Source organism: Bradyrhizobium sp., assembly GCF_052389815.1.
In the GTDB taxonomy this organism is placed as follows: Bacteria; Pseudomonadota; Alphaproteobacteria; order Rhizobiales; family Xanthobacteraceae; genus Bradyrhizobium.
The window spans coordinates 1-54,808 of the sequence record NZ_JBQTHN010000028.1 but is presented as its reverse complement, the minus strand read 5'-3'; the positions used below and the strand labels follow the sequence as shown (position 1 = coordinate 54,808).

Genomic DNA, 54,808 nt, shown 5'->3' with positions numbered 1-54,808 from the left:
CAAATCTAATTTTTCGGGTGAAATAGGGTCGACACAATTTTTAGAGCAGGGCTTTCGCCCTGCTCTTTTTTTTCGACAGGACGAATCGCAGTCGACGGCGCAAGAGAGATGTCCTCAACGAACCCGATCGAAAGCAGCTTCGAACTCGCGGCCGAACGCTGTGAGGATCTGAGGCCGCTGGTCTACCGCCGTCTGCATGCCGAGCATCCCCAGACGCTGGCGCTGTTTCGCAGCGAAGGCAGTGAGCTCGTCAAGGGCTCGATGCTGGCAATGACCATCGAAGCGATTCTCGACTTCGCCGGCGAACGCAGCGGCAAATTCCGCATGATCGAATGCGAGGCGGTCTCGCACGACGCCTACGGTACGCCGCGCGAGCTTTTTGTGGCATTCTTCGGCGTGATCATGCGGACGCTGCAGGAGCTTCTCGGACCGGACTGGACCGCCGGAATGGATCGGGCGTGGCGCGACCTGATTGCCGAGATAGAGACGGTGGTAGGTGAAACGGCCTAAAACAGTTCGCGCTCGAGGAAGTTCGAGCCGATGCCCGCGGTCCGCTTCACCGGATCGAAATCGCAATAGACGCCGTCGGCAAACAGCGTGTAGCTGGCGACGATGGTATCCCTGTTGAGCTTGACCGAGTTCAGGCCGATCACCGCGGTTTGCTTGCCGCCGTTCCATTTGAACGGCGTCGTGCTCTGCGCCCTCTCGCAAGCCGTCACCGCTTCGGCAAAGACGGCGCTTTCGACAAAGGCCTTGGTAGTCTGCAACTGTCGCAGCGTTTTCCAGTTCATGTAGAAGGAGCCGGCGAGTCCTGCGATCAAGAGGACGATGAGCCCGATGGTGATGCGCTGAAGATTCATATTCTCCCTGCCCCTCAATGAGATTCTAGAACGGCGTCCCCATTAGCTTCGACAACCGCTCGATGTTGAGATAGCCGGCCTGATAGGCCCACATCCCGATCGCGAAAATGATGCCCGATATCACGGTGGTCCAGACCAGCTTGCGGCCCATCCTGGCCAGGATCGGGGCGCCGGGATCGGTGCCGGGCGCGCCCTCGCCGTCCTCATGCTGGCTGCGCACGCCGAAAGGCAGCGTCAGGAACAACGTCACCCACCAGAGCACGAAGTAGACCGCCAGTGCCGTTGAGATGCTGTAGAACATCGTCAGGCCTGTTCGATCTCGACCAGCGCGCCGGAAAAGTCCTTGGGGTGGAAGAACAGCACCGGCTTGCCGTGCGCGCCGATCCTGGGCTGGCCATCGCCGAGCACGCGGGCGCCGTCCTTGATGAGCTGGTCGCGCGAAGCGATGATGTCGATCACCTCGTAGCAGACGTGATGAATGCCGCCGTCGGCATTGCGCTCGACGAACTTGGCGATCGGCGAGGATTCCCCGAGCGGCTCGATGAACTCTATCTTGGTGTTGGGCAGCGTCACGAACACGGTGACCACGCCGTGCTCGGGCAGCGGCACGGCTTCGGAAATCTGCGCATTGAACGCGCCGCCATAGATCTGCGCGGCCTTCTTCGCATCCTTGACCGCGATCGCCACATGATTGAGCCGGCCCAGCATGTCTGTCTCCCAAACCCTTTCGATCACACTCCGAGGACGTGGACGAAGCACAGCGGCTTCTTGCCCCATTCCTCGTTGACCGCCGCGCGCACCGCCCGGCGCACCGATTCGGCCAGCGCATCCGGATCGCGCCGGCGCGCCCGCGGCAGGCCCTCTACCGTCGATACCACCACATCGAACACGATCTCGTCGAGCACCTCGCCAGCCGCATTTTTCTCGGGGATGCCGACCAGATCAACCTCGGGATCGTCGGCGAGCTCGCCCTTCCCGGTCATGGCGATCGCGACAAAGGCGCAGCCTGCGAAACCCAGCTTGCGCCGCTCGACCACGGCGCGCGACTTGGCCTCCTCGAGGATGGTGCCGTCCTTGTAGAGCCGCCCTGCCGGCAGCTCGTCGATGATTCCGGGGTCTCCCGGACCGAGCTTGACCAGGTCGCCGTTGCGGCAGGTGATCACCTTCGGCACGCCGGCCGCTCGCGCCAGCTTGGCGTGCTCGGACAAATGCAACGCCTCGCCATGCACGGGGATCAGGATCTGCGGGCGGACCCAGGAAATCATGTCGCGCAGCTCGTCGCGGCGCGGATGGCCGGAGACGTGCACGAGGTGCGTGCGGTCAGTGATGACCTCGACACCCTGATCGACGAGGCCGTTGATAATGCTGCCGACCGCCTTCTCGTTGCCGGGAATGGTGCGGGAAGAGAAGATCACGGTGTCACCCTTGTTGAGGGTGACCGCCGGATGGTCGTTGCTCGCGATGCGCGCCAGCGCGGCACGCGGCTCGCCCTGGCTGCCGGTGCAGATCGCCAGCACCTTGTCCGGCGGGAAGTGGCCGTAGAGGTCCATGCCGCGAAAACTCTTTGTGCCGTCGAGATAGCCGCATTCGCGCGCCACCTGCACTACCCGCTCCATAGCGCGGCCGACCACCACGACTTCGCGGTCGGCGGCCCTGGCGGCGTCCGCGACGGCCTTCACCCGCGCCACGTTGGACGCGAAGGTGGTGACCGCCACCCGGCCCTTGGCCGATTTCACCAGGCCCGTGATGATGGTTGCGACTTCGGCCTCCGAGGGCGAACGGCCGTCGCGCACGGCATTGGTGGAATCGCCGACCAGCGCCAGCACGCCGGCTTCGCCGAGCTCGCGCAACCGCTTCTCGTCGGTCGGCGGCCCCATGATCGGGGTGGGATCGAGCTTCCAGTCGCCGGTATGCAGCACCGTGCCGAGCTCGGTGTGGATCGCCAGCGCATGCGATTCCGGAATCGAATGCGCCACCGGAATGAACTCGACATTGAACGGGCCGAGATCGATGCGTCCGCCGGATGGCACCACGGTAACGGGGATTTTCGGCGGGTTGCGCTCGCCTTCCAGCTTGGCCTCGAACAGCGCCGCGGAAAACCGCGTCGCGTAGATCGGACATTGCAGCTTCGGCCAGAGATCGATTATGGCGCCGAAATGGTCTTCATGGGCGTGCGTCAGCACGATGCCCACCAAATTCTTGCGTTCCTTCTCCAGGAAAGAGATGTCGGGCATGATCAGGTCGATGCCCGGCAGGTGTTCCTCGTCGCCGAAGGAGACGCCGAGATCGACGGCGAGCCAGGCGCGTTGGTGCCGGCTGCCGAGCCCGTAGATCGACAGGTTCATGCCGATCTCGCCGACGCCGCCGAGCGGCGCGAAGGTAAGCTCATCCGGCCGCGCCATCAGGATGCCCTCATGGAGGCTGCCGAGCCGAAATAGACCTCGCCCGCCGCCACCGGCACGCGCTTGCCCTCCGGCGTGCGGACGATCAGGCAGCCGGCCTCATCGATGGTATCGAAGATGCCTTCGATGGTGGCGTTACCCGTATTGATGGCGACCTTCTCCCCAAGACCGGCGGCCCGCTCGAGCCAGCGCGTCCTGATCTCGGCGAAGCCGCGACCCTTGTCCCAGATACCGCGAAATTCGACCCAGGCATCGGAAAGTGCACGGAACAATTCTTCGGCACCGATCTGGATGCCCAGCGCATGCAGCGAGGTCGCAGGCGTCGGCGTGCCCTCGGGCGCCGCGACGACATTGGTGCCGATGCCGACGACGACCGCGAGCCCTGCGGGAACGGCCTCGGCCTCCAGCAGGATACCGGTAAGCTTCTTGCCGCCGGCCAGGACGTCATTCGGCCATTTCAGGCCGAACTTGAACGGGTCGCCCCCGCCCGCGCGCAAGGCGGCTTCGATGCTGACGGCGCGCACCGCCGCGTCGAGCGACAGCCCTGCGGCAAAGCCGAGGGTCGCCGCCACGGCCGGCGTCACGTCGATGACTTCGAGGATGCTGCTGGCGAGGTTGCCGCGCGGTGCGATCCAGGCGCGCTGGCGCCGGCCGCGCCCGGCAGTCTGCTCCGTGGTCACGAACCACATCGGTCCGCGCTCGCCCTCGCGGGCCCGGACCATCGCCTCCGCATTGGTTGAGCCGATCCGATCGAAAGCGGCGAGCTTATAGCCCGCCGACCTGGCCCGGGGGCCGAGCGTGATTGTCATCTTATGTTTTTGCGCATGATGTTCTCCGAAAACCGGTATTCACTTTTCGGCATCATGCGCCCTAGAACAACGACTTCGCCGCGGCCGTGGCGACGCTGACCAGCGGTCCGGGATAAGCGAAGTAGAGGATGTTGAAGATACCTGCCACCGCCAGCACCGTGCGCAATTCGATGCGTACGGGATCGAACTTGCCGGCGGGCTCGTCGAAATACATCACCTTGATGATGGACAAATAGTAGAAGGCGCCGACGACGCTGGTCAGCACGCCGATGACGGCGAGTGTGAACAGGTCGGCCTTGATCGCGGCGACGAAGACGTACCACTTGGCGAAGAACCCTGCGAGCGGCGGAACGCCGGCAAGCGAGAACAGCAGCATCGCAAAGAAAAAGGCGAGCAGCGGGTTGGTTCGCGAGAGGCCGGAGAGATCCTTGATCTCCTCCACGGCCTGACCGTTGCGCTTCATGGCGAGGATGATGGCGAAGGAGCCGAGCGTCATCGCGACATAGATCGCAATATAGATCAGCACCCCCTGCGCGCCCTCGACCGTGCCCGCGGCAAGGCCGACCAGCGCAAAGCCCATGTGGCCGATCGAGGAATAGGCCATCAGCCGCTTGATGTTGGTCTGGCCGATCGCAGCAAAGGCGCCGAGCGCCATCGAGGCGATCGAGACGAATACCAAAATCTGCTGCCATTGCGGCACGATGCCCGGAAACGCCGTCAACGTCACGCGCGTGAACACAGCGAGGGCTGCGACCTTCGGCGCGGAAGCAAAGAACGCGGTAATCGGCGTCGGCGCGCCCTCATAGACGTCGGGCGTCCACATATGGAACGGCACCGCCGAAACCTTGAAGCAGAGGCCGGCGAGCAGGAAGACGACGCCGAACACGATGCCGGTGCTGCCGGTCTTCGCCGCGGCCGCGATGCCGGCGAAGCCGACGGTGCCGGTGAAGCCGTAAATCAGCGAGGCGCCATAGAGCAGCATGCCCGAGGACAGCGCGCCCAGCACAAAGTACTTCAGGCCCGCTTCGGTGGACTTGGCATTGTCGCGGTTGGACGCGGCGACGACATAGAGCGCAAGGCTCATCAGCTCGAGCCCGAGGTAGAGCATGATGAGATCGCCGGCCGAGATCAGCACCATCATGCCGAGCGTGGAGAGCACCACCAGGATCGCATACTCGAAGATGCGGCTCGACGGGTTGGACAGGAACTCCGCCGACAGGATCAGCGTCGCCGCCGAGCCGATCAGCGCCAGGATCTTCAGGAAGCGGGCAAAATCGTCGACGATGAAGCTGCCGCCGAAGGTGGTGAGCTTGCCGGCCGGCAGCATCAGCTCCAGCGCGCCGGTGACGATCAGCAGCAGGATCGACAGCCAGGTGACGGCCCGCGTGGTGTCCTGCCCGCGATAGGCTCCAAGCATCAGCAGCACCATGGCTCCGGTGGCGAGCACCAACTCGGGCAGCACCGGCAGCAACTGATAACCTGCACTCTGGAAATTCATGGCGCGTATCCTTCGGCTGCCGCGGTCATTGCAGCAGCGCGGCTGCCTTCACGGCAGTCACTGCAGTATTGTAGTTGTTGACGAGTTGCTGGACCGACGCCGCCGACATGTCGAGCACCGGCTTCGGATAGACGCCGAACAGGATGGTCAGCGCCACCAGCGGGAACAGGACCAGGCCTTCGCGGAAGGTCAGGTCCTTGATCGAGGCCAGCGACGGCTTCGTCATCGCGCCGAACACGACCTTACGGTAGAGCCAAAGTGCGTAAGCGGCCGACAGGATCACGCCGAAGGTGGCGAAGAACGTCGTCGTGATCGAGACCTTGAAGGTGCCGATCAGCGTCATGAACTCGCCGACGAAGCCGGATGTGCCGGGCAGGCCGACATTGGCCATGGTGAAGACCATGAACACGAAGGCATAGAGCGGCATTCGGTTGACGAGGCCGCCATAGGCCGCGATTTCGCGGGTATGCATGCGGTCGTAGACGATGCCGACGCAGAGGAACAGCGCGCCGGAGACGATGCCGTGCGAGATCATCTGGAATACGCCGCCGGCCACGCCCTGCATCGTGCCGGCAAAGATGCCCATGGTGACGAAGCCCATATGCGCGACCGATGAATAGGCGATCAGCTTCTTCATGTCGTCCTGCATCAGGGCGACCAGCGAGGTGTAGACGATGGCGATCACCGACAGCGTGAAGATCAGCGGCGCGAAATCGTGCGAGGCCAGCGGGAACATCGGCAGTGAGAAGCGCAGGAAGCCGTAGCCGCCCATCTTCAGGAGGATCGCGGCCAGGATCACCGAGCCTGCGGTCGGCGCTTCGACGTGGGCGTCGGGCAACCAGGTGTGCACCGGCCACATCGGCATCTTCACTGCGAACGACGCGAAAAAGGCCAGCCACGCCCATGTCTGCAGACCGCGCGGCACGGCCGTGCGCATCAGGGTCGGGATGTCGGTGGTGCCGGCATTCCAGTACAGCGCCATGATGGCGAGCAGCATCAGCACCGAGCCGAGTAGCGTATAGAGGAAGAACTTGAAGGACGCATAGACCCGGCGCGGGCCGCCCCAGACGCCGATGATCAGGAACATCGGGATCAGGCCGCCTTCGAAGAACAAATAGAACAGCACGAGGTCGAGCGCCGAGAAGGTGCCGACCATCAGCGTTTCCAGGAGCAGGAACGCCATCATGTATTCGCGAACGCGGTTCGTCACCGACTTCCAGCTTGCGATGATGCAGAACGGCATCAGGGCGGTGGTCAGGATCACGAAGGGCAGCGAGATGCCGTCCACGCCCATGTGGTAGGTGATGCCGGTGGCAAGCCAGGACGCCTTCTCGACGAACTGGAAGTCGGCACTCGCGGCATCGAAGCGCCAGACCAGGATCAGCGACACCGCGAAGGTGACGAGCGTGGTCCACAGCGCGATCCAGCGCGCGTTGCGCGCCGCCGCCTCGTCCTCGCCGCGGACGGCATAGATCAGCAGCGCGCCGACGATCGGCAGGAAGGTCGTGACCGAAAGGATTGGCCAGGTTGTCATTGCTGGCCTCCCAAGCCGAACATGAACCAGGTGATCAGGCCGGCGACGCCAATCAGCATCGCGAAAGCGTAGTGGTAGAGGTAGCCGGTCTGGATTTTCACGACGTTGCGGGTGACGTCGAGCACGCGGGCCGAGACGCCGTCGGGCCCGAAACCGTCGATGACCAAGCCGTCGCCCTTCTTCCAGAGCTGGTAGCCGATCCACTTCGCCGGGCGGGTGAAGATCAGATCGTAGAGCTCGTCGAAGTACCACTTGTTGAGCAGGAACCGGTAGAGCAGCGGGTGCTGGCTGGCGAGTTCCACCGGCAGATACGGCCTGCGGATGTAGAACAGCCACGACACCAGGAAGCCGCCCACCATCATCGCCGTCGGCAGGAAGGCGATCACCGGATTGATGTGGTGCATCTCCTCGATGATCTTCGGATGCATCTTCAGCGACTCGCGGAAGAAGTCGTCCACCGCGTGTCCCGCGAACAGCTCCTTGAAGGGGAAGCCGGCCAGGATCGAGCCGACCGCGAGGACGCCGATCGGCACCAGCATCCAGAGCGGTGCCTCATGCGCGGCCTCGTAGTGTTCCTGGTCGTGCGGCTCGCCATGGAAAGTCTTGAAGATCAGGCGCCAGGAATAGAACGAGGTCAGGCCGGCCGCGATCACCGTCATCAGGAAGCCGTAGAAGGCGAACGGGTTGTGCGAGACGTAGGCGGACTCGATGATGGCGTCCTTGGAGAAATAGCCGGCGGTGAGCGGGAATCCGGTCAGGGCCAGCGTGCCCACCAGCATCACGAAGTAGGTGTAGGGGATGCGATCCTTCAGGCCGCCCATGTTGCGGATGTCCTGCTCGTGGTGCATCGCGTAGATCACCGAGCCGGAGCCGAGGAACAGCAGCGCCTTGAAGAAGGCGTGGGTGAACAGGTGGAACATGCCGACCGAATAGGCCCCTGCCCCCATCGCCACGAACATGTAACCGAGCTGCGAGCAGGTCGAATAGGCGACGATGCGCTTGATGTCGTTCTGCACGAGGCCGACGGTGGCGGCGAAGAACGCGGTGGTGGCGCCGAAGAACATCACGACGGCCTGCGCGTTCGGCGCCAGCTCGAACAGCGGCGACAGCCGCGCCACCATGAACACGCCGGCAGTCACCATGGTCGCGGCATGGATCAGCGCCGACACCGGGGTCGGGCCCTCCATGGCGTCCGGCAACCAGGTGTGCAGCAGGAACTGCGCTGACTTGCCCATCGCGCCCATGAACAAGAGCACGCAGGTCAGCGTCAGCGCATCGGCCTGCCAGCCGAAGAAGTTGATGGTCTTGCCGGTGAGGCCTGGAGCTGCATGGAAGATGGTCTCGAAATCGGTCGAGCCGACCAGCATGAACACGGCAAAGATGCCGAGCGCGAAGCCGAAATCGCCGACGCGGTTGACGATGAAGGCCTTGATCGCCGCCGCGTTGGCCGACGGTTTCTGGTACCAGAAACCGATCAGCAGGTAGCTCATGAGGCCGACGCCTTCCCAGCCGAAGAACAGCTGCACGAGGTTGTCGGCGGTCACCAGCATCAGCATCGCGAAGGTGAACAGCGACAGGTAGCCGAAGAAGCGCGGCCGGTACGGATCCTCGTCCATGTAACCGATGGAATAGAGGTGCACGAGCGAGGATATGGTGTTGACCACGACCAGCATGACCGCGGTCAGCGTGTCCACCCGCAGCGCCCAGGCCACTTGCAGGTCGCCGGAGTTGATCCAGGGTAGCAGCGCGATGCGGGCGTCGTGCTTGAGGAAGCCGACATCGACCAACGCGAACCAGGACAGTGCGGCGGAAACGAACAGCAGGCCGGTGGTGATCAGCTCGGCCGCGCGCGAGCCCTGCGCCGGCGGCTCGGAGACGTGGTGGTCGTCGTGCCCGTGATCGTCGTGGCCATGGTCGTCATGGGCGACCGACGCGTGGGCATGGCCGTGATCGCCGTGATGCTCGACGGTATCGCCGCTCGGATTGCGGGCATGCGCGCCGAAAATCGAGATCAGCCCCGCGAGGATGGCGCCGAGCAGCGGCAGAAAGACAATTGCCTGATACATGCCCCGCCCTAGCCCTTCATCAGATTGACGTCTTCAACCGCGATCGAGCCGCGGTTGCGGAAATACACGACCAGAACGGCAAGGCCGATCGCCGCCTCCGCAGCGGCGACCGTCAGCACCAGCAGCGCGAACACCTGCCCGACGATGTCGCCGAGGAAGGTCGAAAACGCCACCAGGTTGATGTTGACCGCGAGCAGGATCAGCTCGATCGACATCAGGATGACGATGATGTTCTTGCGGTTGAGGAAGATGCCGAGGATCCCGAGCGTGAACAGGATGGCGGCGACCGAGAGATAATGTCCGAGCCCGATGGTCATTTCACCCACTCCGCCGCATCCGCATCCTGCAGGCCCTGGCCGGAAGCCACCTTGCGCACGCTCATGGCAAGCTCGGGCGTGCGCGCGTTCTGCACGTTGATGTCCTGCCGCTTGATGTAGGCCTTGTGGCGCAGCGTCAGCACGATGGCGCCGATCATGGCGACCAAGAGCACGATGCCGGCCAGCTGGAAGTAATGGATGTACTTCGTGTAGAGCACGAGGCCGAGCGCCTCGGTGTTGCTGACATTGGTCGGGATCGCCGCGGTGATCGCCTTCGGCGCACCGGGCGCGATCAGCCAGGAGCCGACGATCAGGAGCAGCTCGAACATGAAGATGCCGCCGATCACGAGACCGACCGGCAGATATTCGATGAAGCCCTCGCGCAGCTGGGCGAAATCGACGTCGAGCATCATGATCACGAACAGGAACAGCACGGCGACCGCGCCGACATAGACCACGACCAGGATCATCGCCAGGAACTCGGCGCCCATCAGCACGAACAGGCCGGAGGCGTTGACGAAGGCTAGGATCAGGTACAGCACCGAATGCACGGGATTGCGCGAGACGATCACCATGACAGCCGAGGCCACGCAGACGCCGGCAAAGAGATAGAAGAACAGCGCGGGAAGGATCATGCCCTCACCTCACCGGTACGGCGCGTCGAGCTCGATCGCCTTGGCGATCTCGCGCTCCCAGCGGTCGCCATTGGCGAGCAGCTTGGCCTTGTCATAGTAGAGCTCCTCGCGCGTTTCAGTCGCGAATTCGAAATTCGGTCCCTCGACGATGGCATCCACCGGGCAGGCCTCCTGGCACAGCCCGCAATAGATGCATTTCACCATGTCGATGTCGTAGCGCACCGTGCGCCGCGTGCCGTCGTTGCGGCGCGGGCCGGCCTCGATCGTGATTGCCTGCGCCGGACAGATGGCCTCGCACAGCTTGCAGGCGATGCAGCGCTCCTCACCATTGGGGTAGCGGCGCAGCGCGTGCTCGCCGCGGAAGCGCGGCGAGATCGCACCCTTCTCGAAGGGATAGTTCAGCGTCGGCTTCGGCTTGAAGAAATAGCGCATGGCGAGGAAGAACGCCGATACGAATTCCGACAGCAGAAGCGAGCGGGCTGTGGCGTTGATGTTGACACTCATCGCAATCGTCCTTTGGTCCGAGCCGTGCGCGCCATCATTGAAGCGTCTCGCCGAAGTAGTAGCCGAGCCCCGTCAGGATCGGGATATCCGCCAACAGGATCATCCGAGCCATGGACGCGCTTCGCTCGCGCTGCTCGGCCGTCCTTGTATCCGACGGGTGCGCCGTCCCGCGCTTGAGTGCGAAGCTCACCGCCAGAAACGCAACCAGAGCCATCGCGAATCCGATTGCAGCACCGATCAATCCCGCGCTCGACAACGTCATGACGACCTCACTTCGGCGCAATGCCGGCGAACTGCAGCACGCCGGCCACAATCACCACCATCGCCAGCGACAACGGCAGGAACACCTTCCAGCCCAGCCGCATCAGTTGATCGTAGCGGTAGCGCGGCACGATCGCCTTCGCCATCGCGAACAGGAAGAACATGAAGAAGAGTTTCAGCGAGAACCAGATCACGCCGGGAATCCAGGTGAACGGCGGCAGGTTGACCGGCGGCAGCCATCCGCCGAGGAACAGGATCGTCGCCATCGCGCACATCGTGGTGATGGCGACGTATTCGCCCAGCATGAACAAGAGATACGGCGTCGAGCCGTATTCGACCATGAAGCCCGCCACCAGCTCGGACTCCGCTTCCACGAGATCGAAGGGCGGCCGGTTGGTCTCGGCGAGCGCCGAGACGTAGAACACCACGAACATCGGGAACAGCGGCCAGACATACCAGTTCAGGATGGTGAGCTGCGGCAGGCCGATCAGGCTGGCAAGACCGCGCGCATTCTGCGCCTCCACCACGGCAGACAGATTCAGCGAGCCGGCGCACAGCAGCACCGTGATGATGACGAAGCCGATCGAGACTTCGTAGGACACCATCTGCGCCGCCGAGCGCAGCGCGGCGAGGAACGGGTATTTCGAGTTCGACGACCAGCCGGCCATGATGATGCCGTAGATCGACAGCGAGGAGATCGCGAAGATGTAGAGGATGCCGACGTTGATGTCGGCGATCACCCAGCCGAGATGCACCGGGATCACGGCCCAGGCGGCGAGCGCCAGGACGCAGGACACCAGCGGCGCCAGCAGGAACACGCCCTTGTTGGCGCCGGACGGGATGACCGGCTCCTTCAGCACGAACTTGAGCAGGTCGGCGAAGGATTGCAGCAGGCCCCAGGGGCCGACCACGTTGGGGCCGCGCCGGATCTGCACCGCCGCCCAGATCTTGCGGTCGGCGAGCAGGATGTAGGCGATCGCGACCAGCAGCACGACCAGCAGCAGGACGCTTTGCGCCACCATCACGATCAGCGGCCAGAGGAAGCCGGTCCAGAATTCGCTTGCGAGGAATTCAGCCATCAGCGCACGCTCACTCCGCTGCCGTCAGCATCCGCCCCGAGGCAAGGCGGGAACATTCCGCCATCACCACGGAGGCCCGTGCGATCGGGTTGGTCATATAGAAATCCTCGATTGTCGGCTTGAACGCCGCCTTGTCGACGTTGCCGCCCTTGCCGGCCAGCGCCTTGACGTCGTCGGCCTTGCCAGGCTCGATCTGGTCGATCCGCATCAGGTGCGGCGCCGCCTTGAAGACTGCCTGCCGCAGCTGCGCCAGCGAGTCGTAGGCCAGCTTCTTGCCCAGCACGTCCGACAGCGCACGGACGATCGCCCAGTCCTCGCGCGCCTCGCCCGGCGGGAAGGCGGCGCGGTTGGCGATCTGCACCCTGCCCTCGGTGTTGACGTAGATGCCGGACTTTTCCGTGTAGGCCGCGCCCGGCAGGATGACGTCGGCACGATGCGCGCCGCGGTCGCCATGGGTGCCGATGTAAACGACGAAGGTTCCGTCGGCCACCTTGGTCTCGTCGGCGCCGAGCAGGAACAGCACGTCGATCGCGCCGAAGGTCGTCATCTGTGCGATCGAGAGCCCGCCGCCGGCCGACGAAAAGCCGATGTCGAGCGCGCCGCCGCGGGAGGCCGTGTCGTGCAGCACGCCAAAGCCGTTCCAGCCGTCCTTGATCGCCCCGACATCGAGCGCGAGCCTGGCGGCAAGCGACAGCACCGCCGCGCCATCGGCGCGCGACAGGCCCGCCGCGCCAACCAGCACGATCGGGTGCTTGGCGTTCTTCAGCACCTCGGCAAAGGAATGCTTGCCGGCGGTGAGATCGTTCAGCGAGTCCGTGCCCGCGCCGATATGGTCGTAATCGTAGGTCAGATCGGCCTGCGGCCCGACCACGCCGATCTTGAGCTGTCCCGTGCGCCAGCGCTTGCGGATGCGAGCATTGAGCAAGCTGCCCTCACGGCGAGGATTGGAGCCGATGATCAGAAGCGCATCGGCCTGCTCGATGCCGGCAATGGTCGGATTGAAGATGTAGGAACCGCGGCCGGCCGTGGTGTCGAACGCCTCGCCGCCCTGCACCGCCAGATTGGTCGAGCCCAGCTTCGCCAGCAGCTCCTTCAGCGCGAACATTTCCTCGACCGCCGCAAGGTCGCCGGCGATCGCGCCGATGCGGTTGCCGTGGATGTGGCCGGCCTTGGCGGCGATTGCCGCGAAGGCTTCCTGCCACGACGCCGGGCGGAGCTTGCCCTTCTCGCGGATATAAGGCCGGTCGAGCCGCTGCGTACGCAGGCCGTCGACGACGTGACGGGTCTTGTCGGAGATCCATTCCTCGTTCACGGCCTCGTTGACGCGCGGCAGGATGCGCATCACCTCGCGGCCGCGGGTGTCGACCCGGATCGCAGATCCAATGCCGTCCATCACGTCGACCGACTGCGTCTTGCCGAGCTCCCAGGGGCGCGCGGCGAACGCATAAGGCTTCGAGGTCAGCGCGCCCACGGGGCAGATATCGACGAGATTGCCCTGCAATTCGGATGTCAGCGCCTGCTCGAGATAGGTCGTGATCTCCATGTCCTCGCCGCGGCCGGTAGCGCCCATCTCCGGCGTGCCGCACACTTCCGCCGAGAAGCGGACGCAGCGCGTGCACTGGATACAACGGTTCATCGAGGTCTTGACCAGCGCGCCGAGATACTTGTCTTCGACCGCGCGCTTGTTCTCGGCGAAGCGGCTGGTGTCGACGCCGTAGCCCATCGCCTGGTCCTGCAGGTCGCACTCGCCGCCCTGGTCGCAGATCGGGCAGTCCAGCGGATGGTTGATCAGCAGGAACTCCATCACGCCTTCGCGCGCCTTCTTCACCATCGGCGAACGGGTGGAGATTTCCGGCGGCTCGCCCTTGGGGCCGGGGCGGCAGTCGCGCACGCCCCAGGCGCAGCTCGCGACCGGCTTCGGGCCGCCCTTCACCTCGACGAGGCACATGCGGCAATTGCCGGCGATCGACAGCCGCTCATGGTAGCAGAAGCGCGGGATTTCCGCGCCTGCAGCCTCGCACGCCTGCAACAGCGTGTACTCCGGCGGGACATCGATCTCTTTGCCGTCGATGATGAGTTTGGTCATCAGCTTCTTCTCAATGCGATACGTCAGACAGTTCGAGCCGCTTCTCGATCCGCTCGACGCGATCTTCCAAACGATCAAGCCGACGGTTGACGCCAGCCAGGCCTTCCTCGACGGAAGTCATGCGAACCTTCAGATCGTGAAGGTCTTCCGCCATGCGCTCCGTACGCTGGTCAATTTTGCGCAGCATCGCCAGCATGATGTTGTCGGGTTGATCCGCCATCTCCTACTCCGCCGCGACCATGTTCACGGGATCGCGGACGCCGATGTCGTCAACGTCAGCCTTGTGCGAATACTCTCCGATGCGCTCCTCGATCTCGTGACGGAAATGCGCGATCAGGCCCTGGATCGGCCAGGCCGCGGCATCGCCGAGCGCACAGATGGTGTGGCCCTCGACCTGCTTGGTGACTTCCAGCAGCATGTCGATCTCGCGCTTGTGGGCGCGGCCCTCGGCCATGCGGGAGAGCACGCGCCACATCCAGCCCGTGCCCTCGCGGCACGGCGTGCACTGGCCGCAACTCTCGTGCTTGTAGAAATAGGAGATGCGCGCGATCGCCCGAATGAGATCGGTCGACTTGTCCATCACGATCACCGCCGCGGTGCCCAGACCCGAGCGCAGCTTGCCGAGGCTGTCGAAATCCATCGGCGTGTCGATGATCTGCTCGGCCGGCACCATGCGCACCGACGAGCCGCCGGGGATCACGGCCTTCAGATTGCTCCAGCCGCCGCGGATGCCACCGCAATGGCGCTCGATCAACTCGCGGAACGGCAGGCCCATCGCCTCCTCGACGTTGCAGGGACGCTCGACATGGCCGGAGATGCAGAACAGTTTGGTGCCGACATTGTTGGGCCGGCCGATCGAGGCGAACCAAGCCGCGCCGCGGCGCAGGATGTCGGGAGCAACCGCGATCGATTCGACGTTATTGACGGTGGTCGGGCAGCCGTAGAGGCCGACATTGGCCGGGAACGGCGGCTTCAGGCGCGGCTGGCCCTTCTTGCCTTCCAGGCTTTCCAGCAGCGCAGTCTCCTCGCCGCAGATATAGGCGCCGGCGCCGTGCGCGACGTAGAGGTCGAACGGCCAGCCGTTGACGTTGTCCTTGCCGATCAGCCTGGCTTCATAAGCCTGATCGATTGCGGCCTGCAGGCGCTCGCGCTCGCGGATGAACTCGCCGCGCACATAGATGTAGCAGGCGTGCGCGCCCATCGCGAAGCTTGCGAGCAGGCAGCCCTCGACCAGCAGATGCGGATCGTGCCGCATGATCTCGCGGTCCTTGCAGGTGCCGGGCTCGGATTCGTCGGCATTGACGACGAGATAACTCGGCCGCCCGTCGGTCGACTCCTTCGGCATGAACGACCACTTCAGGCCGGTCGGAAATCCCGCCCCGCCCCGCCCGCGCAGGCCCGAGGCCTTCATCTCGTTGATGATCCAGTCGCGGCCCTTGTCGATGATCGCTTTCGTGCCGTCCCAGGCGCCGCGGCGGCGCGCCCCGTCGAGCCCCCAGTCATGGAGGCCGTAGAGGTTCTTGAAGATCCGGTCCTTGTCGTCGAGCATCTTAAGACCTTCCGAACATCAACGATTGGCCTGGGAGCAAGCGAGCCCGTTTCATGTCACTTCCTTCAGCGTGGTCGGCCCGCCCACCGGCGCCGAAAGCTGCCGATCGATCTGCGGGCCGGGCTTCGGCGGATTGCCGGAGGCAAATCCGTCCAGCACCTTGCCGAAACTCTCCTTGGTCAGATCCTCGTAGGTGTCCTTCCAGATCAGCACCATCGGCGCGTTCACGCAGGCGCCGAGGCACTCGACCTCTTCCCAGCTGAAATCGCCGTCCTTGGAGAGGTGGAAGGGATCGTGATGGATGCGGCTCTGGCAGACCTCGATGATCTCGCCCGCGCCGCGCAGCCGGCACGGCGTGGTGCCGCAGACCTGCACATGCGCCTTCTTGCCGACCGGGGCGAGCTGGAACATCGTGTAGAAAGTCGCCACTTCCAGCACGCGGATGTAAGGCATCTCGAGGAGATCGGCGACGGCGCGGATCGCGACCTCCGACACCCAGCCTTCGTGCTGTTCCTGGACGCGCCATAGGATCGCGATCACCGCCGAGGCCTGCCGGCCCGGCGGGTATTTCGCGATCTCCTTCTTCGCCCAGGCGAGATTCTCTTCCGTGAACGTGAAGCTCGCGGGCTGCAAATCCTTCGGGGCAAGGCGGCGGACGGACATCGTTCAATCTCTCATTGCAAACGTGCGTTCAGCGCGCTGATGCGATCCTGCCAGAACGCACTTGCGGTGCCGAACACGTTGTAGCCGACATGGGAGGAAACCTTGATGCGGTCGAGAATCGACAGCTCGGTCACGGTTTCCATGCGATTGGTGCGGGGATCATAGACGATCAGCTGCAGCGGAGTTTGTTCCAGGATAAACCGCGAAACGGTATGTTTGGGGTCGTTGCCGTGCTCCTCGCACAGGATCACGCTGTCCTCCTTGAGGAGCCGCGCGCCGCCCTTGATCGCATCGATCTCGACGCCCTCGACGTCGAGCTTGACCAGGAATTTTCCGCCGGCGGAAATCCTGCCGTCGTCGAGCAGATTGTCCAGCGCGATGACCGGCACTTCCTCGCCGTCGTCCTGGCTACCGGCGATGCTGAACGCCTCGTGCTTGGTGCCGGACAGACGCGCGGTACCGCGTGCGGCGCCGATCGCGCACTTCATCACTTCAAAGCGGTCGTTGTTGAGCCTGGCGTTGTTGGCGAGCTTCGGGAAATTCGCGCCCGACGGCTCCACCGCGATCGCCTTGTGTGCACCATAGGGCTTGCTCGAGACCAGCACCGACCAGTAGCCGTAATTGGCGCCGCAATCGAGCAACGTGTAGTCGACATCGGCGGAGGCGTGGAACAGCAGATCGAGCTCGTCTTCGTAGGAGAAAGTGCGGTTGAGCAGCTTGCTCCAGTAGCCGTCGCCATAGGGAAAGGCGAAGGTCGCATCCTCGTTCAGCTTGATCTCGATGTCGCGCTGGGGAAGCGCCTTGCGCAGCAGATTGGCGCAGCGGTTGTAGCCGCGATGCGAAAAGTTCGACGAAATCTTCGATCCCAGCGTCAGCGCGACGGCGGCAAGCCGCTCCCACGCGTTCGCGCCTTCCAGCACGCCCGAAGCCCGGTCAAACTGGATGGGCGGCGTCGCCATCACCGATCGACCTCTCCGAACACGATGTCGAGCGAGCCGAGGATGGCGGAGACGTCGGCGAGCAGATGGCCCCTGCAGATATGGTCCATCGCCTGCAGGTGGGCGAAGCCCGGCGCGCGGATCTTGCACTTGTAGGGCTTGTTGGTGCCGTCGGAGACCAGATAGACGCCAAACTCGCCCTTCGGCGCTTCCACCGCGGCGTAGACCTCGCCGGCCGGCACGTGAACGCCCTCTGTGTAGAGCTTGAAGTGATGGATCAGCGCTTCCATCGATCGCTTCATCTCGCCGCGGCGGGGCGGCGCGATCTTGTTGTCCTCGACGACCACCGGCCCCTGCCCTTCGGGCTCGCGGAGCTTGCCGATGCACTGCTTCATGATGCGCACGGACTGGCGCATCTCCTCCATGCGGAGGCAGTACCGGTCGTAGCAGTCGCCGTTCTTGCCGATCGGGATGTCGAAATCCATCTCGTCATAGCATTCGTAGGGCTGCGCCTTGCGCAGGTCCCATGCCGCGCCCGAGCCGCGCACCATCACGCCCGAGAAGCCCCACTCCCAGGCTTCCTTCAGCGTGACGACGCCGATGTCGACGTTGCGCTGCTTGAAGATGCGGTTACCCGTGAGCAGCGTCTCGAGGTCGGCGACGACCTGTAGGAACGGATCGCACCACGCCTCGATGTCGTCGATCAGTTTCGGCGGCAAGTCCTGATGCACGCCGCCGACGCGGAAGTATGCCGCATGCATGCGCGAGCCGGAGGCGCGCTCGTAAAACACCATCAGCTTCTCGCGCTCTTCGAAACCCCACAGCGGCGGGGTCAGCGCGCCGACGTCCATTGCCTGCGTGGTGACGTTTAGCAGATGCGACAGGATGCGGCCGATCTCGCTATAGAGCACGCGGATGAGCTGACCACGCCGAGGCACCTCGATGCCGAGCAGCTTTTCCGCCGCCAGGCAGAAAGCGTGCTCCTGGTTCATCGGCGCGACGTAGTCGAGCCGATCGAAATACGGAATCGCCTGCAGGTAGGTCTTCTGCTCGATCAGCTTCTCGGTGCCACGATGCAGGAGCCCGATGTGGGGATCGACGCGTGCGACGACTTCGCCGTCCAATTCGAGCACGAGGCGAAGCACACCGTGCGCGGCGGGATGCTGCGGGCCAAAGTTGATCGTGAAGTTACGCAGGTTCTGAGGCTGTTCATTCATGGTCAGGCCTTCGGCTCCGCCTTCTCGTCGCCCGGCAGCGGATAGTCGGCGCCTTCCCAGGGCGAGAGGAAATCGAACTTGCGGAATTCCTGGTTGAGCCGCACCGGCTCGTACAGCACCCGCTTCTCCTGGTCGTCGTAGCGCACCTCGACGAAGCCGGTGAGCGGAAAGTCCTTGCGCAGCGGATGGCCGTCGAAGCCGTAGTCGGTGAGGATGCGGCGCATGTCGGGATGGCCGGTGAAGATCACGCCGTAGAGGTCGTAGGTCTCCCGCTCGAACCAGTCGGCGCCGGGAAAGACGTCGATGATCGACGGCACCTGCGTGGTCTCGTCGGCCTCGGCGCGGACGCGGATGCGGGTGTTCAGCGTCGGCGACAGCAGGTGATAGACGACGTCGAAGCGCTTCTCGCGGCCGGGATAGTCGACCGCGGTGACGTCGGTGATGTTTACGAAGCGGCAGGATTGATCGTCGCGGAGGAATTTCACGACATCGACGATCTTCTCGGCCTTCACGTCGATGGTGAGCTGGCCAAACGCCACCGAATGGCCGGCGGCGGCGGCGCCGAGCGCGCTAACAATCGTCTGCCCAAGTGTGTCGAGCTTGCCGTCGTCCATGACCCAAAACCTTAACGTTCGATGGTGCCGATGCGCCGGATCTTCTTCTGCAGAAGCAGCACGCCGTACAGCAGCGCTTCCGCCGTCGGCGGGCAGCCAGGCACGTAGACATCGATAGGCACGATGCGGTCGCAGCCGCGCACCACCGAGTAGGAGTAGTGATAATAGCCGCCGCCATTGGCGCAGGAGCCCATCGAGATGACGTAACGCGGCTCCGGCATCTGGTCGTAGACCTTGCGTAGCGCAGGGGCCATCTTGTTGGTCAGCGTGCCCGCGACGATCATCACGTCGGACTGCCGGGGCGAGGCGCGCGGGGCGAAGCCGAAGCGCTCGACGTCATAGCGCGGCATCGATACCTGCATCATCTCGACGGCGCAGCAGGCGAGCCCGAAGGTCATCCACATCAGCGATCCGGTGCGCGCCCAGGTGATGAGATCATCGGCGGCGGCGACGAAAAAGCCCTTGTCGGATAGCTCGTGATTGACCTCGAGGAAAAACGGATCGCTCGCGCCGACCGGCTTTCCGGTGGCGGGATCGAGAATGCCCTTCGGCGCCGGCGCGATCGCCGGCGAGGCCGCAGTGATGCCGGTCTGGCTCAATCCCATTCGAGCGCGCCTTTCTTCCATTCATACGCGAAACCGACCGTCAGGACGGCGAGGAACACGAACATCGACCAGAAGCCGGTGGCGCCCAGCTTTCCGAACGCCACCGCCCACGGGAACAGGAAAGCCACTTCGAGGTCGAAGATGATGAAGAGGATAGCCACCAGGTAGAAGCGGACATCGAACTTCATGCGGGCGTCGTCAAAAGCGTTGAATCCGCATTCATAGGCAGAGAGTTTTTCCGCATCCGGCTGCTGGTAAGCAACCAGGAACGGGGCGATGAGAAGCGCAAGGCCGATCAGGCTCGCGACCCCGATGAACACCACGAGAGGCAGGTAATTCTGAAGGATGCCGGTCATCGGCCACGCCTTTTCCCGCGGCCGCGCCGAGGCCGCAGATTCGCTGATTGGAATTGTTCTTGAGGCTTAGCGCAGCGCAACAGGGCGCGCAAGGCGAGCAATTTCGGCGCATTCACCGCCCTTCAAGGGGTCGGCTCCACTGCCCGCGCCGGCACTTTATTGCCTCTCCAATCCAACGCCCGGGTGTCCGATCGGTGCCCGAATTCGCGGTGACAATTCGATCGCGAGCGGCCCCTCGACCCGATCGAGCTGATGACCTCCGGTTGCCCATGGCACGCCGATGGGCGCGTTGATGCGGCGCTACCTGAAGCCCGGTTGGGCTCGCCTTGGACACTGCCGATATCCCCAGAATAGTCAGCTCGGCATCGTGATGGGCGTGTCGTTCGATCCGAACGCGCCGCCGGTCGAGTTCGAAGCGAGGAATTTCATCGGCAAGGCGTAGCGGAAACCGTATTTAGCGGCCGCAGGAAGGCCCAACCATCCCGAAAGCCCGGCAAATCGGCCGAAAAGCCGGCCCGATGAAACCATTTTGCCGGAACCGCGAAACGATCCTGAAACAGATCGGGATTACCTATTCGAGCCATAGAGGCGGCACAGTCCGCCGGGAGGCTCAGATGAACCACTCCATTCATTCAGCTGATAAGGCGACCCACCTGAAGATCGTGGTTGTCGCGCTCGTGGCCGGCATTGCAGTGGCTGCGCTCGGTATTTCCGCCCGTACCAGCGTCGATTATTCCCAGACCGCCCAGGTCGTGAAGGCCGGCAAGCCGGTGGTGGTCACCAGTTCGGACCTGTCCAAGGTCCAGTAAGCCGGGCGCGCTCTCGCGCCACGAAAAGCGGCCGCCTTCGGGCGGCTTTTTTGTTGCGGCGAGTTATCTGGAGAGGGAACTAAGCCATTGAAAAGATGGCGCGAGAGACGGGACTCGAACCCGCGGCCTCCGCCGTGACAGGGCGGCGCTCTAACCAACTGAGCTACTCCCGCGAATTGCCGAATTCAGCCGATCCGCGCAGGATCGAGGGCATAAAGGCGTCCCCCCGGTTAGTCAAGGCAAGTTGCAAATGCCGGCGCCGAATGGGCGTTTCCCGCGCGAATCGCGGCCGGACCGGTCCGGCTCTTCCCTTGAAAACGACATGGTCAGTCGGCCCCCGAATCGAATAGGCCTCCGTTGTCCTGGTTTCCTGACCAAGGTTCCAAGGGAAGGCCGAGATGGCGAAGAAAGCAGCTAGCCCCACCACCGTGACGCTGAAGCATCTGGCGGCGGAAATTGCCGATGACCAGGACATGTCCAAGAAGCAGGCCGAGATCATCCTCACCGATCTCGTTGCGCGGATCACGAAGCATCTGAAAAGGGGCGAGCGCATCCGCATCGTGGGCCTCGGGATTCTCCGGGTGCGCCGGCGCGCCGCACGCATGGGCCGCAACCCCGCCACCGGCGAGCCGATCCCGATCAAGGCGAGCAAGAAGGTCGCCTTCCGCCCCGCCAAGGAGCTGGCGGAAGCGATCTGAAGCGGGCCGCCGGGCAGTGACGGTGTCACCCGGCTCGGGTTGCGCGCCGGAGTTGCGCCGTTTTTGCTATACAGGCCCGCCCTCACCTTCCAATGCTGCAAGCGGATTTCATGGCCCTCGACTTCAAGCACAATGTCACCGAGCGCTTCCTGCGCTATGTCGCGATCGACACCCAGTCGGACCCGTCTTCTCCGACTTGCCCTTCCACCGAGAAGCAGAAGAACCTCGGCCGCCTGCTTGCCGCCGAGTTGAACGCGCTTGGACTTGCCGACGCCCATCTCGACGAGCACGGCTATGTCTACGCGACGATCCCGGCGACGACTTCCAAAAAGGTGCCGGTGATCTGCTTCTGCTCGCACATGGACACGTCACCGGACTGCAGCGGCGCCGGCGTCAAGCCGCAGATCGTGCGGAACTACCGCGGCGGCGACATCGCGCTGCCGGCCGATCCCGCGCAAATTATCCGCCTCGCCGAGCATCCGGAGCTTGCCAACCAGATCGGCAACGACATCGTCACATCAGACGGCACCACCCTGCTCGGCGCCGACAACAAGGCGGGCATCGCCGAGATCATGGATGCGGCCGAATTCCTGGTGCGCAATCCGCAAGTCAAGCACGGCACCATCAAGATCCTGTTCACGCCGGACGAAGAGATCGGCCGCGGCGTCGACAAGGTCGACCTGAAGAAGCTCGGCGCCGACTACGCCTACACCATGGACGGCGAGAGCGCCGGCACCATCGAGGACGAGACTTTCTCGGCCGACGGCGCCGCCATCATCATTCAGGGCGTCAGCGCCCATCCCGGCTTCGCCAAGGGCCGGATGGAGCATGCGATCAAGATCGCGGCGGCCATCGTCGACCGCCTGCCGAAGGACACCTGCTCGCCGGAGACCACCGAGGGCCGGGAGGGTTTCCTGCATCCGACCGGCATTGAGGGCGCGCTGGAGAGCGCGCGGATCGATCTCATCGTCCGCGACTTCACCGGGCAGGGCTTGGTGCAGAAGGAAGCGCTGCTGGAATCCATCGTCCAGGACGTGATGAAGGACTATCCGCGCTCGACCTACAAAATCGAGGTCAAGCCGCAATACCGCAACATGAAGCAAGTGATCGACCGCCACCCCGAGATCGTCGACTACGCGGTCGAGGCGATCCGCCGCGCAGGGCTAAAGCCGGTGAAATCCTCGATCCGCGGCGGCACCGACGGCTCGCGGCTGTCGGCCATGGGCCTGCCCTGCCCCAACATCTTCGCCGGCGAGCACGCCTTCCATTCGCGCCTGGAATGGGTCAGCCGGCAGGACATGGAGAAGGCCGCCGAGACCATCGTGCACCTGGCGATGATCTGGGAAGAGCGGGCGTGACAGGCCCCAAACCCAAAATCGCGAAAACAACCCCATGCAAAGTAGAAATGGGGCTCAGGAAGCGCTCGCGGTCACCAGCCAGATCGCGCCCGGCAGCAGCACCGACTGCCCCTTGGCGAACGGCGCCAGCGCCTCGCGGATCGACTGGATCGCCGCTGCGACCACCTCGGGCGGATGGCCTTCCAGCGCGCGGCTGGCCGGCCCGATCTCGAGCGCGCCCTGCACGGCCGCTTCCAGCCCCTTGCCCACGGCAATGTCGAAGGTGAGCGGGCAGGTTTCCATCGCAATGTCGGTGAAGCCGGCCTCGCCGAGGATGCGCCTCACCCGCGCTTCGTCGGCGAACGCGAACGGCCCGGGGTCTTCCGGGCCGAGCTGCGGCAGCTTCGGCACGTGCTTGTAGACCGCCATCAGCGGCGCCATCATCCAGCCGTTCTGGCGCGGCTCGCACCAGCAGGCGAAGACCAGCCTGCCCTTCGGCCGCAGCGCGGCGCGCAGGTTGCGGAACGACAGCACGGGATCGGCGAAGAACATCACGCCGAAACGCGACACCAGCACATCGAAACTTGCGGGATCGAAGGGATAGACGGTGGCGTCGGCCAGCACGTAGTCGGCCGGCAAACCCTTGTCCGTCAACTGCCGCGCCCGCTCCAGCATCGGCACGGAGATGTCGATGCCGAGCACATGGCCGGACGGAGCGACTTGTCTGGCCAGCGCCATGGCGATCGCGCCGGTGCCGCAGCCGATGTCGAGGATGCGCTGGCCCGGCTGTGCCGCCACGCGCGCGATCAGCGTTTCCGTGACCGGCGCCAGCAGGACGTCCTGCGCGGACTGCCGGTCGGTCCAGTGCCGGCCGGCGACCCCGTTCCAGTATGCGATCTGGTCGGCGTTGCGATCGTGGCCTTCAGGAAGAGACATGAATATCCTGCATCAAGCTTTCCAGCCTATAAGTCAAAGTATTGCTCCCTCATTTGCTCGCAAGCCCCGTCAAGTCCTGGGAAAAGCGCTCCAGCAGTGATACCCATCATGGCGAGTTCTTGCATAATCTGACCTCTCTCACTCGTCGGGAGGTCCACCACTCGAAGGTACTTCTTCGCGGTTCGGCGCTCTTGCCAACCAATGAATTCCTCTATGTCATCCAAGTTGGTCACAGATGAGAGAGCTTGTTGAGGCATCAGCCGCGGGTTGTTGATCGCGAGCGGGTTCAAGAACGTAAAGTGAAGTGGAGCTGGGCTGATCAACTGCACCTTCGGATGATCACTGTTCCACTCGCGCAAATCATGCATGTAGATCCTTGCAAAGGCATCAGACCTTTGAGCTGCCTTGGATAATCTCCTGAATGCAAAGAAGGCCGCGATGTACGGAGAAAACGTCCAGTCCAATAGTGGGGTCGGATAGCCGTGGTGTTGGACCAAGCTGTGAAATGCAGCATTCTCAAGCGGATCGCCGAGTTTGAAGTGATGAGAAGTGATGCTGCTTAAATGAGTATGGAGCTGGGGAATATCGGCATTTACAAATTTCAGTAGATCGAAACGACCGCAGCGATGAAAATAGGTTCTCAAGCGCCATTTGTTGCTTTCATGTCCGCGAAAGACATATCTGCGCGGCTCCAATGAAATAGTATGCTCTTTGAACGCCGCCCAACTAACGATGTTCGGCTCAGGGATTCGCTCAGAAGGCGCCGAGGCTCTGCTGGCGGCCAGTTCGGCACTGCCCGCCGTCCCAATGGGTGTCTGCCAAGAAAGGTTCAGCTTGCCATGGGAATATTCCCATTTGGTATTTAGATCGGGGCTCAATTCAACGCCCGGATACTTTGCCTTGACCTGGTTCCACTCTTCAATTTGGCCGTTGGGGCCCTCGATGGGCTTCACATGGAGATTTAGGTCGAAAGTGGAAACATTCTTCGGCGCGCGAACATGAGCCCATAGGGATGGCTGAGACGGAGTGCTCGAGTAGGCGAACGCAGACCCTTCCCAGTGATTCCCGACGTCATCCAGTTCGATGATTGCCACTCCTTCACTGGTACCTCGGAACGCACCGATCCATTGCCCTCGCATCTGGATTTTTCCCAAAGTCAAGTGTGGCGAACATGGCCTATTGCCCGTCGGAAGACGTCAGAAAGGCCATTTCCAGAATGTGACGGAGCTGTTGATCCCCTGCGAAGCGGAAATCGCCCTCAGTTCGCCCCGGTCTTGGTCTTCTTGGCCGGAGAAGTCTTGGCTTCGGGAGTCTTGGCTTCCGGCTTCGCATCGCTGCGCACGTTGCCCCAGGGATCGGCCTGCTTCTGCGCCGGGATGTTGCCGAGCGAACGCCTGTAGGCCGCCTCGGCCTCCTTCTCGGCCCTGATCTCCTGGGCCGTCTTCTCCTTGTCCGGCTCGCCGTAGCGCTGGACCGGCTGCTGCGCCTGGCCGAACGCCGGGCCGGCGAGGAAGGCGACGATCACTGCTGCGGCGACGACTCTCATTGACAGCTCCATTGCTCGGCATTTCGGCTCGCGGAGCCTGAACGCTTCCCGGCGACAGTCCGCCTTCGTTGCTTCGCAACTCCGGCGCGACAGCCTTCGCCCTTCGCGCTCCGGCTCGCCGAGCCGAAGCCCGCAGGGCGAAGGCTGGTGGGCGGCTACGGATTCGAACCGCAGACCCTCTCGGTGTAAACGAGATGCTCTAACCAGCTGAGCTAGCCGCCCTCGCCTCCTGTTTAGCGCCGCCATACGGACCAGCGCAAGCGCGCCAGAACGCCAGAGCGGGAACGGCGCCCGAAGGGCGCCGCTTACGTCATATTTGCGTCGGTTTGCCCCAGGCATCGGTCACTCCGCCTGCGCCGAGCCTTGGATGAACCACCGCCACCCAATCGCGCCACGATTGGCCTATGCTCCCCCCATGCAGATGAGCGGAGTGTACATTATATGGTACAATTACCACATAATGTACGGCAGGCGCTCACGGCTTCATCAAGAAGCCCCAGAAGACGCCCGATGAAGAATTGACCATGGCGCGCAAGCGAAAAAGAATTCGAAGCTTGAAAGAGGCTCCGATGGCCAAGGCCAAGAAAAGGAAATCGCCCCGCTCGCCGGCCAAGCTGAGCGCGCTCGACGATTCTCTGAACGAAGACAGCAAGCTCGAAGAGTTTCAGGCCGCAGCCATCAAGGAAGTGCTGGCGTGGCAGATCGCAGAAGCCATGAAGGCCAACAAGATAACCCGCAGCGGCTTGGCTACGCGCATGAAAACCAGCCGCAGCCAGATCGGTCGCTTGCTAGACCCGAAGGATGGCAACGTAACCCTTGCGACATTGCAGCGGGCTGCGCGGATGGTGGGGCGCTCATTGCGGCTGGAGCTGGTTTAGCCAACGACAAACACAGCTGCTGCGGGGGCTTGACGATTCGGCCATTGAGTCCCATGTTAATTACAAATGGATCGGGCTTTCTCGGTCGGCGTCGTGGCTCTGGGCAACCGGGGCCTTTCGCTTTTTAGGGGAAGATTTTCAGGCCGTAGCCTGTTGCATTGCCCTTGCCGTCCCTCCTGAGTTTCCGTTCGATAATGTCGTAGGCCCGGTTTGGCTGGTCAGGCGCGATAACGCGTCGCGCAATCGGCTGCGCAACCAAGTCAGCGAATTGTAGGCCGGTCGAGTTGTGCTTCTTATCCATGAAGCGGATATCGAGGTTCGGCATCTTGCCGGCCTGGTTGTTGCCGTCGCAGATGCGCCGAAACTCCAGCTCAAGCTTTGCGTCCTCTTTGGCTCCCCGGCGCTCGACCAGCAAATGAGTGGTCTTGTCTCCCTGCCCGAGATCTCGCAGAAAGTAGAAAAGCCGTTCCATGCAAAACACGAGAGCGATCTCGTAAGGATCTCGCGGCTCAGTGTACTTCTTCTTGTGAGCTATCTTATCGATGACAGCCGCGATGACCGTAAAGGGTGCCGCCTCAATTGCCTTGTTCACCTGATCGATGAATGCAGTGCGCGCTCGAGCCTCGCGCAAGATGACGAAATCGCCATGTTGCTTTCTGATCTCGTACCCCCGCAGCACGACAGCGTCGTGTCCCCAAAACTCAAATTTCAGACGCTGAACACTGGGCACGACCGTGTCGACGAAATCGGATTTCTTGAAAATGCAGAACGCCAGCGAGAACACCGGGAAATGGGGGTCGATGGATCGCAGGCTATGGTCGCCGCTCTCGTCGACATAAACGATGTAATCGCTAAATGGCATGCAGCATTTTACTACGGCAACCCAGGATCGGCGACCCGAGAATTCCCGCATTGAAGCGGAAACGGACTTCCACAACACGCAGAAGCCAGCCCGAAGCTGCCCTGCCGCTGCTATCGCAAGAGCCCTTGATTTCTGCAACACGCCGCCGATCTCGTCACCCGAATGGGAAGCTCGATAGATCACGGGAAAGTTGCTCTTGCTTAGCGACTGAATCGGTTCAGTCGCAACGAATGGCGTCATTCGCGCTTGCTTGAACGCACAATCTGACGGCGCATGCCTTGGCCGCGCAAGCCTGCTCCTAACAAAAACGGCACCCCTCGGGGTGCCGCTTCCGTCACAATTGCGTCGCTTTGCCGCTCAGTGCGCCGTCAGCCCGCCGGCCGCTTCGTCGCCGCCGTCCGGCTTGACCGACACCTTGGTGTCTTCTTCCCAGACGATCGGCGTGGGCGTGCGGACCAGCGCCTTGGCAACCACCTCGTCGAGGCGCGCAACCGGGATGATGTCGAGGCCGCCCTTGATCGCATCGGAAATCTCCGTGAGATCCTTGGCGTTGTCCTCGGGGATCAGCACCGTCTTGATGCCGCCGCGGGCGGCCGCCAGCAGCTTCTCCTTGAGGCCGCCGATCGGCAGCACCCGGCCGCGCAGCGTGATCTCGCCGGTCATCGCGACATCGTGGCGGACCGGGATGCCGGTCATGACCGAGATGATCGCGCTGGCCATGGCGACACCCGCGGACGGGCCGTCCTTCGGGGTAGCGCCTTCCGGCACGTGCACGTGGATGTCGCGGCGGTCGAACATCGGCGGCTCGATGCCATAGACGATCGCGCGGGAGCGGACGTAGGACGCCGCCGCGGAGATCGATTCCTTCATGACGTCGCGCAGATTGCCGGTGACGGTCATCTTGCCCTTGCCGGGCATCATGACGCCTTCGATCGTCAGCAGCTCGCCGCCGACATCGGTCCAGGCGAGGCCCGTGACGATGCCGACCTGGTCCTCGCTCTCGATCTCGCCGTAGCGGTACTTCGGCACGCCGAGGAACCCTTCCAGAGTCTTCTCGGTCACCTTCACCGACTTCTTCTTGGAGAGCATCAGCTCCTTCACCGCCTTGCGGGCGAGTGTGGAGAGCTCGCGCTCCAGATTACGCACGCCCGCTTCGCGGGTGTAGCGGCGGATCATCAGGAGCAGCGCGTCGTCGTCGATCGACCATTCCTTGGAATCGAGGCCGTGCTTGGAGACGGCGTTCGGGATCAGGTGCTTGCGCGCGATCTCGACCTTCTCGTTCTCGGTATAGCCGGCGATGCGGATGATCTCCATGCGGTCCATCAGGGGGCCCGGAATATTCAGCGTATTCGCGGTCGTGATGAACATCACGTTGGAGAGATCGTAGTCGACCTCGAGGTAGTGGTCGTTGAAGGTCGAGTTCTGCTCGGGGTCGAGGACCTCGAGCAGCGCCGAGGACGGATCGCCGCGGAAATCGGCGCCCATCTTGTCGATCTCGTCCAGCAGGAACAGCGGGTTCGAGGTTTTCGCCTTGCGCATCGACTGGATGATCTTGCCGGGCATCGAGCCGATATAGGTGCGGCGATGACCGCGGATCTCGGCCTCGTCCCGCACGCCGCCGAGCGAGACGCGCACGAATTCGCGCCCCGTCGCCTTCGCGATCGACTTGCCGAGCGAGGTCTTGCCGACGCCGGGAGGCCCGACCAGGCACAGGATCGGCCCGGTCAGCTTGTTGGCGCGCGACTGCACCGCGAGATACTCGATGATGCGGTCCTTGACCTTCTCCAGGCCATAGTGATCGTTGTCGAGCACTGTCTGCGCGGCCTCGAGGTCCTTCTTGACCTTGGACTTCTTGTTCCACGGGATCGACAGCAGCCAGTCGAGATAGTTGCGCACGACGGTCGCTTCCGCGGACATCGGCGACATCTGGCGCAGCTTCTTCAGCTCATGCTGCGCCTTCTCGCGCGCTTCCTTCGACAGCTTGGTCTTGTTGATCTTGTCCTCGAGATCGGCGAGCTCGTCCCGGCCCTCGTCGTCGCCGAGCTCCTTCTGGATCGCCTTCATCTGCTCGTTGAGGTAATACTCGCGCTGGGTCTTCTCCATCTGGCGCTTGACGCGCGAGCGGATGCGCTTCTCGACCTGCAACACCGAAATCTCGCTCTCCATCAGCCCGAGCACCTTCTCCAGGCGCTGGGTGACCGACAGCGTCTCCAGGATGCCCTGGCGATCGGCGATCTTCACCGCAAGGTGCGAGGCGACGGTGTCGCCGAGCTTGCCGAAATCGGTGATCGACTGCACCACGCCGACGACTTCGGCGGAGATCTTCTTGTTGAGCTTCACATAGCTTTCGAAATCTGACACGACCGAACGCGCCAGCGCTTCCGCCTCGACGGACTCGGCGTCGGTGTCGGCGAGCGCGACCGCGGTCGCCTCGTAATACTCCGTCCGCTCCGTGTATTTCTCCACGCGGGCACGCGCGAGACCCTCGACCAGCACCTTAACGGTGCCGTCGGGAAGTTTTAGCAGCTGCAGCACGCTGGCCAGCGTTCCCGTCTCGTAAATCGCATCGGGCGCCGGATCGTCATCGGACGCGTTCTTCTGCGTCGCGAGCATGACCAGCGCGTCGTTCTTCATCACCTCTTCGAGGGCGCGGATCGATTTCTCGCGGCCGACGAACAGCGGCACGATGTTGTGCGGGAAAACGACGATGTCGCGCAGCGGCAGCACGGGATAGGCGTGCGTCTCGCCGTGGACGATGGTTGGCCGGGGTTTTGAGGTCGTCATGGCCTAGCTTCCTTTTGTTGTGCCCCCTCGCACGCAGTCCGCATTGAGCGCAACTGCCACAAGGTGCCGGATTTCCGTTCATTTGGCCCCTACAGAACCTCATGTTCGGGTCGTTTTTAATGACGAATCTCAAGAATGAGCCCCGCCATCGATAACATTAGGTGGCTATCGGGTACGGGGGTGTCAAGTCACTGAAAAAAGCCCGCAAATCGGGCCTCACGCGCAGCAACGCTTACGCTGTTACCGGCTGCGGGACGCGCCCGCAGCACCGCTTCCAGGGAACGAAACAGACCTTCCGGCGGCACCCGGTCAGGCGCTCGCCGAGCTTTCCACCGCGCGGTCGGAGCGGTCCGCATAGATGTAGAGCGGACGCGCCGTTCCTTCGACCACTTCGCGCGAGATCACGACTTCCTCGACGCCTTCCAGGCCCGGGAGATCGAACATGGTCTCGAGCAGGATGCTCTCCAGGATCGAACGCAGGCCCCGCGCGCCGGTCTTGCGCTCGATCGCCTTGCGGGCGACCGCGCCAAGCGCCTCGTCGGCGAAGGTCAGGTCGATATTCTCCATCTCGAACAGCCGCTGGTATTGCTTGACCAGCGCGTTCTTGGGATCGGTGAGGATCTTCTTCAGCGAAGCCTCGTCGAGGTCTTCCAGCGTGGCGACGACAGGTAGACGGCCGACGAACTCCGGGATCAGGCCGTATTTGAGCAGGTCTTCCGGCTCGACATGGCGGAAGATCTCGCCGGTGCGGCGGTCTTCCGGTGCCAGCACCTGGGCGGCAAAGCCGATCGAGGTCGAACGGCCGCGCGCGGAGATGATCTTCTCGAGGCCCGAGAACGCGCCGCCGCAGATGAACAGGATGTTGGTGGTGTCCACCTGCAAGAATTCCTGCTGCGGATGCTTGCGGCCGCCCTGCGGCGGGACCGAAGCCACCGTGCCTTCCATGATCTTCAGCAGCGCCTGCTGCACGCCCTCGCCCGACACGTCGCGGGTGATCGAGGGGTTGTCGGACTTGCGGCTGATCTTGTCGATTTCGTCGATATAGACGATGCCGCGCTGGGCGCGCTCGACATTGTAGTCGGCGGCCTGCAACAGCTTCAGGATGATGTTCTCGACGTCCTCGCCGACATAGCCGGCTTCGGTCAGCGTCGTCGCGTCCGCCATGGTGAAGGGCACGTCGAGGATGCGCGCCAGCGTCTGCGCCAGCAGCGTCTTGCCCGAGCCGGTCGGACCGATCAGCAGGATGTTGGACTTCGCCAGCTCGACGTCGTTGTGCTTGGTCTGATGGTTGAGCCGCTTGTAGTGGTTGTGGACGGCGACCGAGAGCACCTTCTTGGCGTGGCTCTGGCCGATCACGTAGTCGTCCAGCACCTTGCAGATTTCCTTCGGAGTCGGAATGCCATCGCGCGACTTGACCAGCGAGGATTTGTTTTCCTCGCGAATGATGTCCATGCAGAGCTCGACGCATTCGTCGCAGATGAAGACCGTGGGGCCTGCAATCAGTTTGCGGACTTCGTGTTGGCTCTTGCCGCAGAACGAGCAGTACAACGTGTTCTTCGAGTCGCTCGTACCGACCTTACTCATTCTTGTCTCCGTCCGCCGTTCGAACCCTTGCTCGATCGACCCATTCCGGCACTAACCGGTTGTTAGGGTTTAGATAGAGCAAATTCCGTACCAAAAAAGGGTCTCACGCTTCACACACCATGCGAATCACGGTTTCTTCGAATCCCCCGTGGATCATAACTGATCCCACACAGCCAACCATGCTGACACCCGACTATCAAGAATTCGCTAATCGGGCGTCGTCCGCCAGACCGTGACAATACCGTGATTTCCCGCGTTCGTACGGTATGATACGCGCGAAATAGCGCCAGCGTTGCGCTATTGCCACGCACCAAAAGAGCACGAAAGCGGAACTTTCTGCCTCAATGCGGGCGCCGGGATTCTGTGCCCGCCAGACCTGCCGGGTCCGCCGAGAGCTGGCGCAGCGAGTTGGCTCAGGCGGCCTTCGCCGAGGCAGGATCTTCCGGCCGCTTGTCGATCACCTTGTCGACGAGGCCGAACGCCTTGGCATCGTCGGCGGTGAGGAACTTGTCGCGCTCCAGCGCGTCCTCGATCGCCTTGTAGGTCTGGCCGGTGTGCTTCACGTAGATCTCGTTGAGGCGCTTCTTGAGATTGAGGATCTCCTGCGCATGCAGCATGATGTCGGTGGCCTGGCCCTGGAAGCCGCCGGAGGGCTGGTGCACCATGATGCGCGAATTCGGCAGCGAGAAGCGCATGTCCTTTTCGCCGGCGGCGAGCAGCAGCGAGCCCATCGAGGCCGCCTGCCCCGTGCACAGCGTCGACACCGGCGGTCGGATGAACTGCATGGTGTCGTAGATCGCAAGGCCCGACGTCACCACGCCGCCCGGCGAATTGATGTACATCGAGATTTCCTTCTTGGGATTGTCGGCCTCCAGGAACAGGAGCTGCGCCACGACCAGCGTCGACATGCCGTCCTCGACCGGACCGGTCACGAAGATGATGCGCTCCTTGAGCAGGCGCGAGAAAATGTCGTAGGCGCGTTCGCCGCGATTGGTCTGCTCGACGACCATCGGCACGAGGTTCATGTAGGTTTCAACGGGATCGCGCATGGGTCACCTTGAGTGATGCTGGGTAAGGACTGTACGCACAGATATGGGTCGAATTCCCGGCCGGCAAGCCCGGGTCATCGACGCCGCAGGCACGCCAGTTCAAGCCGATTCGGGACCGCCGGCCTAGCGAGCTATGCCCTCGCAGGGCCGGTTTCGCCGCTCATCCTTAACGGTAACTGTCGCCATCAGGCGGCAGTCTTCTCGTCTTCCTCTTCCTTGAACAGGTCCTCGCGCGTGACCTTCTTCTCGGTCACGTTGGCGAGCTCGAGCAGGAAGTCGACCACCTTGTCCTCATAGATCGGTGCACGAAGCTGGGCGAGCGCATTGGCGTTGTTGCGATAATAGTCCCAGACTTCCTTCTCGCGGCCCGGCATCGAGCGGGCGCGCTCGATCACGGCGCGGCTGACCTCCTCGTCGGTGACGGTGATCTTGTTCTTCTCGCCGATCTCCGAGAGCACGAGCCCGAGGCGAACGCGGCGGTCGGCGATCTTCTGGTACTCTTCCTTGGCCGCTTCCTCGGTGGTGTTCTCGTCGGCAAAGCTCTTGCCGCCCGATTCCATCTCGGCCTTGATCGAGTTCCACATCAGATTGAACTCTTCTGAGACCAGCGAGGGCGGCGCCTCGAACTTGTGGCTCTCGTCGAGGGCGTCGAGCAGCGCGCGCTTGACGCGCTGGCGGATCGCGCCGGCGAACTCGGCCTTCAGGCGCTCGCGCGCGGCTTCCTTCAGCTTGTCGAGCGATTCGAGGCCGAGCGACTTGGCGAACTCGTCGTCGATCACGGTCTCGCCGGGGGCTTCGATCGCGGTCGCCGTTGTCTCGAACTCCGCCGGCTGGCCGGCGAGCTTCTCGCTCGCATAGTTCTTCGGGAACGACACCTTCACGGTGCGGGTCTCGCCGGCGCCGATGCCGATCATCTGGTCCTCGAAGCCGGGGATGAACTGACCGGAACCGATCACTAGCTGGATGCCCTCGCCGGTGCCGCCGTCGAACGCGACGCCATCGATGGTGCCCTTGAAATTGATGGTGACGCGGTCGCCGGTCTCGGCCTTGGCGCCCTCGGCCTTCGCCGCATAGGGACGGCTCTGGTCGGCGATGCGCTTGACCGCATCGTCGACGTCGCCGTCGGTGACCTCGACGACGGGCTTCTCGACATTGAAGCTCTTGAAGTCGGCAAGCGCGATCGGCGGCACCACCTCGATCGCCACCGTGTAGGTGAGATCGGTCTTGCCCGAGAGCAGCTCTTCGACTTCCTTCGCCTCGGTCGGCATCGTCACCTTGGGCTCGGACGCGAGGCGAAAGCCGCGCTCGGTGAAGATCTTGGTGTTGGCGTCGCGGATGGTCTCGTCGATGGTCTCGGCCATGACGGAGCGGCCGTAGATCTTCTTCAGATGCGTCACCGGCACCTTGCCGGGACGGAAGCCGTTGAGGCGGACCTTGTCCTTGAGATCGACGAGGCGCGCGTCGGCCTTGGCGTCGAGATCGGTCGCGGGAACGCTGACCTTGAATTCGTGCTTCAGTCCCTCGGAAAGGGTTTCGGTGACCTGCATCGTCGTCTTCTTCCGCGTTCGTCCGGCGCTCATCGAGCCGGAGATTGTCAAAATGTTCGGCGCCGGCCGGATGGCCTGGCGCCAGTGGTCTTGGCGAACCAACATCCCCGTACGGGGAAAAGGTCCTCCGGAAATCGTCGGGCAAACGCCTGAAAGCGCTTGGTGCGGGCGGAGGGACTCGAACCCCCACAACTTTCGTCACTGGAACCTAAATCCAGCGCGTCTACCAGTTCCGCCACGCCCGCTTGAATAGCATCATTGGTTCCGGCCGCGATGCCGCGGGCGGCGGCTTATATCACGAGGCCGCGCCTTCGCAGCAAAAAAATGGCCCGGCCCGGCCGCATTGGGCCAAACCGCCGCAACTGGACATCTGACCTCAAAAATGGTCCGGATCGGCCTCATGGCAAGAGCGTTTTTGCGGATCGACCGGCGCGACCTGATGGCGGGAATTGCGGCAGCCTCGCTCGGCGTGCTGCTGGCGGACGGCAGCGCCGCGCAGGGGCTCAAGCCGATCGCGATCCAGGCTCGCCGCGGTGCCCTCAGCCTGCGTTCCGGAAGCCCGGAAACGCCGGTCTGGACGCTCGCGGCTCCAGAGATGCGCTTCCGCCGCGGCGACAACCTGCAGGTCGAGTTCGCCAATGACCTGACGGTCCCAGTGGGCCTCGATTGGCGCGGGTTCGACGGGGTTCCTGCCATCGAGCTGCTCATCGGCCGCCGGCTGCTGGCAGCCGCAGGGTGGGAAAACGTCCGGATTCCATTGCGCCATGCCGGAACCTTCCTGTGCGACATGAGCGTGCTGGCCAGCCAGAACGCGCTTCCGGCCCGGGGCCTGCCCGTGGTGGTCACCGAGAGCGAGCCCGTCAGCGTCGATCGCGACGAGGTACTCCTGGTCGAGGAATGGCGCTTGCGGGCGGACGGGACGGCGGCGGTGCCCGGCACGGACGCAACCGAAGCCTCGATTTCCTACACGCTTAACGGCAAACCCTCACTGGACGTCTCAGCCCGATCCAACGAGCGCCTGAGACTTCGCTTCATCAACGGCAGCCGGCGCACCGTGATCGCGCTGAAACTGGAGTCCGTCGAGGTCACCGTCATGGCGATCGACAGCCAGCCGGCGGAGCCATTCCCGGCCCGCAACGGCGCGCTGGTGCTGGCGCCGGGCAGCCGGGTCGATGCCTTCGTCGACGTGACGGCACCTCCAGGCAGCAACCTCAAAATACTCCTGCACAATGGCAAGGAAGCCCGGACCGTTGGCTTCATCATCGTGTCGCGCGAGGCGCCCGCGCGGGCGGCGCCACTGCCGCCGCCGCCGCCGCCTTTGCCGTCCAACGGGCTGCCGGCGCGGCTCGATCTGAAGAATGCGCTCCGCGCCGATCTCGCGTTGAACGGGCCTGAGTGGACCGTATTTGCAAGCCTTGCCGCTTCGCCGCAACCGGCCTTTCGCGCCAAGGCCGGGCGCGTCGTCGTGCTGGCACTGACCAACCGTGCCGAGGTCGCAACCGTCTTTCGTCTGCACGGCCACCATTTCCGCCTGCTCGACCGCCTCGACGACGGCTGGAAGCCGTTCTGGCTCGACACACTGGCGATCGAGCCCGGCCAGACCCAGCGCATCGCCTTTGCGGCCGAGCATGCCGGGCATTGGCTGATCGAATCCGTCGCCACCGATTGGGCCGCGCCGCGCTTCGTGCGATGGTATGCGGTCGACTAGGGAGACAGACGCATGAGCAAGACCACACCAGCAATCCGCGGCGTGAAGGCACGGGCCGTCGTCGTACCGCTCAAGCGCCCGGTGAAGAATGCGTTCGGCGTGTTCACCTCAGGCCCGCTGGTGCTGATCGACGTCGAGACCGATCAGGGCGTCACCGGCCGCGCCTACATCTTTGCCTACAGCAATCTCACGCTAAAACCGCTGGTGCAGCTGATCGAGGACCTCGGCCGCGAGCTCGTCGGCAAGCCGATCGTGCCGTTCGAGTTGATGGCGGCGATGGACGCCAAATTTCGCCTGCTCGGCTGGCAGGGCCTGGTCGGCATGGCCGTCGGCGGCCTCGACATGGCCTATTGGGATGCGCTCGGCCAATGCGCCAATAAGTCAGTGGCCGAACTGCTCGGCGGCTCGCCGAAACCGATCAAAGCCTATGACAGCTACGGCGCCGTCGATCCCATCAAGGACGAGAAGGAGCTGCGGCGCTCGCTCGACCAGGGATTTGTCGGCATCAAGATCAAGGGCGGCGACGGCGATGCCGAGAACGACGAGCGCGTGGTCAGCGGCGTGCGCACCCTGCTCGGCCCCGACATCGCGCTGATGATCGACTTCAACCAGTCGCTCGATCCGGCCGAAGCCACGCGCCGCATCGAGCGGCTCGCGCCGTACGACCTGCACTGGATCGAGGAGCCGGTGCCGCAGGAAAACCTGCTCGGCCATGCCAAGGTGCGCGCGACCTCGCCGACGCCGATCCAGGCCGGCGAGAACTGGTGGTTCCCGCGCGGCTTTGCCGAGGCGATCGCAGCCGGCGCGAGCGATTTCATCATGCCGGATCTGATGAAATGCGGCGGCATCACCGGGTGGATGCGCATCGCCGGACAGGCCGAAGCCGCGTCCATCCCGCAGTCGAGCCATCTCTTTGCCGAAGCCAGCGCGCATGTGCTGGCGGTGACGCCAACGGCGCACTGGCTGGAGTTTCTGGATTTTGCCGGATCGATCCTGGCGAGGCCCGCCGAGATCGTCGACGGCACGCTCACCGCGCGCGGGCCGGGTCTCGGGATGGAGTGGGACGAGGCCGCGGTCAAAAAGCATCTCGTCTAGGACGTGCTCGTTAACGCGCAGTCCTGATCAGGCCTCAGCACCGGCGGCCCAGACACCGATGCGAACAAGAACCTCATTCAGATCTTCGGGCCAAACCTGTTCGGCGGTACAATGCAACTCATCAGCCGACCACCAGCGATGGGCCTCCATTACCTCATGCTCGAGGTTGGTCCATCGTTCGGTTGACAGCTCTCGTCCGGAGCCCATCCGGATGAGGAAGAAACACTCCTCGGCCCTCACCATTTCGCCGTCAGGCATCTGGAACGTCACGACACGGCGATGTACGACCGCGCCCGGATCGTCAGTTGAAAAGCCAGTTTCTTCCATGAGTTCCCGGCAAGCGGCCTGCGCATAACTTTCGCCGGGTCGAGTGCGCCGCCTGGCGTCGCCCAGAAGGTTTGCCCTGCGAGCGGACCCTTCTTGTGCTCGAACCTGAACAGGAGCACGCGACCGCTGTGGTCAATGACCAGCAGGCGAGATGACGGACGTTCGCGCATACCGAAGCACCCTAGTCGCGTGGAATGGGTGGAGCTAGTTGCTACGAAATGCCGCGTCCTCATTGGATGTGGGGCTTTGCCGTGAGTTCGATTCCCAGCGCCTTCATCACGGCAATCGTCGTCTTCAAGGTCGGATTGCCGTTGGTGCTGAACGAGCGATAGAGCTGCTCGCGTGAAAGTCCGGTCTCATTGGCAATCTGTGTCATCCCCTTGGCACGGGCTACAACGCCAAGGGCATGCGCGATATAGCCGGCATCCTCGGTTTTGAAGGCCTCCTCCATGAACACGGCAATTGCTTCATCGGAAAGCAAATCCTCCGCCGGATCATAAGTCGTCAGCTTCTTGCCCATCTCATTCACTCCATTCCCCGGCAAGACGTTTTGCTGTCCTGATGTCTTTCGCCTGGGTGCTCTTGTCGCCACCGCAAAGCAGAACAATGATCGTGCTTCCCCGTTTCTGAAAATAGACGCGGTAACCGGGGCCGTAGTGGATGCGCAGCTCGCTGATGCCTTAGCCAACGGGCTCGGCGTCGCCAGCGTGCCCTTGGGCCAGCCGATCCAGTCGCGAAGCAATCATCGCACAGGCCCGGTGATCCTTGAGGCGATGGCGCCACTTTCGAAACGTCTCTGTCTGCTTCAGCTCAAGCACTTGTAGTTTATAAACTACTACGAACCTTCAGCGGTCAAGCTGCCCCTCAATACTCATCCCGAACCCGTCATGAACCGCCTGAACACCGCCGGCATCACCTCCGGCAAATCTTCCGCGATCAGGCCGGGGCCCGCCTCGCGGGCGCCCTCGCCGTGCATCCATACGACGATGCCGGCGGCTTCGAATGCGCTCACGCCCTGCGCCAGCATGGCCGCGACGATACCGGCGAGCACGTCGCCGGCGCCGGCGGTGGCAAGCCAGGGCGGCGCGTTGGAAGCGATGGTGGCGCGGCCGTCCGGCGCAGCTACGACCGTATCGGCGCCCTTCAGCAGCACCACCGCGCCGGAGCGCTGCGTGGCATCGCACCGCAGCATCCCGGCGGGACGCTCGTGTGCGGACAAGGGTAGGCAAGGACAAACATGGGCGGAACATGTAAACTGGCTCCCGCGACCTGGACGCCAGCAGTCTGACTTGCTTCGCGAATCGCCGGGTCGCTGTGTCAACGGGGCGGCAGTGCTGAGATTTTGGGAGGGCGAGAGCAAGAACGGAGGAACCGATGAAAAAGGACATCTGGCAGGAAAACAAGGAGCGCTATTTCGAGTGGAATCCCATCGAGAGCGTCGTAGCCAAGTTCGCATGGGCTGCGATCGGGGCCGCCGTGGCGGTCGTGGCCATGTACCTGCTTCGCTAGGTGGCGCCGAGTTGGTAGAGCCCGCATTCGCCTGTCGCGCGCTCGCGTCGTGGAGCCCGGCTGCCCCGGGAGGAATCAATGCCGCAAAGCGTGCTCGTGGTCGATGACGAAGCCAACATCCTGCTGTCCCTCGAATTCCTGATGAAGAAGGCCGGCTACGAAGTTCGCCTCGCACGCGACGGCGAGGAGGCGCTTGCGGAGATAGGCAAGGCGCGGCCGGATCTCGTGCTTCTCGATGTCATGATGCCGAAGCGCAACGGCTTCGACGTGTGCGAGGCCATCCGGGCCAATCCCGAGTGGCGGACGGTGCGTGTCATCCTGCTGACAGCCAAGGGCCGCGACATCGAACGCGAAAAGGGCCTGGCGCTGGGCGCCGACGACTACATCACCAAACCGTTCTCGACGCGCGAGGTCGTTGAACGGGTTACCGCTTGGATCGGGCCGGCCAGGTAACCGGGCAACAAGGGCGTGCGATGCGGGCTGCCGTTGCGATACCCATCCTCCTCGCAGCATTGGCGCTTGCCGCCTTCGCTGTGTCGGGCGTTGCGCTGTGGCAGGCGGTGCAAGGTGGCGGAGCGGTCGGCGTTTACATGTCCATCGCATTTGCCGTCGTCGCCGCTTTGGTTGGGCTTGCTTGGGCTCTGCTGCATGTCAAGCTCCTCAAGCCCCTGGCCGCCCTGAAGCGGGAACTGCTGATGCAGTCGCAGATTCGCGTCGATAGGCCGCTCGCGGTCGATCGCGGCCACTTGCTCAATGGGCTGCCAACGGCGGTCGACAAAATACTCGGCGCGCTCCGAGCCGCGCGTGGCGAGACACAGGAGGCCGTGGATGCTGCCACGCGACGTGCGGAGGAGCAGAAGAGCCGGCTCGAGGCCATCCTGCTCGATCTCTCCGAAGGTGTGATCGTCTGCAATCTCGAGCACCGCATCCTCCTCTACAACCAGGCCGCCGCACGGATACTCAACGCGCGAGATACGCTTGGGCTTGCCCGCTCATTGTTTGGCGTGCTGACGCGAGAGCCCGTGCTGTTGACGCTCGAGCTGCTCCTGCAACGGTCAGAGGACGCAGCCGGCGATGAAGCCCGGTCCGCCGGAGGATCGACGCTTGATTCCACGACGCGCCGCTTCGTCTGTGCGTCGGTCGACCTTGCAACATTGCTGCAGGCCAGGCTCAGCTTGGTGCGCGAACCTTCGGGCCGCGCCTCAGGCTACGTGTTGACCTTCGCCGATGTCGGCGCCGAGCTCGAAAGCGTGGCCCAGCGCGATGCGCTCTTGCGTGAAGTCGCCATGGAATGGCGACGGCCACTTGCAAGCTTGCGTGCCGCTGCCGAAATGCTGGCGGGAGAGCTCGAAGCGGGCGACCGCCGCGTCTTTCAAGACATCGTTGGCAAGGAGCTCGGAACGCTCAATCGGAGCTTTGCTGACGTTGCGCAGCGTTACGAACGCCTTGCGACGGGTCAGTGGCCGTTGGCCGACATTTACTCGCTGGATCTGTTCCGCGCCGTCCGCAGGCATTTGGCAGACGCCGACGGCATCCAGGTCACGCCCGTGGGCGTGCCGGTCTGGATTCATGCAGACAGCCACTCGCTGGTGCTTGCGCTCGAGCATCTCATCCGCGCCGTTGCCAGGCACACGGCGAAAGCCGCCTTCGATATCGGCGCCGTAGTGCGAGACGAGTACGTCTATGTCGAGGTGGTTTGGGACGGCGCACCGCTCGCCTCGGCGATTATCGAAGCCTGGCTGGCGGAGCCGCTGAAGGGCACGATCGGCAACCGAACGGTCCGCCAGATCGTGGAGCGACATGGCAGCGAGCTATGGAGCCAGGCGCTGCCAGAGGGGCGCACGTGCCTCAGATTGCCGCTAAGGAAGAGCGAGCAGCCACGCGCCCCGGAACGGTCGGACCGCGTTGCGCCGATGCCGGAACTTTATGACTTCGACCTGTTTGCTCCTACGACTGAGGCAATCAGGGACACGCCGTTGCGCAAGCTCAACCTTGTCGTCTTCGACACCGAAACCACCGGCCTCAGGCCCAACGAGGGCGATGAGCTCATCTCAATCGGGGCGGTTCGTGTGGTCAACGGTCGCATCCTGACGGGCGAGACGTTCGAGCGGCTGATCAATCCGGGCCGCGTTATCCCGGCCAGCACCACGCGAATTCACGGCATCACCACGGAAATGGTGCGAGACAAGCCCCCTGCCCATGTCATCTTGCCACAGTTCAAGTCCTTCATCGGCGACTCCGTGCTCGTCGCCTACAACGCCGCGTTCGACATGACATTCGTTGAGAACGGTGCCGGGCAGGCAGGCGTCAAATTCGACAACCCGGTGCTCGATGCCCTGCTTCTGTCCGTGTATCTGCAGCCGGATGTGTCCGATTTTTCGCTGTCCGCCACTGCCGAACGACTGGGTGTCGAGGTCATTCGCAGGCACACCGCAATCGGCGACGCCATGACCACGGCCGCGATCTTCGTGAAGCTCCTGGATCTGTTGAGAGCCCGCGGGATCGAGACGCTCGGTCAAGCCGTCAGGATCTCAAGCCGGATGATGGAGCAGCGTCGTCAGCAGGCACAACTCACATGATCTCGCACGGCCAAAGCAGCAACGCAGCAAGGAACGCATAGAGGCGACACACATGCCAAGACAAGGATTGATTGCCGAGCGCTTGATCGGCTTGTTCCTGTTCGGTTTGGTGCTGCTCACACCACCCCTGATCGGCGCCTTCGACAAGGCCACCTTCATGGGTAGGATACCACCGCTCTATCTCTATTTGTTTCTCTCCTGGGCGTTGCTGATCGCCCTCACGGCGCTGATCGTCGAGCGGCCGGACCCCGACGAGGAGAGTGCCGGAAGCGATCCTGGCCCGAATCCGGACCGGCGTCCCGACCGCAGACCGCGAGCCTGAGCCATGCTGGGTGGTTACGTCATAGTCACGGTCTCCTTCCTCTATCTCTCGATCCTGTTCGCCATCGCCTACTATGGCGACCGCCGCGCGGATCAGGGTAGGAGCATCATCGCGAGCCCCTACATCTTCGCGCTATCTATCGCCGTGTATGCCACAGCCTGGACCTTCTACGGCAGTGTTGGACGGGCCGCGTCCTCGGGCGTCAGTTTCCTGCCGATCTATCTTGGCCCGACGCTGACCTTCATCCTTGGCTGGTTTCTGATCCGCAAGATCATCCGCATCAGCAAGGTCAATCGCATTACCTCGATTGCCGACTTCGTTGCCTCGCGCTACGGCAAGAGCTCCTTCCTGGGCGGGTTGGTGACCATCATCGCCGTTGTCGGCATCATGCCGTACATCTCGCTACAGCTGAAGGCGATCTCGACGAGCTTCGCCGTGCTCCAGCACTACCCGGACATCATGATGCCGGCCAAGCTTGGCTCCACACCGGTCCTGCAGGACACGGCGCTCTACGTGGCCGTGATCATGGCCACATTTGCCATCTTGTTTGGCACGCGGCACATCGACGCCAGCGAGCGACATGAGGGCATGGTGGCGGCGATTGCCTTCGAGTCGGTGGTCAAGCTGTTCGCTTTCCTGGCGGTTGGATTGTTCGTCACATACGGCATCTATGGCGGCTTCGGCGAAGTGTTCTCGCGCGCCGCCGCCGATCCAGCCCTCGCGCGTCTTTTTACGCTCGAGGCCGCAGGCGGGTACTCGAGCTGGCTCTCGCTGACGCTGGTCTCGATGGCAGCCATTGTGCTGCTGCCGCGCCAGTTTCAGGTGCTGGTGGTCGAGAATGTGGATGAGCGCCACATCAAGAAGGCCATCTGGCTGTTCCCGCTCTACCTGCTGCTCATCAACATTTTCGTCCTGCCGATCGCTTTTGGCGGGCTCCTCCACTTTTCCGGAAATACCGTCGACGCCGACACCTTCGTGTTGACCGTGCCGATGGCGGAGCATTTTCCGGCCATCGCGTTGTTCGCATTCATCGGCGGCCTCTCGGCGGCAACGGGCATGATCATTGTCGAAACCATTGCGCTGGCCACCATGGTGTCGAACGATCTCGTCATGCCCCTCCTCTTGCGCTTCGGCCGCCTGCATCTGTCGGAGCGCAAGGACCTGACTGGCCTCATGCTCGCCATCCGCCGCAGCGCCATCATCTTCGTGATCCTGCTCGGCTACGCGTATGTCCGGTTGATCGGCGAATCCTACGCGCTGGTCTCCATCGGACTCATGTCGTTCGTCGCCGCCGCACAGTTCGCACCTGCCATCCTCGGCGGCATCCTGTGGAAGGGAGCGACCCGGCTCGGCGCCATGGCTGGATTGAGCGCCGGGTTCCTGGTGTGGATCTACACGTTGCTGCTGCCTTCGTTCGCCCGATCGGGGTGGATCTCGGAGAGCTTCGTGCAGGACGGCCCGTGGGGGCTTGCGCTGTTCAGTCCCTATGCGTTGCTCGGGCTTTCCGGCCTCGATCCCATTGCGCACGCCCTGTTCTGGACCATGGTGATCAATGTCGGGCTCTACGTTGCGGTGTCGCTTACTACAACGCAGACCATGATCGAGCGCAGCCAGGCCGTACAGTTTGTAGACATCTTCAAGCAGCCATCCGAGGGCGCGCGCATCTGGCGTGGCACCGCCACTATCGGCGACCTTCGTCGCCTCTCGAACCGCTTCATCGGTGAGACCCTGACGGACCAAGCCCTCCAGCGCTTCGAGCGCGACCGAGGGCGCCGGCTCGACGATGCCCATGCGGCGGATGCGGACGTCGTGCATTATGCGGAGCGGCAACTCGCCGGCGCCATTGGCGCGGCCTCCGCACGGATCATGATCGCCTCGGTGTTGAGGGAGGAGATGCACGACATCGACGAGGTCATGCAGATTCTCGACGAAGCTTCGCAACTTGTCGTCTACAGCCGTCAACTGGAGGAGAAGTCGCAGCAGCTCGAGGCTGCGACGGCAGAGCTCAGGGCAGCCAACGAGCGTCTAAAGGAGCTCGACAAGATGAAGGACGACTTTGTCTCGACGATCAGCCATGAGTTCAGGACACCGCTCACCTCGATCCGCTCCTTCAGTGAGATCGTGCACGACAATCCGGATATTCCCGTCGAGCAGCGCAAGATGTTCCTTGGCACCATCGTTCAGGAAACCGAGCGGCTGACCAGGCTCGTCAACGACATCCTCGACCTTGCCAAGATGGAGGCCGGACAGACGGATTGGCACCCGGCCAGGATCGAGCCCAGGAAGGTGATCGACAATGCGCTCGCCGCAACGGCCGGCCTCTTCGCCAAGAACCCTCGTATCAAGCTTGGGTGTCGCGTGGCCGAGGATCTGCCGACGATTCTCGTTGACGCCGACCGGATCACGCAAGTGCTGGTCAACTTGATTTCCAACGCGGTCAAGTTTTGCGACAAGGACAATGGTCTGATAACCATCGTTGCGCGAGCGGAAGCGGGGTCCATCCTGGTCAGCGTGCGTGACAATGGTGTCGGCATCGCCAGGGAAGATCACAAGAAGATTTTCGAGCGCTTCCGCCAGGCAGGGGACACATTGATCGGCAAGCCGCAGGGCACCGGTCTCGGGCTGCCGATCAGCTTGCATATCCTCGAGCGCTTCGGGGGCACCATCTGGGTCGAGAGCGAACTCGGCAAGGGTGCGACATTTTTCGTCCGCATCCCTTCGGCCGCCTCTTCGGCCGAGCCCTCCCACCCGGCCTCAGCCGCTCGCGAGATCACTTGACGGAGAATTCCATATCCAGTGTTGCACGCAGGTTTTCGATGGCGCGGAAGGACGCCACGAGATGTTTGTTATCGCGTTGTGAGAGATCAGCCACGGGGACATAGTTGGTGATCTTGCGCCCGGCCTTGAAGTCCTCCAGCTGCTGGCGGAGCAGAAGACGGGTCATATGCCTGAACGCGTCGGCAAGATCCTCATGATCTCCAGCGCTGATGACCCCCTTCTCCTTGAGGCAATCAAGCCGGGTGAGCGTCGACGTGGCCGGAATACCGGCTTTAAGCGCAAGCAGTCGCGCACCTTCCACGAGCGGTAACGTTCCACGAAGCTTCAGGTTCACCACACCCTGCCGATCCTCGCCATGGTACTCCTTGCGCAAGCGTCCGAACCAGCCGAGTGCCACCTTGTGCTCGGCTTCGATGGCGAACAGGTGTCGGAGGAACTGAGGGTACTCCGAGGCTACTGCGGTGACGTGGCTGCGGAGCTCGCTCGAGAGTGCGGGATCACCGAACGCATGACGGAAATCGAAGAAGATATCGCAGTTCAACAGCATTCCGGACTCGCGCCGCCTGATCCAGCTGTCGATCTGCCGGCGCCAATCCGACAGGCTCTTGCGCCAGACGGGATTGGTGGCCATGACGTCGCCGACGCAGAGGCGGAAGCCGACCGCGTCAAGCATCCGCGTCATGCGCACGGCAAGCTCCAGAAAATAGGCGTCCGCGCGCTTGCCCTGACTGCCGACGTCGTCAGCGAGGATGAAGCCATTGTCCTGGTCGGGCGCCAGAAAGTTTTCGCCGCGCCCACCCGAGCCCATGATTATGAGAGCGAATCGCGCAGAAGGCTCCCCCCAGCCGTCGTCGCGCATCGCCGCTTCCACCAGCCTCAGGACACGCCGGTGGATATCGGTGTTGATCTCGGTGAGCAGCGACTGCACCTCCGGCGCCGGAACGTTGTTGTCCAACAGTGCGCTGGCAAGCTGGGCCTGCGCCTCCTTTATGAGGTGCAGGCCCTTGACGCTCTCCTCGTGCGTGAGTTGCTCGATGAGCGACATGGTCTCGCTCGACAAGGAGGCGAGCGCTTCGTCCAGGGCGAGCATGCCGATCATCGCTCCGCTCCAGTCCACGACGGGGACATGCCGAAGCTTGCTACGGCGCATCAAGGCGACCGCCTGAAAAAGGTAGTCGTCGGCCCCCGCCACGACCACCGGCGACGTCATCACCGACTCGACGCCTTGATCGGGCTCCGTACGCCACGCGATCCGACGCACGACGTCCTGTTCCGTCACGATGCCCCTGGGTCGGCCCGCACCATCGATGACGACAGCGCAGGACGCAGGCGTCGCCGTCATCAGGCTCACGACCTCGATCACCGTCGCGCCCGGTGCAACACGCAACGGCGGCGGTCGCATATGGTCGCGTACGAGGCGTCGGAAAATCTCGGTTTGCGTACTCAAGGTGACTTGCTCCGCGGACCCTGATGCTCCCTGGAGATAAGTTGCCAGCTTTGGATTTGGCATTCGCGTCACGCGCTCGCGGCCAGGTCGGTCGCGAATGTCAAGTCCAGTCCACTAATACTCGATCCCGAACGCGTCATAGAGCCGGCGGAACACCGCCGGCATCACTTCCGGCAAGTCCTCCGCGATCAGGCCGGGCCCCGCCTCGCGCGCGCCCTCGCCGTGCATCCACACGCCGATGCTGGCAGCCTCGAATGCGCTCACGCCCTGCGCCAGCATGGCGGCGACGATGCCGGCGAGCACGTCGCCGGCGCCGGCGGTGGCGAGCCAGGGCGGCGCGTTGGAGGCGATGGTGGCGCGGCCGTCGGGCGCGGCCACCACGGTATCGGCGCCCTTTAGCAGAACCACCGCGCCGGAGCGCTGCGCGGCATCGCGCACGCGCTCGAGTTTTGAGCGGCCGGGATTCTTGTTGCTGATGTCGGAAAACAGGCGCGGGAACTCGCCCTCATGCGGGGTCAGCACGACCTTCGGGTCGACCGACGCCTTGATGGACTCGAACAGGCGGTCCGGCGCCTCGGCAAAGCTCGTCAGCGCATCCGCATCCAGCACGAGATGCTTTTGCGCCGACAGCGCGGTGTGCACGAAGCCGCGGGTGCGTTCGCTGATCCCGGCGCCCGGCCCGATCACGCAGGCGTTGAAGCGCCGGTCGTCGAGGAATTCGCCGAACTCGATCGGCGTATCGACGCCGCGCACCATCACGGCGGCAAGGGCCGCCGCGTTCACCGCCAGCGCCTCGCGCGGCGAAACAACCGTCACCAGGCCCGCACCCGCCCGCAGTGCACCGCGCGCGGCAAGCCGCGCCGCGCCGGTCGACGCCATCTCGCCCGACACGATCACCGCATGGCCGCGGGCATATTTGTGCCCGTCCATGCGCGGCACCGGGAACGAGGCCTGCCAGGTGTCGGGCACGTTCTCGAAGGTCTGCGGCCTGATCTCGGCGAGCACGCTCCTTTCGATGCCGATGTCGGCGAGGCGGACGCGGCCGCAATACATGCGGCCCGGCAAGAGCAGATGCGCGGGCTTGCGGCGGAAGAAGGTCACGGTTTCCGTGGCGCGCACGGCAACGCCCATTACCTGACCCGTCGTGCCGTTGATGCCGCTCGGCAGATCGACTGCCAGCACCGGCGCGCCATTGGCGTTGATCGCTTCGATCATTTCGAGCGGCTCGCCTTTCACCGGCCGGTTCAGCCCCGCGCCGAACAGCGCGTCGATGATCAGCGCCGGCCTGCCGAGCGCCTGCGGGTTGAACGGCAGCACCGGATATTTCCAGCCGCGCGCCGCGGAGGCCGCATCGCCCTGCAGGCTGTCGCGCTCGCACAGCAGCACCACGGAAACCTCGCGGCCGCGCGCGGCAAGCTCGGCCGCCGCCACGAAGCCGTCGCCGCCATTGTTGCCGCGGCCGGCGACCACGACGATCGGGCCCTCCTCGGCCAGATCCATCGCCGCTTCCGCCACTGCCTGGCCAGCGCTTAGCATCAGCGCGAAGCCCGGCGTGCCGGCCGCGATCGTCAGGTGATCGGCGCGCTCCATTTCGGACGTAGTGAGAACTTCCATGCCAAATCCTGATCCAAACGCCCTTTACTGAGGCACATCCATTCCGGGCTTGAACGCCGCAGGCCATTGCCTGCATACGAATTGATCTGTTTGCCTATTTTGTAGGCTGACGTATCATGGGCAGGTTGCCCGCAACTCCACCCGGCTGCACGTTAAAAGTCTGATAACACTCCAAAATCAGACAGGTTAACAACTTGGCATAGACCCTGCTTTTGAGGAAGCCGCTGAGGATGATGGGTAATCGCGAGCATTTTCCGGCAGTTCGCCGGATCGCAGCATCGAACGAGCGGCGCGTCAGCACAACCGTTGAGAACGCGCAGCAGTCTGGAATTTACGGAAGCGCCGGGAGAAGAAATCAGTGAAGAAGATCGAGGCCATCATCAAGCCGTTCAAACTCGACGAGGTGAAGGAGGCGCTTCAGGAAGTCGGACTGCAGGGCATCACCGTGACCGAAGCCAAGGGTTTTGGACGGCAGAAGGGCCATGCGGAACTATATCGCGGTGCAGAATATATCGTCGACTTCCTGCCCAAGGTGAAGATCGAGATCGTCATCGGCGACGACCTCGTGGAGAAGGCGATCGATGCCATCCGCCGCGCCGCCCAGACGGGTCGCATCGGCGACGGCAAAATCTTCGTTTCAAACATCGAGGAAGCGATCCGCATCCGAACCGGCGAATCCGGGCTGGACGCTATCTGAGCCGGGTGCTATCCGGAATTTCGCGGCAAAAACAAGAAAAACGGGCTGCTTTCCGCAGCCTGATCTCGTTCGCGACCTCACTCGCCGTTCACTCCAGGAAACCGACCCGCCAGAGATAAGGGGAATTCATGAAGACCGCCAAAGACGTCCTGAAATCGATCAAGGACAACGACGTCAAGTACGTCGACCTGCGCTTCACCGACCCGCGCGGCAAGTGGCAGCACGTGACCTTCGACGTCGGCATGATCGAAGAGGAAACCTTCGCCGAGGGCCAGATGTTCGACGGCTCGTCGATTGCCGGCTGGAAGGCGATCAACGAATCCGACATGTGCCTGATGCCCGACCCCGTCACCGCGACGATCGATCCGTTCTTCGCCGAGACCACCATGGTCATCGTCTGCGACGTGCTGGAGCCGACCACCGGCGAGCCCTACAACCGCGATCCGCGCGGCATGGCCAAGAAGGCCGAGGCGATGGTGAAGTCGATGGGCGTCGGCGACACCGTGTTCTTCGGCCCCGAAGCCGAGTTCTTCGTGTTCGACGACGTGCGCTTCGCGGCCACGCCCTACAACACCGGCTTCAAGCTCGATTCCTCGGAATTCCCGACCAACTCCGATACCGAGTACGAGGGCGGCAATCTCGGCCACCGCATCCGCACCAAGGGCGGCTACTTCCCGGTGCCGCCGCAGGACAGCGTGCAGGACATGCGCTCGGAAATGCTCGGCGCCATGGCCAAGATGGGCGTCAAGGTCGAGAAGCATCACCATGAAGTCGCCTCCGCCCAGCATGAGCTCGGCATGAAGTTCGACACCATGACGCTGATGGCCGACCAGATGCAGATCTACAAATACTGCATCCACCAGGTCGCCCACATCTACGGCAAGACCGCCACTTTCATGCCGAAGCCGATCTTCGGCGACAACGGCTCGGGCATGCACTGCCATCAGTCGATCTGGAAGGGCGGCAAGCCGGTGTTCGCCGGCAACAAGTATGCCGACCTGTCGGAGACCTGCCTGCACTACATCGGCGGCATCATCAAGCACGCCAAGGCGATCAACGCCTTCACCAACCCCTCGACCAACTCCTACAAGCGCCTGGTCCCCGGCTATGAAGCCCCGGTGCTGCTCGCCTACTCCGCGCGCAACCGCTCGGCTTCCTGCCGCATCCCCTATACCTCCAACCCGAAGGCCAAGCGCGTCGAGGTCCGCTTCCCCGACCCAGTGGCCAATCCGTATCTCGGCTTCGCCGCGATGCTGATGGCGGGCCTGGACGGCATCAAGAACAAGATCGATCCGGGTCCGGCGATGGACAAGGATCTCTACGACCTGCCGAAGGAAGAGCTGAAGCAGATCCCGACCGTCTGCGGCTCGCTCCGCGAGGCGCTGGAGAACCTCGACAAGAACCGCGGGTTCCTCAAGAACGGCGGCGTGTTCGACGACGACTTCATCGACAGCTACATCGAGCTGAAAATGACCGAGGTCGAGCGCTTCGAGATGACCCCGCACCCGGTCGAGTTCGACATGTACTATTCGCAGTGATTTCCCGGTTCACTGCCGCGAATGCGAAAGGCGCCCCCAGCGGGCGCCTTTTGTTTTGCCTATTGCGAGTTCTTGCGCACGAAGCGTTCGAGCTCCGGCTGCACCGAGTATGGCAGCGGGATCGGATCGCCGGCGTGATCGATAGCCGGATCGAGACAGCGGCGCAGCATCCGCGCCAGCTCGGCCTTGCGGTAGGGTTTTGTCAGCATCGGAATGCCCTGCCCCGCGCGGCCCTGCGCGTGCATCGCGCCGTAGGCATAGCCCGACGTGAAGAGCACGCGTAGCGCCGGACGCTCGGCCATCATCCGCTCGGCCAATTGCCGCCCGTTCATGGGCCCGGGCATTACGATGTCGGTGAAGAGCAGATCGAACGGCGTGCCGCGGCCGGCAATGGCGAGGGCTTCCGCCGCATTGGTTGCAACGATGGTCTTGTAGCCGAGGCTTTCCAGCTGGACGGTCACGAATTGCCGGACCTCGAGATCGTCCTCGACGCAGAGGATGGTTTCGTGCCCGCCGACCACCGGCCGCTCGTCGCCGTTCGCCAGGGCAAGCGCACTTGCATCGGCTTTCGGCAGGTAGATCCGGAGGACGGCGCCGCGCCCCGCCTCGCCGCCGATCTCGATGCTGCCGCCGGACTGCTTGACGAAGCCGAACACCATGCTGAGGCCGAGCCCGGTGCCCTTCCCGACTTCCTTGGTCGAAAAGAACGGATCGAAGATGTTGTCGCGGATCGATGGCGGGATGCCCGGCCCGGTATCGGCGACTTCGATGACGACATAGTCGCCCGCGCCCTCGACGCCGGTGGCCACTGCCTCACGCATGCCGAACACGACATTGCTGGTTGCGAAGGTCAGCGTGCCGCTGCCTTCCATCGCGTCGCGGGCATTGATGGCAAGGTCGACCAGCGCCGAGTTCAGCTGCGCGCGGTCGACCAGGGCCGGCCAGGCATCGCTCGAAAGCCTCGTTACGATGGCGACATGCTTGCCGAAGGTCAGCGACAGCAGCTGGACGATTTCCCTGATGAGCGCGTTGACGTCGATCTCGGCCGGCTGCAGCGGCTGCTTCCGGGCGAACGCCAGCAGGCTCGACGTCAGCCGCGCGCCGCGATCGGCGGCATCGCCGATCATTTTCGCGATGGAAGCAAGGCTCGGATTGTCCTTGACGCCGTCGGCGAGGATGTCGATCGTCCCGGTGATCACCGTGAGCATGTTGTTGAATTCGTGCGCGATGCCGCCGGTGAGCTGGCCGACCGCTTCGATCTTCTGCGCCTGGATCAGCTGCTCCTCGGCGAGCCGCTTCTGGCTGATGTCCCTCAGGAAGTTGTTGAGGACGTAGCTGTCGCCGCGGCGAAGCGCGGTGGCCGAGACCTCGACCGGGAATTCGCGGCCGTCGCGGTGCATCGCGCTGGCCTCGAACCGGACGCCGGCAGACCTGCCCAATTCCTCGCCCAGCATTTTCTGGCGCCGCTGCCGGTGCGCATCGCGCAGCCGTTCCGGCACGAGCAGGTCCACGACATTGGCGCCGATCGCCTCTTGCCGCGTCCATCCGGTCAGGGCTTCGGCCTGCGGACCCCATTCGAGAATGACGCCGTCGAGATCGGTTTGAAAAAAGGCGTCGAGCGCGGTCTTGATAATGGCCTGCGCGTTCTGCTCGCTCTCCGCAAGTGCCAGGCGCGCCGCGTCCTGCCGCGCAGCTTCCGCGGCGAGCAGTTGCGACAGCTGCCGCGCCACGAAGGAAGCCAGGACCAGGGCCAGCACGACGCCGATCGCGCCCGCCGACAGCAACGCCTCGAGCCCCAATCCGCCGCCGCCGAAATACGCCACGGACAGGCCCGCCGCGCCAACCGTTGCGACGGCAAGCAGCACCATGGCGAGCGCCACGCGGCCCCATAACGTCATGATAGCGAAACGCTCCTGCCCCCGGGGAAAATGCAGTGCCGCCAGCCGTCGGTAATGCATATCCGGCTTCAGCCGACGGGTCGTCAATTATTGACCCCGCAAGATTACGGCCTGTCCCCGGAAAAGCGGCGGGAAAGTGGCGTTGTGAATAACCTTGGCGGCGTGTGCGCCTGCGAAATCACGCCGGCTTGAATGCCTACCGGCCGCCCGTCAGCTCGCCCGCCTGTATTCGACCAGCGCCTGACCGAACGCCTCGAACAGCGCGCGGTTGATCGGGTTCTTCTGCGGATCGTATTCGGCGTGCCATTGCACGCCGAGTGCAAAGCTCGGCGCATCCGCGATGCGGATCGCCTCGATGGTGCCATCCTCGGCGATGCCTTCGATCACGACGCGCCCACCCGGCTCGAGGATGCCCTGGCCATGCAGCGAGTTCACGCGGATGGTCTCGCACCCCAGGATTTTCGCGAACGCCCCGCCCGGCGTCAGCCGCACTTCGTGGCGGTCGGCAAAGATCACCGTGGGGTCGGGATGGATCTCGCCATTCTCCAGCCGCGGCATGCGGTGGTTGATGCGGCCGGGCAGCTCGCGGATTTCCGGATGCAGCGAGCCGCCGAAGGCGACGTTCATCTCCTGTAAGCCGCGGCAGATTCCGAACAGCGGAATGCCGCGGGCGACGCAGGCTTCCGCCACCTCGAGCGCCACGTGGTCACGGTGGATGTCGTAGGGCTCGTGCTTCTCGCAAGGGTCGACGTTGAAGCGCGTGGGGTGGACGTTGGCGCGCGCGCCGGTCAGCACCACGCCGTCGACGACGTCGAGCAGCGCGCCGACGTCGGTGATCTCGGGGATGGAGGCAAACATCAACGGGATCGCGCCGGAGACTTCCGCGACCGCGCGCAGGTTGCGCTCGCCGACGGCCTGAACCGGGAAACGATTTTCGATCCGATGCGAATTGCCGATGATACCGACGACCGGCCGCCTCATGGGGTCAACGTCTCGTGCAAGATTGCTTGTTCTCTTTGGGCCACGATTCCAGGGCCGATCATGCCTTCCGCCCTGCGGTGGATCAATATGTGTCGCCTGCACCCGGCGCGCCATACCCCTGCAATAAGCTCAGGCCCGCAAGGCCGGTTGAGGCTATTTGCGGGTGAAGGCCTGCCTGGCTTCGACGGCCTCGGCGCCCGGAGGGCCGGCAGCCTTCAGCGCCGTTGCGGCAGCCGCCGGCGCGCCCTCCCCGTCGAGCCACGGCAGCCTGCCCTTGATCCCGCGCGTGACGGGATCGCCGAGGGCGCCGCCGAAATCGATCGGCCAGAATCCGTTCGGCACCACCTCCGCCGTGACGCCGCGCAGGCGAAAGCCCTTGCCGAGCGCGGCCTCGGCATCGGCGGGCGAGACGATCTTGGCGCTGCCGGGACTGGCGGGATCGGCAAACGTCACCAGCACCGGGATCAGCGCCCCCTGCACCGGCACGGCGCCGCTCTGCCTGCTCATGTCGTTGAAATTGACCCGCTTGCCTGACGCCGCCGGATAGGCGCGCAGCGCGACGTAGTTGATTGCGTCGAGATCGAGCGTCTTGTCGAGATGCGCCAGCAAGGCGACGAGATTCTTGCCCCCGCCGAGATCGACGAATACCGCATCGCCCGAGGTGCGGGTGTTGCCGCCGGGCGTGTAGCCCCGATAAGGCGTCACGGCGAGAATGTTCGATGCCGATTTGACGCCCGCGGGCGTCTCGACCTCGACCGTCATGCGGTATTTGTGGCCGGGCCGGTTGACCCTGATGTGGTCGCCGGCGACGAGCACGGCGAGCAGTCCCAGTGGACCGATCCATTTGAGGAGCTTCATTCCGCCCGGCCTTTGTCAACGATTCGGCTTACCCGTCCCGCTTGGCACACCCCCGCCCATAGCGTCAAACCGGCGCGCGATGGCGGCTTGATCCCGGCCGCGTTTTGTCGAATGAGTGTCCCGCCAGACGGAAAGCAGGAGGGGATCGTCATGCCAGTTTCGACCGAAGAGCGCCTTCAGGCCCGCAACGATCTGGCCTGGTCGATATCGGTCGGCGGCATCGGCATCGCGATGTTCGTGGCGCTGTTGATCTTCGCCTGGTATTTCGCCGCGACGCTGTTCCTGATCTTCTCCGGCATGCTGCTGGGCGTGGCGCTCAACGCCATGAGCGGCTTGCTCGGACGCGTGGTGCCGTTGCCGCAACCCGTGCGGCTTCTCATCGTATGTCTGGCGCTGGCGGCGATGTTGTCCGGCATCGTCTTCCTCGGCGGCACCACCATCGCCCAGCAGGCGACCATTCTCAGCGACACCATCAAGTCGCAACTCGTCAACGTGAAGGCCTTCCTGGAAAGCCGCGGCGTCGATACCGGCTTCTTCGACATCAGCTCCTTCACGACGCCGAGTTCCCCGGAGGCGCCGGCGGCCGCAACGCCGCACAACCTGCCCAGCGCCAGCGCGATCGCCTCCAGCGGCGGCGCGATCCTCGGGCAGACCTTCAAGGTGCTGCTCGGCACCGTCAGCGCCGTCGGGCACTTCTTCATCGTGCTATTCCTCGGGCTGGCCTTTGCGGTGCAGCCGGGCGTCTACCGCAATGGCCTCGTCTTCATGGCGCCGGCAAAGCACCGTGCGCGCGCCACCGTCATCATCGACCGCATCGGCTTTACGCTGGAGCGCTGGCTGATTGCGCAGATCATCACCATGGCCGCGGTGTTCCTGGTCACCTGGATCGGCCTGGCGCTGATCGGCATCCCCTCATCGTTCATCCTGGGCATCCAGGCCGGCCTGCTCGCCTTCATCCCGACGGTCGGCGCGATCCTCGGCGGCCTGATCGTGGTGCTGGCGAGCCTCGCCTCGGGCTGGGTCGCAGGCCTCAGCGCCTTCGTCCTGTTCCTCGGCGTGCACGCGCTGGAGAGCTATATCCTCACGCCGATCATCCAGCGCCAGGCGCTCGACATCCCGCCGGCCACGCTGTTCGCGTTCCAGATCCTGCTCGGCGTCGTCTTCGGCATCTGGGGCCTGGCGCTAGCGCTGCCGCTGATGGCGATCGGCAAGGTGATGATCGATCATTTCAAGGGCGAGCGAGCTCGCGTCGAGCCGATAGCGGCCTGATGCTCTGTAGGGTGGGCAAAGCGCAGAGACTGGGCAAGTATTCAATCGGCCATCGACGCAGTAGAAATCCATTCGCAGTCCGACGCCATAGCGCCGAAAATATTCTGTTGCCGTCATTGCGCAAGCAGTGCAGAGAATGAACTTTCTACGAGTTGACAGGCCTTC

The 54,808-nt window shown here is 63.5% G+C and carries 53 protein-coding genes, 3 tRNA genes and 2 pseudogenes; 16 read left to right on the top strand and 42 right to left on the bottom strand.

What is annotated here, in order from left to right; all coding sequences use genetic code 11:
- Positions 1-108 precede the first annotated feature (108 nt).
- Positions 109-510, top strand: coding sequence for a globin (locus ACT4OC_RS06410; RefSeq protein ID WP_444838123.1), 402 nt, complete (start codon positions 109-111; stop codon positions 508-510).
- Here the strand turns inward: ACT4OC_RS06410 and ACT4OC_RS06405 are convergent.
- From ACT4OC_RS06405 to ACT4OC_RS06300, 22 genes are all read right to left on the bottom strand, one after another.
- Complete coding sequence (locus ACT4OC_RS06405) at positions 507-860, bottom strand: hypothetical protein (protein ID WP_444838122.1); 354 nt, start codon at positions 858-860, stop codon at positions 507-509. The genes ACT4OC_RS06410 and ACT4OC_RS06405 overlap by 4 nt on opposite strands.
- A 25-nt stretch (positions 861-885) precedes the next feature.
- The gene (locus ACT4OC_RS06400) at positions 886-1,161 is read right to left on the bottom strand and encodes a DUF1467 family protein (RefSeq protein WP_444838121.1); all 276 of its coding nucleotides are present in this window, start codon (positions 1,159-1,161) and stop codon (positions 886-888) included.
- A 2-nt stretch (positions 1,162-1,163) separates the two neighbouring features.
- Complete coding sequence (gene mce, locus ACT4OC_RS06395) at positions 1,164-1,568, bottom strand: methylmalonyl-CoA epimerase (protein ID WP_444838120.1); 405 nt, start codon at positions 1,566-1,568, stop codon at positions 1,164-1,166.
- Between the two features lie 23 nt (positions 1,569-1,591).
- The gene (locus ACT4OC_RS06390) at positions 1,592-3,262 is read right to left on the bottom strand and encodes a ribonuclease J (protein ID WP_444838119.1); all 1,671 of its coding nucleotides are present in this window, start codon (positions 3,260-3,262) and stop codon (positions 1,592-1,594) included.
- Positions 3,262-4,071 carry a biotin--[acetyl-CoA-carboxylase] ligase gene (locus tag ACT4OC_RS06385; RefSeq protein ID WP_444838118.1) on the bottom strand — a complete coding sequence of 270 codons (810 nt, stop codon included), beginning with the start codon at positions 4,069-4,071 and terminating at the stop codon, positions 3,262-3,264. The genes ACT4OC_RS06390 and ACT4OC_RS06385 overlap by 1 nt, the downstream gene beginning before the upstream one ends.
- A 61-nt stretch (positions 4,072-4,132) precedes the next feature.
- Positions 4,133-5,569, bottom strand: coding sequence for an NADH-quinone oxidoreductase subunit NuoN (nuoN, locus tag ACT4OC_RS06380; RefSeq protein ID WP_444838117.1), 1,437 nt, complete (start codon positions 5,567-5,569; stop codon positions 4,133-4,135).
- 25 nt (positions 5,570-5,594) lie between these two features.
- Positions 5,595-7,103: an NADH-quinone oxidoreductase subunit M gene (locus tag ACT4OC_RS06375; RefSeq protein WP_444838116.1), complete on the bottom strand. Its 1,509-nt coding sequence runs from the start codon at positions 7,101-7,103 to the stop codon at positions 5,595-5,597.
- Positions 7,100-9,169 (bottom strand): NADH-quinone oxidoreductase subunit L, encoded by a 2,070-nt coding sequence (gene nuoL / locus ACT4OC_RS06370; protein WP_444838115.1) that lies wholly within the window; start codon positions 9,167-9,169, stop codon positions 7,100-7,102. Before nuoL ends, ACT4OC_RS06375 begins: the two co-directional genes overlap by 4 nt.
- An 8-nt stretch (positions 9,170-9,177) precedes the next feature.
- Complete coding sequence (gene nuoK / locus ACT4OC_RS06365; protein WP_291610809.1) at positions 9,178-9,486, bottom strand: NADH-quinone oxidoreductase subunit NuoK; 309 nt, start codon at positions 9,484-9,486, stop codon at positions 9,178-9,180.
- Positions 9,483-10,121, bottom strand: coding sequence for an NADH-quinone oxidoreductase subunit J (locus ACT4OC_RS06360; protein ID WP_444838114.1), 639 nt, complete (start codon positions 10,119-10,121; stop codon positions 9,483-9,485). Before ACT4OC_RS06360 ends, nuoK begins: the two co-directional genes overlap by 4 nt.
- A 9-nt stretch (positions 10,122-10,130) precedes the next feature.
- On the bottom strand, positions 10,131-10,625 hold the full coding sequence (gene nuoI, locus ACT4OC_RS06355; RefSeq protein WP_444838113.1) for an NADH-quinone oxidoreductase subunit NuoI: 495 nt from the start codon (positions 10,623-10,625) through the stop codon (positions 10,131-10,133).
- Positions 10,626-10,659: 34 nt separating this feature from the next.
- Positions 10,660-10,866 carry a hypothetical protein gene (locus tag ACT4OC_RS06350; RefSeq protein WP_444838112.1) on the bottom strand — a complete coding sequence of 69 codons (207 nt, stop codon included), beginning with the start codon at positions 10,864-10,866 and terminating at the stop codon, positions 10,660-10,662.
- 28 nt (positions 10,867-10,894) lie between these two features.
- A complete protein-coding gene (gene nuoH, locus ACT4OC_RS06345; protein ID WP_444838111.1) occupies positions 10,895-11,965 on the bottom strand; it encodes an NADH-quinone oxidoreductase subunit NuoH in 1,071 nt (356 codons plus the stop codon).
- A 10-nt stretch (positions 11,966-11,975) separates the two neighbouring features.
- A complete protein-coding gene (nuoG, locus tag ACT4OC_RS06340) occupies positions 11,976-14,051 on the bottom strand; it encodes an NADH-quinone oxidoreductase subunit NuoG (RefSeq protein WP_444838110.1) in 2,076 nt (691 codons plus the stop codon).
- A gap of 10 nt (positions 14,052-14,061) precedes the next feature.
- Entirely contained in the window at positions 14,062-14,271 is a 210-nt protein-coding gene (locus ACT4OC_RS06335) for a hypothetical protein (RefSeq protein WP_444838109.1), read from the bottom strand.
- A 3-nt stretch (positions 14,272-14,274) separates the two neighbouring features.
- Positions 14,275-15,600 carry an NADH-quinone oxidoreductase subunit NuoF gene (gene nuoF, locus ACT4OC_RS06330; RefSeq protein ID WP_444838108.1) on the bottom strand — a complete coding sequence of 442 codons (1,326 nt, stop codon included), beginning with the start codon at positions 15,598-15,600 and terminating at the stop codon, positions 14,275-14,277.
- Between the two features lie 51 nt (positions 15,601-15,651).
- The gene (gene nuoE / locus ACT4OC_RS06325; protein ID WP_444838107.1) at positions 15,652-16,263 is read right to left on the bottom strand and encodes an NADH-quinone oxidoreductase subunit NuoE; all 612 of its coding nucleotides are present in this window, start codon (positions 16,261-16,263) and stop codon (positions 15,652-15,654) included.
- A gap of 11 nt (positions 16,264-16,274) precedes the next feature.
- On the bottom strand, positions 16,275-17,222 hold the full coding sequence (locus ACT4OC_RS06320) for an FkbM family methyltransferase (RefSeq protein ID WP_444838106.1): 948 nt from the start codon (positions 17,220-17,222) through the stop codon (positions 16,275-16,277).
- Entirely contained in the window at positions 17,222-18,418 is a 1,197-nt protein-coding gene (locus ACT4OC_RS06315; protein ID WP_444838105.1) for an NADH-quinone oxidoreductase subunit D, read from the bottom strand. The genes ACT4OC_RS06320 and ACT4OC_RS06315 overlap by 1 nt, the downstream gene beginning before the upstream one ends.
- Before the next feature lie 2 nt (positions 18,419-18,420).
- On the bottom strand, positions 18,421-19,032 hold the full coding sequence (locus ACT4OC_RS06310; protein WP_444838104.1) for an NADH-quinone oxidoreductase subunit C: 612 nt from the start codon (positions 19,030-19,032) through the stop codon (positions 18,421-18,423).
- An 11-nt stretch (positions 19,033-19,043) separates the two neighbouring features.
- Positions 19,044-19,637 carry a NuoB/complex I 20 kDa subunit family protein gene (locus ACT4OC_RS06305; protein WP_444838103.1) on the bottom strand — a complete coding sequence of 198 codons (594 nt, stop codon included), beginning with the start codon at positions 19,635-19,637 and terminating at the stop codon, positions 19,044-19,046.
- Positions 19,628-19,993, bottom strand: coding sequence for an NADH-quinone oxidoreductase subunit A (locus tag ACT4OC_RS06300; protein ID WP_444838102.1), 366 nt, complete (start codon positions 19,991-19,993; stop codon positions 19,628-19,630). Before ACT4OC_RS06300 ends, ACT4OC_RS06305 begins: the two co-directional genes overlap by 10 nt.
- Before the next feature lie 280 nt (positions 19,994-20,273).
- On the opposite strand from ACT4OC_RS06300, the gene ACT4OC_RS06295 reads away from it, so the two are divergent.
- Positions 20,274-20,435: a hypothetical protein gene (locus ACT4OC_RS06295; protein WP_444838101.1), complete on the top strand. Its 162-nt coding sequence runs from the start codon at positions 20,274-20,276 to the stop codon at positions 20,433-20,435.
- Positions 20,436-20,607: 172 nt separating this feature from the next.
- Complete coding sequence (locus ACT4OC_RS06290) at positions 20,608-20,802, top strand: hypothetical protein (protein WP_444838100.1); 195 nt, start codon at positions 20,608-20,610, stop codon at positions 20,800-20,802.
- A 96-nt stretch (positions 20,803-20,898) separates the two neighbouring features.
- Here ACT4OC_RS06290 and ACT4OC_RS06285 read toward each other — a convergent pair.
- Positions 20,899-20,975: transfer RNA gene (locus ACT4OC_RS06285), tRNA-Asp, on the bottom strand.
- Between the two features lie 225 nt (positions 20,976-21,200).
- On the opposite strand from ACT4OC_RS06285, the gene ACT4OC_RS06280 reads away from it, so the two are divergent.
- Both ACT4OC_RS06280 and pepT read left to right on the top strand, forming a co-directional pair.
- Positions 21,201-21,500 (top strand): HU family DNA-binding protein, encoded by a 300-nt coding sequence (locus ACT4OC_RS06280; RefSeq protein WP_444838099.1) that lies wholly within the window; start codon positions 21,201-21,203, stop codon positions 21,498-21,500.
- Positions 21,501-21,610: 110 nt separating this feature from the next.
- Positions 21,611-22,858: a peptidase T gene (pepT, locus tag ACT4OC_RS06275; RefSeq protein WP_444838098.1), complete on the top strand. Its 1,248-nt coding sequence runs from the start codon at positions 21,611-21,613 to the stop codon at positions 22,856-22,858.
- A 54-nt stretch (positions 22,859-22,912) separates the two neighbouring features.
- On the opposite strand, the gene ACT4OC_RS06270 is transcribed toward pepT, so the two are convergent.
- From ACT4OC_RS06270 to ACT4OC_RS06255, 4 genes are all read right to left on the bottom strand, one after another.
- On the bottom strand, positions 22,913-23,773 hold the full coding sequence (locus ACT4OC_RS06270) for a class I SAM-dependent methyltransferase (RefSeq protein ID WP_444838097.1): 861 nt from the start codon (positions 23,771-23,773) through the stop codon (positions 22,913-22,915).
- 26 nt (positions 23,774-23,799) lie between these two features.
- A complete protein-coding gene (locus ACT4OC_RS06265) occupies positions 23,800-24,912 on the bottom strand; it encodes an FRG domain-containing protein (protein ID WP_444838096.1) in 1,113 nt (370 codons plus the stop codon).
- 119 nt (positions 24,913-25,031) lie between these two features.
- Entirely contained in the window at positions 25,032-25,319 is a 288-nt protein-coding gene (locus tag ACT4OC_RS06260; RefSeq protein ID WP_444838095.1) for a hypothetical protein, read from the bottom strand.
- Positions 25,320-25,464: 145 nt separating this feature from the next.
- Positions 25,465-25,541 (bottom strand) — tRNA-Val (locus ACT4OC_RS06255).
- 347 nt (positions 25,542-25,888) lie between these two features.
- Here ACT4OC_RS06255 and ACT4OC_RS06250 point away from each other — a divergent pair.
- Positions 25,889-26,197 (top strand): Fis family transcriptional regulator, encoded by a 309-nt coding sequence (locus ACT4OC_RS06250; RefSeq protein ID WP_444838094.1) that lies wholly within the window; start codon positions 25,889-25,891, stop codon positions 26,195-26,197.
- A 124-nt stretch (positions 26,198-26,321) separates the two neighbouring features.
- On the opposite strand, the gene ACT4OC_RS06245 is transcribed toward ACT4OC_RS06250, so the two are convergent.
- From ACT4OC_RS06245 to ACT4OC_RS06220, 6 genes are all read right to left on the bottom strand, one after another.
- Positions 26,322-27,299, bottom strand: a complete 978-nt coding sequence (locus tag ACT4OC_RS06245) for a DUF3800 domain-containing protein (protein ID WP_444838093.1) — start codon at positions 27,297-27,299, stop codon at positions 26,322-26,324.
- 117 nt (positions 27,300-27,416) lie between these two features.
- Positions 27,417-29,843, bottom strand: a complete 2,427-nt coding sequence (lon, locus tag ACT4OC_RS06240) for an endopeptidase La (protein WP_444838092.1) — start codon at positions 29,841-29,843, stop codon at positions 27,417-27,419.
- Between the two features lie 309 nt (positions 29,844-30,152).
- Positions 30,153-31,427 (bottom strand): ATP-dependent Clp protease ATP-binding subunit ClpX, encoded by a 1,275-nt coding sequence (gene clpX, locus ACT4OC_RS06235; RefSeq protein WP_346359326.1) that lies wholly within the window; start codon positions 31,425-31,427, stop codon positions 30,153-30,155.
- A gap of 413 nt (positions 31,428-31,840) precedes the next feature.
- A complete protein-coding gene (locus tag ACT4OC_RS06230) occupies positions 31,841-32,476 on the bottom strand; it encodes an ATP-dependent Clp protease proteolytic subunit (protein WP_291610870.1) in 636 nt (211 codons plus the stop codon).
- A gap of 185 nt (positions 32,477-32,661) precedes the next feature.
- Positions 32,662-34,023: a trigger factor gene (gene tig / locus ACT4OC_RS06225; protein WP_444838091.1), complete on the bottom strand. Its 1,362-nt coding sequence runs from the start codon at positions 34,021-34,023 to the stop codon at positions 32,662-32,664.
- A 160-nt stretch (positions 34,024-34,183) separates the two neighbouring features.
- A tRNA-Leu gene (locus ACT4OC_RS06220) sits at positions 34,184-34,268 on the bottom strand.
- A gap of 155 nt (positions 34,269-34,423) precedes the next feature.
- On the opposite strand from ACT4OC_RS06220, the gene ACT4OC_RS06215 reads away from it, so the two are divergent.
- Together ACT4OC_RS06215 and ACT4OC_RS06210 are read left to right on the top strand one after the other, a co-directional pair.
- A complete protein-coding gene (locus ACT4OC_RS06215; protein WP_444838090.1) occupies positions 34,424-35,731 on the top strand; it encodes a multicopper oxidase family protein in 1,308 nt (435 codons plus the stop codon).
- A 12-nt stretch (positions 35,732-35,743) separates the two neighbouring features.
- A complete protein-coding gene (locus ACT4OC_RS06210; protein WP_444838089.1) occupies positions 35,744-36,826 on the top strand; it encodes an enolase C-terminal domain-like protein in 1,083 nt (360 codons plus the stop codon).
- A 27-nt stretch (positions 36,827-36,853) separates the two neighbouring features.
- Here ACT4OC_RS06210 and ACT4OC_RS06205 read toward each other — a convergent pair whose 3' ends face one another.
- From ACT4OC_RS06205 to ACT4OC_RS06190, 4 genes and pseudogenes are all read right to left on the bottom strand, one after another.
- Positions 36,854-37,153, bottom strand: a complete 300-nt coding sequence (locus ACT4OC_RS06205; protein WP_444838088.1) for a hypothetical protein — start codon at positions 37,151-37,153, stop codon at positions 36,854-36,856.
- Between the two features lie 229 nt (positions 37,154-37,382).
- Positions 37,383-37,673, bottom strand: coding sequence for an addiction module antidote protein (locus ACT4OC_RS06200; RefSeq protein ID WP_444838087.1), 291 nt, complete (start codon positions 37,671-37,673; stop codon positions 37,383-37,385).
- 1 nt (position 37,674) lies between these two features.
- A pseudogene (locus tag ACT4OC_RS06195) lies at positions 37,675-37,971 on the bottom strand (type II toxin-antitoxin system RelE/ParE family toxin).
- A gap of 53 nt (positions 37,972-38,024) precedes the next feature.
- A pseudogene (locus tag ACT4OC_RS06190) lies at positions 38,025-38,330 on the bottom strand (ADP-dependent NAD(P)H-hydrate dehydratase); the annotation flags it as partial.
- A 197-nt stretch (positions 38,331-38,527) separates the two neighbouring features.
- Between ACT4OC_RS06190 and ACT4OC_RS06185 the strand changes: the two are divergent.
- The 5 genes from ACT4OC_RS06185 (at position 38,528) to ACT4OC_RS06165 (ending at position 44,341) form a co-directional block, all read left to right on the top strand.
- Positions 38,528-38,662: a hypothetical protein gene (locus tag ACT4OC_RS06185; protein WP_444838086.1), complete on the top strand. Its 135-nt coding sequence runs from the start codon at positions 38,528-38,530 to the stop codon at positions 38,660-38,662.
- 78 nt (positions 38,663-38,740) lie between these two features.
- Complete coding sequence (locus ACT4OC_RS06180) at positions 38,741-39,115, top strand: response regulator transcription factor (protein WP_444838085.1); 375 nt, start codon at positions 38,741-38,743, stop codon at positions 39,113-39,115.
- A gap of 20 nt (positions 39,116-39,135) precedes the next feature.
- Complete coding sequence (locus ACT4OC_RS06175) at positions 39,136-41,241, top strand: exonuclease domain-containing protein (protein ID WP_444838084.1); 2,106 nt, start codon at positions 39,136-39,138, stop codon at positions 41,239-41,241.
- A 52-nt stretch (positions 41,242-41,293) separates the two neighbouring features.
- Positions 41,294-41,563, top strand: coding sequence for a hypothetical protein (locus tag ACT4OC_RS06170; protein ID WP_444838083.1), 270 nt, complete (start codon positions 41,294-41,296; stop codon positions 41,561-41,563).
- Between the two features lie 3 nt (positions 41,564-41,566).
- Positions 41,567-44,341 (top strand): ATP-binding protein, encoded by a 2,775-nt coding sequence (locus ACT4OC_RS06165; protein ID WP_444838082.1) that lies wholly within the window; start codon positions 41,567-41,569, stop codon positions 44,339-44,341.
- On the opposite strand, the gene ACT4OC_RS06160 is transcribed toward ACT4OC_RS06165, so the two are convergent.
- Together ACT4OC_RS06160 and ACT4OC_RS06155 are read right to left on the bottom strand one after the other, a co-directional pair.
- Positions 44,334-45,788, bottom strand: coding sequence for a putative nucleotidyltransferase substrate binding domain-containing protein (locus tag ACT4OC_RS06160; protein ID WP_444838081.1), 1,455 nt, complete (start codon positions 45,786-45,788; stop codon positions 44,334-44,336). The two genes, ACT4OC_RS06165 and ACT4OC_RS06160, sit on opposite strands and share 8 nt — an antisense overlap.
- Before the next feature lie 114 nt (positions 45,789-45,902).
- The gene (locus tag ACT4OC_RS06155; RefSeq protein ID WP_444838080.1) at positions 45,903-47,402 is read right to left on the bottom strand and encodes an NAD(P)H-hydrate dehydratase; all 1,500 of its coding nucleotides are present in this window, start codon (positions 47,400-47,402) and stop codon (positions 45,903-45,905) included.
- 358 nt (positions 47,403-47,760) lie between these two features.
- Here ACT4OC_RS06155 and ACT4OC_RS06150 point away from each other — a divergent pair, with 358 nt between their 5' ends.
- Together ACT4OC_RS06150 and glnA are read left to right on the top strand one after the other, a co-directional pair.
- Entirely contained in the window at positions 47,761-48,099 is a 339-nt protein-coding gene (locus ACT4OC_RS06150) for a P-II family nitrogen regulator (protein WP_011441447.1), read from the top strand.
- Positions 48,100-48,227: 128 nt separating this feature from the next.
- Positions 48,228-49,637, top strand: coding sequence for a type I glutamate--ammonia ligase (gene glnA / locus ACT4OC_RS06145; RefSeq protein WP_444838079.1), 1,410 nt, complete (start codon positions 48,228-48,230; stop codon positions 49,635-49,637).
- A 59-nt stretch (positions 49,638-49,696) separates the two neighbouring features.
- On the opposite strand, the gene ACT4OC_RS06140 is transcribed toward glnA, so the two are convergent.
- The 3 genes from ACT4OC_RS06140 to ACT4OC_RS06130 all read right to left on the bottom strand — a co-directional run bounded on the left by ACT4OC_RS06140 (position 49,697) and on the right by ACT4OC_RS06130 (position 53,374).
- Positions 49,697-51,535: a PAS domain S-box protein gene (locus ACT4OC_RS06140; protein ID WP_444838078.1), complete on the bottom strand. Its 1,839-nt coding sequence runs from the start codon at positions 51,533-51,535 to the stop codon at positions 49,697-49,699.
- A 210-nt stretch (positions 51,536-51,745) separates the two neighbouring features.
- Positions 51,746-52,516, bottom strand: coding sequence for a gamma-glutamyl-gamma-aminobutyrate hydrolase family protein (locus ACT4OC_RS06135; RefSeq protein ID WP_444838077.1), 771 nt, complete (start codon positions 52,514-52,516; stop codon positions 51,746-51,748).
- A gap of 153 nt (positions 52,517-52,669) precedes the next feature.
- Entirely contained in the window at positions 52,670-53,374 is a 705-nt protein-coding gene (locus tag ACT4OC_RS06130) for a hypothetical protein (protein WP_444838076.1), read from the bottom strand.
- Positions 53,375-53,524: 150 nt separating this feature from the next.
- Here ACT4OC_RS06130 and ACT4OC_RS06125 point away from each other — a divergent pair, with 150 nt between their 5' ends.
- Entirely contained in the window at positions 53,525-54,643 is a 1,119-nt protein-coding gene (locus ACT4OC_RS06125; RefSeq protein ID WP_444838075.1) for an AI-2E family transporter, read from the top strand.
- Positions 54,644-54,808 lie beyond the last annotated feature (165 nt).

What these genes read in the sequence shown, in the direction of transcription:
- ACT4OC_RS06410 (WP_444838123.1), top strand. Translation starts at nt 109, where the DNA reads ATGTCCTCAACGAACCCGATCGAAAGCAGCTTCGAACTCGCGGCCGAA.
- ACT4OC_RS06405 (WP_444838122.1), bottom strand. Translation starts at nt 860, where the DNA reads ATGAATCTTCAGCGCATCACCATCGGGCTCATCGTCCTCTTGATCGCA.
- ACT4OC_RS06400 (WP_444838121.1), bottom strand. Translation starts at nt 1,161, where the DNA reads ATGTTCTACAGCATCTCAACGGCACTGGCGGTCTACTTCGTGCTCTGG.
- mce (WP_444838120.1), bottom strand. Translation starts at nt 1,568, where the DNA reads ATGCTGGGCCGGCTCAATCATGTGGCGATCGCGGTCAAGGATGCGAAG.
- ACT4OC_RS06390 (WP_444838119.1), bottom strand. Translation starts at nt 3,262, where the DNA reads ATGGCGCGGCCGGATGAGCTTACCTTCGCGCCGCTCGGCGGCGTCGGC.
- ACT4OC_RS06385 (WP_444838118.1), bottom strand. Translation starts at nt 4,071, where the DNA reads ATGACAATCACGCTCGGCCCCCGGGCCAGGTCGGCGGGCTATAAGCTC.
- nuoN (WP_444838117.1), bottom strand. Translation starts at nt 5,569, where the DNA reads ATGAATTTCCAGAGTGCAGGTTATCAGTTGCTGCCGGTGCTGCCCGAG.
- ACT4OC_RS06375 (WP_444838116.1), bottom strand. Translation starts at nt 7,103, where the DNA reads ATGACAACCTGGCCAATCCTTTCGGTCACGACCTTCCTGCCGATCGTC.
- nuoL (WP_444838115.1), bottom strand. Translation starts at nt 9,169, where the DNA reads ATGTATCAGGCAATTGTCTTTCTGCCGCTGCTCGGCGCCATCCTCGCG.
- nuoK (WP_291610809.1), bottom strand. Translation starts at nt 9,486, where the DNA reads ATGACCATCGGGCTCGGACATTATCTCTCGGTCGCCGCCATCCTGTTC.
- ACT4OC_RS06360 (WP_444838114.1), bottom strand. Translation starts at nt 10,121, where the DNA reads ATGATCCTTCCCGCGCTGTTCTTCTATCTCTTTGCCGGCGTCTGCGTG.
- nuoI (WP_444838113.1), bottom strand. Translation starts at nt 10,625, where the DNA reads ATGAGTGTCAACATCAACGCCACAGCCCGCTCGCTTCTGCTGTCGGAA.
- nuoH (WP_444838111.1), bottom strand. Translation starts at nt 11,965, where the DNA reads ATGGCTGAATTCCTCGCAAGCGAATTCTGGACCGGCTTCCTCTGGCCG.
- nuoG (WP_444838110.1), bottom strand. Translation starts at nt 14,051, where the DNA reads ATGACCAAACTCATCATCGACGGCAAAGAGATCGATGTCCCGCCGGAG.
- ACT4OC_RS06335 (WP_444838109.1), bottom strand. Translation starts at nt 14,271, where the DNA reads ATGGCGGATCAACCCGACAACATCATGCTGGCGATGCTGCGCAAAATT.
- nuoF (WP_444838108.1), bottom strand. Translation starts at nt 15,600, where the DNA reads ATGCTCGACGACAAGGACCGGATCTTCAAGAACCTCTACGGCCTCCAT.
- nuoE (WP_444838107.1), bottom strand. Translation starts at nt 16,263, where the DNA reads ATGTCCGTCCGCCGCCTTGCCCCGAAGGATTTGCAGCCCGCGAGCTTC.
- ACT4OC_RS06320 (WP_444838106.1), bottom strand. Translation starts at nt 17,222, where the DNA reads ATGGCGACGCCGCCCATCCAGTTTGACCGGGCTTCGGGCGTGCTGGAA.
- ACT4OC_RS06315 (WP_444838105.1), bottom strand. Translation starts at nt 18,418, where the DNA reads ATGAATGAACAGCCTCAGAACCTGCGTAACTTCACGATCAACTTTGGC.
- ACT4OC_RS06310 (WP_444838104.1), bottom strand. Translation starts at nt 19,032, where the DNA reads ATGGACGACGGCAAGCTCGACACACTTGGGCAGACGATTGTTAGCGCG.
- ACT4OC_RS06305 (WP_444838103.1), bottom strand. Translation starts at nt 19,637, where the DNA reads ATGGGATTGAGCCAGACCGGCATCACTGCGGCCTCGCCGGCGATCGCG.
- ACT4OC_RS06300 (WP_444838102.1), bottom strand. Translation starts at nt 19,993, where the DNA reads ATGACCGGCATCCTTCAGAATTACCTGCCTCTCGTGGTGTTCATCGGG.
- ACT4OC_RS06295 (WP_444838101.1), top strand. Translation starts at nt 20,274, where the DNA reads ATGGGCGCGTTGATGCGGCGCTACCTGAAGCCCGGTTGGGCTCGCCTT.
- ACT4OC_RS06290 (WP_444838100.1), top strand. Translation starts at nt 20,608, where the DNA reads ATGAACCACTCCATTCATTCAGCTGATAAGGCGACCCACCTGAAGATC.
- ACT4OC_RS06280 (WP_444838099.1), top strand. Translation starts at nt 21,201, where the DNA reads ATGGCGAAGAAAGCAGCTAGCCCCACCACCGTGACGCTGAAGCATCTG.
- pepT (WP_444838098.1), top strand. Translation starts at nt 21,611, where the DNA reads ATGGCCCTCGACTTCAAGCACAATGTCACCGAGCGCTTCCTGCGCTAT.
- ACT4OC_RS06270 (WP_444838097.1), bottom strand. Translation starts at nt 23,773, where the DNA reads ATGTCTCTTCCTGAAGGCCACGATCGCAACGCCGACCAGATCGCATAC.
- ACT4OC_RS06265 (WP_444838096.1), bottom strand. Translation starts at nt 24,912, where the DNA reads ATGCGAGGGCAATGGATCGGTGCGTTCCGAGGTACCAGTGAAGGAGTG.
- ACT4OC_RS06260 (WP_444838095.1), bottom strand. Translation starts at nt 25,319, where the DNA reads ATGAGAGTCGTCGCCGCAGCAGTGATCGTCGCCTTCCTCGCCGGCCCG.
- ACT4OC_RS06250 (WP_444838094.1), top strand. Translation starts at nt 25,889, where the DNA reads ATGGCCAAGGCCAAGAAAAGGAAATCGCCCCGCTCGCCGGCCAAGCTG.
- ACT4OC_RS06245 (WP_444838093.1), bottom strand. Translation starts at nt 27,299, where the DNA reads ATGACGCCATTCGTTGCGACTGAACCGATTCAGTCGCTAAGCAAGAGC.
- lon (WP_444838092.1), bottom strand. Translation starts at nt 29,843, where the DNA reads ATGACGACCTCAAAACCCCGGCCAACCATCGTCCACGGCGAGACGCAC.
- clpX (WP_346359326.1), bottom strand. Translation starts at nt 31,427, where the DNA reads ATGAGTAAGGTCGGTACGAGCGACTCGAAGAACACGTTGTACTGCTCG.
- ACT4OC_RS06230 (WP_291610870.1), bottom strand. Translation starts at nt 32,476, where the DNA reads ATGCGCGATCCCGTTGAAACCTACATGAACCTCGTGCCGATGGTCGTC.
- tig (WP_444838091.1), bottom strand. Translation starts at nt 34,023, where the DNA reads ATGCAGGTCACCGAAACCCTTTCCGAGGGACTGAAGCACGAATTCAAG.
- ACT4OC_RS06215 (WP_444838090.1), top strand. Translation starts at nt 34,424, where the DNA reads ATGGCAAGAGCGTTTTTGCGGATCGACCGGCGCGACCTGATGGCGGGA.
- ACT4OC_RS06210 (WP_444838089.1), top strand. Translation starts at nt 35,744, where the DNA reads ATGAGCAAGACCACACCAGCAATCCGCGGCGTGAAGGCACGGGCCGTC.
- ACT4OC_RS06205 (WP_444838088.1), bottom strand. Translation starts at nt 37,153, where the DNA reads ATGGAAGAAACTGGCTTTTCAACTGACGATCCGGGCGCGGTCGTACAT.
- ACT4OC_RS06200 (WP_444838087.1), bottom strand. Translation starts at nt 37,673, where the DNA reads ATGGGCAAGAAGCTGACGACTTATGATCCGGCGGAGGATTTGCTTTCC.
- ACT4OC_RS06185 (WP_444838086.1), top strand. Translation starts at nt 38,528, where the DNA reads ATGAAAAAGGACATCTGGCAGGAAAACAAGGAGCGCTATTTCGAGTGG.
- ACT4OC_RS06180 (WP_444838085.1), top strand. Translation starts at nt 38,741, where the DNA reads ATGCCGCAAAGCGTGCTCGTGGTCGATGACGAAGCCAACATCCTGCTG.
- ACT4OC_RS06175 (WP_444838084.1), top strand. Translation starts at nt 39,136, where the DNA reads ATGCGGGCTGCCGTTGCGATACCCATCCTCCTCGCAGCATTGGCGCTT.
- ACT4OC_RS06170 (WP_444838083.1), top strand. Translation starts at nt 41,294, where the DNA reads ATGCCAAGACAAGGATTGATTGCCGAGCGCTTGATCGGCTTGTTCCTG.
- ACT4OC_RS06165 (WP_444838082.1), top strand. Translation starts at nt 41,567, where the DNA reads ATGCTGGGTGGTTACGTCATAGTCACGGTCTCCTTCCTCTATCTCTCG.
- ACT4OC_RS06155 (WP_444838080.1), bottom strand. Translation starts at nt 47,402, where the DNA reads ATGGAAGTTCTCACTACGTCCGAAATGGAGCGCGCCGATCACCTGACG.
- glnA (WP_444838079.1), top strand. Translation starts at nt 48,228, where the DNA reads ATGAAGACCGCCAAAGACGTCCTGAAATCGATCAAGGACAACGACGTC.
- ACT4OC_RS06140 (WP_444838078.1), bottom strand. Translation starts at nt 51,535, where the DNA reads ATGACGTTATGGGGCCGCGTGGCGCTCGCCATGGTGCTGCTTGCCGTC.
- ACT4OC_RS06135 (WP_444838077.1), bottom strand. Translation starts at nt 52,516, where the DNA reads ATGAGGCGGCCGGTCGTCGGTATCATCGGCAATTCGCATCGGATCGAA.
- ACT4OC_RS06130 (WP_444838076.1), bottom strand. Translation starts at nt 53,374, where the DNA reads ATGAAGCTCCTCAAATGGATCGGTCCACTGGGACTGCTCGCCGTGCTC.
- ACT4OC_RS06125 (WP_444838075.1), top strand. Translation starts at nt 53,525, where the DNA reads ATGCCAGTTTCGACCGAAGAGCGCCTTCAGGCCCGCAACGATCTGGCC.